General features: G+C 66.8%; 47 protein-coding genes (2 of these 47 cut by a window edge). 21 read left to right on the top strand and 26 right to left on the bottom strand.

The features are described 5' to 3' along the window. A protein-coding gene (locus FK527_RS02570) for an extracellular solute-binding protein (protein WP_246072633.1) crosses the window boundary here: on the top strand, positions 1-785 show its 3' portion. It extends 295 nt beyond the left edge of the window; 785 of the gene's 1,080 nt are visible here — the last part of the coding sequence; its start codon lies beyond the left edge, outside the window; its stop codon occupies positions 783-785. Between the two features lie 8 nt (positions 786-793). Beyond that, the gene (locus FK527_RS02565) at positions 794-2,521 is read left to right on the top strand and encodes a diguanylate cyclase (RefSeq protein ID WP_186298359.1); all 1,728 of its coding nucleotides are present in this window, start codon (positions 794-796) and stop codon (positions 2,519-2,521) included. A gap of 86 nt (positions 2,522-2,607) precedes the next feature. On the opposite strand, the gene FK527_RS02560 is transcribed toward FK527_RS02565, so the two are convergent. Then, positions 2,608-4,089, bottom strand: coding sequence for an AMP nucleosidase (locus tag FK527_RS02560; protein ID WP_144729332.1), 1,482 nt, complete (start codon positions 4,087-4,089; stop codon positions 2,608-2,610). Positions 4,090-4,170: 81 nt separating this feature from the next. Between FK527_RS02560 and FK527_RS02555 the strand changes: the two genes are divergently transcribed. Next, complete coding sequence (locus FK527_RS02555) at positions 4,171-5,436, top strand: MgtC/SapB family protein (protein WP_246072632.1); 1,266 nt, start codon at positions 4,171-4,173, stop codon at positions 5,434-5,436. On the opposite strand, the gene FK527_RS02550 is transcribed toward FK527_RS02555, so the two are convergent. From FK527_RS02550 to secA, 4 genes are all read right to left on the bottom strand, one after another. Continuing rightward, positions 5,422-5,928, bottom strand: coding sequence for a (deoxy)nucleoside triphosphate pyrophosphohydrolase (locus FK527_RS02550; protein WP_144729330.1), 507 nt, complete (start codon positions 5,926-5,928; stop codon positions 5,422-5,424). The genes FK527_RS02555 and FK527_RS02550 overlap by 15 nt on opposite strands. Further along, positions 5,909-6,790 carry an ATP-binding protein gene (locus FK527_RS02545; protein ID WP_144729328.1) on the bottom strand — a complete coding sequence of 294 codons (882 nt, stop codon included), beginning with the start codon at positions 6,788-6,790 and terminating at the stop codon, positions 5,909-5,911. The genes FK527_RS02550 and FK527_RS02545 overlap by 20 nt, the downstream gene beginning before the upstream one ends. 55 nt (positions 6,791-6,845) lie before the next feature. Beyond that, positions 6,846-8,075: a bifunctional glutamate N-acetyltransferase/amino-acid acetyltransferase ArgJ gene (gene argJ, locus FK527_RS02540; protein WP_144729326.1), complete on the bottom strand. Its 1,230-nt coding sequence runs from the start codon at positions 8,073-8,075 to the stop codon at positions 6,846-6,848. Positions 8,076-8,152: 77 nt separating this feature from the next. Beyond that, the gene (gene secA, locus FK527_RS02535; protein ID WP_144729324.1) at positions 8,153-10,912 is read right to left on the bottom strand and encodes a preprotein translocase subunit SecA; all 2,760 of its coding nucleotides are present in this window, start codon (positions 10,910-10,912) and stop codon (positions 8,153-8,155) included. 283 nt (positions 10,913-11,195) lie between these two features. Here secA and FK527_RS02530 point away from each other — a divergent pair, with 283 nt between their 5' ends. The 3 genes from FK527_RS02530 (at position 11,196) to FK527_RS02520 (ending at position 14,375) form a co-directional block, all read left to right on the top strand. After that, positions 11,196-12,392, top strand: coding sequence for an acyl-CoA dehydrogenase (locus tag FK527_RS02530; protein WP_144729322.1), 1,197 nt, complete (start codon positions 11,196-11,198; stop codon positions 12,390-12,392). Positions 12,393-12,599: 207 nt separating this feature from the next. Continuing rightward, on the top strand, positions 12,600-13,562 hold the full coding sequence (locus FK527_RS02525; protein ID WP_144729320.1) for a chemotaxis protein: 963 nt from the start codon (positions 12,600-12,602) through the stop codon (positions 13,560-13,562). A gap of 51 nt (positions 13,563-13,613) precedes the next feature. After that, positions 13,614-14,375: a DUF4124 domain-containing protein gene (locus FK527_RS02520; protein ID WP_144729318.1), complete on the top strand. Its 762-nt coding sequence runs from the start codon at positions 13,614-13,616 to the stop codon at positions 14,373-14,375. A 103-nt stretch (positions 14,376-14,478) separates the two neighbouring features. On the opposite strand, the gene FK527_RS02515 is transcribed toward FK527_RS02520, so the two are convergent. Continuing rightward, on the bottom strand, positions 14,479-15,462 hold the full coding sequence (locus FK527_RS02515) for an NAD-dependent epimerase/dehydratase family protein (RefSeq protein WP_144729316.1): 984 nt from the start codon (positions 15,460-15,462) through the stop codon (positions 14,479-14,481). Positions 15,463-15,571: 109 nt separating this feature from the next. Here FK527_RS02515 and FK527_RS02510 point away from each other — a divergent pair, with 109 nt between their 5' ends. The 3 genes from FK527_RS02510 (at position 15,572) to FK527_RS02500 (ending at position 18,619) form a co-directional block, all read left to right on the top strand. Continuing rightward, positions 15,572-16,627 (top strand): CDP-6-deoxy-delta-3,4-glucoseen reductase, encoded by a 1,056-nt coding sequence (locus tag FK527_RS02510; RefSeq protein WP_144729314.1) that lies wholly within the window; start codon positions 15,572-15,574, stop codon positions 16,625-16,627. Between the two features lie 45 nt (positions 16,628-16,672). Next, the gene (locus tag FK527_RS02505; RefSeq protein ID WP_144729312.1) at positions 16,673-17,467 is read left to right on the top strand and encodes a metallophosphoesterase family protein; all 795 of its coding nucleotides are present in this window, start codon (positions 16,673-16,675) and stop codon (positions 17,465-17,467) included. 147 nt (positions 17,468-17,614) lie between these two features. Then, the gene (locus tag FK527_RS02500; RefSeq protein ID WP_246072631.1) at positions 17,615-18,619 is read left to right on the top strand and encodes an alpha/beta hydrolase; all 1,005 of its coding nucleotides are present in this window, start codon (positions 17,615-17,617) and stop codon (positions 18,617-18,619) included. 62 nt (positions 18,620-18,681) lie between these two features. On the opposite strand, the gene FK527_RS02495 is transcribed toward FK527_RS02500, so the two are convergent. After that, positions 18,682-19,422, bottom strand: a complete 741-nt coding sequence (locus FK527_RS02495) for an ABC transporter ATP-binding protein (RefSeq protein ID WP_144729310.1) — start codon at positions 19,420-19,422, stop codon at positions 18,682-18,684. A 20-nt stretch (positions 19,423-19,442) separates the two neighbouring features. On the opposite strand from FK527_RS02495, the gene FK527_RS02490 reads away from it, so the two are divergent. Continuing rightward, positions 19,443-20,126, top strand: coding sequence for an arylesterase (locus FK527_RS02490; RefSeq protein WP_144729308.1), 684 nt, complete (start codon positions 19,443-19,445; stop codon positions 20,124-20,126). On the opposite strand, the gene FK527_RS02485 is transcribed toward FK527_RS02490, so the two are convergent. Together FK527_RS02485 and FK527_RS02480 are read right to left on the bottom strand one after the other, a co-directional pair. Then, the gene (locus FK527_RS02485) at positions 20,127-20,939 is read right to left on the bottom strand and encodes a DUF2189 domain-containing protein (RefSeq protein WP_144729306.1); all 813 of its coding nucleotides are present in this window, start codon (positions 20,937-20,939) and stop codon (positions 20,127-20,129) included. Between the two features lie 104 nt (positions 20,940-21,043). Continuing rightward, a complete protein-coding gene (locus FK527_RS02480) occupies positions 21,044-22,312 on the bottom strand; it encodes a PLP-dependent transferase (protein WP_144729304.1) in 1,269 nt (422 codons plus the stop codon). A 37-nt stretch (positions 22,313-22,349) separates the two neighbouring features. On the opposite strand from FK527_RS02480, the gene FK527_RS02475 reads away from it, so the two are divergent. Further along, complete coding sequence (locus FK527_RS02475; RefSeq protein ID WP_144729302.1) at positions 22,350-24,266, top strand: ATP-binding cassette domain-containing protein; 1,917 nt, start codon at positions 22,350-22,352, stop codon at positions 24,264-24,266. 201 nt (positions 24,267-24,467) lie between these two features. After that, on the top strand, positions 24,468-25,769 hold the full coding sequence (locus tag FK527_RS02470) for a patatin-like phospholipase family protein (RefSeq protein ID WP_144729300.1): 1,302 nt from the start codon (positions 24,468-24,470) through the stop codon (positions 25,767-25,769). Here FK527_RS02470 and FK527_RS17440 read toward each other — a convergent pair. From FK527_RS17440 to FK527_RS02425, 9 genes are all read right to left on the bottom strand, one after another. Further along, complete coding sequence (locus tag FK527_RS17440) at positions 25,735-26,289, bottom strand: hypothetical protein (protein ID WP_186298358.1); 555 nt, start codon at positions 26,287-26,289, stop codon at positions 25,735-25,737. The genes FK527_RS02470 and FK527_RS17440 overlap by 35 nt on opposite strands. Continuing rightward, the gene (locus FK527_RS02460) at positions 26,286-28,991 is read right to left on the bottom strand and encodes a DEAD/DEAH box helicase (RefSeq protein ID WP_144729298.1); all 2,706 of its coding nucleotides are present in this window, start codon (positions 28,989-28,991) and stop codon (positions 26,286-26,288) included. The genes FK527_RS17440 and FK527_RS02460 overlap by 4 nt, the downstream gene beginning before the upstream one ends. A 52-nt stretch (positions 28,992-29,043) precedes the next feature. Then, positions 29,044-29,451 carry a type II toxin-antitoxin system VapC family toxin gene (locus FK527_RS02455; RefSeq protein ID WP_144729296.1) on the bottom strand — a complete coding sequence of 136 codons (408 nt, stop codon included), beginning with the start codon at positions 29,449-29,451 and terminating at the stop codon, positions 29,044-29,046. Further along, a complete protein-coding gene (locus FK527_RS02450) occupies positions 29,448-29,684 on the bottom strand; it encodes a DUF2281 domain-containing protein (RefSeq protein ID WP_144729294.1) in 237 nt (78 codons plus the stop codon). Before FK527_RS02450 ends, FK527_RS02455 begins: the two co-directional genes overlap by 4 nt. 68 nt (positions 29,685-29,752) lie before the next feature. Continuing rightward, positions 29,753-31,369 carry a site-specific DNA-methyltransferase gene (locus FK527_RS02445; protein ID WP_144729292.1) on the bottom strand — a complete coding sequence of 539 codons (1,617 nt, stop codon included), beginning with the start codon at positions 31,367-31,369 and terminating at the stop codon, positions 29,753-29,755. Positions 31,370-31,473: 104 nt separating this feature from the next. Then, the gene (locus tag FK527_RS02440; RefSeq protein WP_144729290.1) at positions 31,474-32,097 is read right to left on the bottom strand and encodes an isochorismatase family protein; all 624 of its coding nucleotides are present in this window, start codon (positions 32,095-32,097) and stop codon (positions 31,474-31,476) included. A 138-nt stretch (positions 32,098-32,235) separates the two neighbouring features. Next, a complete protein-coding gene (locus FK527_RS02435) occupies positions 32,236-33,219 on the bottom strand; it encodes a ribose-phosphate diphosphokinase (RefSeq protein ID WP_144729288.1) in 984 nt (327 codons plus the stop codon). Between the two features lie 52 nt (positions 33,220-33,271). After that, positions 33,272-34,870 carry a thymidine phosphorylase family protein gene (locus FK527_RS02430; RefSeq protein WP_144729286.1) on the bottom strand — a complete coding sequence of 533 codons (1,599 nt, stop codon included), beginning with the start codon at positions 34,868-34,870 and terminating at the stop codon, positions 33,272-33,274. A gap of 210 nt (positions 34,871-35,080) precedes the next feature. Next, positions 35,081-36,283, bottom strand: coding sequence for an ammonium transporter (locus tag FK527_RS02425; RefSeq protein WP_144729284.1), 1,203 nt, complete (start codon positions 36,281-36,283; stop codon positions 35,081-35,083). 471 nt (positions 36,284-36,754) lie between these two features. On the opposite strand from FK527_RS02425, the gene katG reads away from it, so the two are divergent. From katG to accD, 8 genes are all read left to right on the top strand, one after another. Continuing rightward, complete coding sequence (gene katG, locus FK527_RS02420) at positions 36,755-38,914, top strand: catalase/peroxidase HPI (protein WP_222116118.1); 2,160 nt, start codon at positions 36,755-36,757, stop codon at positions 38,912-38,914. Between the two features lie 245 nt (positions 38,915-39,159). Continuing rightward, complete coding sequence (gene asd, locus FK527_RS02415; RefSeq protein ID WP_144729280.1) at positions 39,160-40,296, top strand: aspartate-semialdehyde dehydrogenase; 1,137 nt, start codon at positions 39,160-39,162, stop codon at positions 40,294-40,296. 250 nt (positions 40,297-40,546) lie between these two features. Beyond that, on the top strand, positions 40,547-43,159 hold the full coding sequence (locus tag FK527_RS02410) for a motility hub landmark protein FimV (protein ID WP_144729278.1): 2,613 nt from the start codon (positions 40,547-40,549) through the stop codon (positions 43,157-43,159). A 65-nt stretch (positions 43,160-43,224) separates the two neighbouring features. Then, positions 43,225-44,064, top strand: a complete 840-nt coding sequence (gene truA / locus FK527_RS02405) for a tRNA pseudouridine(38-40) synthase TruA (protein ID WP_144729276.1) — start codon at positions 43,225-43,227, stop codon at positions 44,062-44,064. Next, positions 44,061-44,837 (top strand): phosphoribosylanthranilate isomerase, encoded by a 777-nt coding sequence (locus tag FK527_RS02400; protein ID WP_144729274.1) that lies wholly within the window; start codon positions 44,061-44,063, stop codon positions 44,835-44,837. The genes truA and FK527_RS02400 overlap by 4 nt, the downstream gene beginning before the upstream one ends. Next, on the top strand, positions 44,815-46,098 hold the full coding sequence (trpB, locus tag FK527_RS02395) for a tryptophan synthase subunit beta (RefSeq protein WP_144729272.1): 1,284 nt from the start codon (positions 44,815-44,817) through the stop codon (positions 46,096-46,098). The genes FK527_RS02400 and trpB overlap by 23 nt, the downstream gene beginning before the upstream one ends. Before the next feature lie 31 nt (positions 46,099-46,129). Next, positions 46,130-46,942 carry a tryptophan synthase subunit alpha gene (gene trpA / locus FK527_RS02390; protein ID WP_144729270.1) on the top strand — a complete coding sequence of 271 codons (813 nt, stop codon included), beginning with the start codon at positions 46,130-46,132 and terminating at the stop codon, positions 46,940-46,942. 60 nt (positions 46,943-47,002) lie between these two features. Beyond that, entirely contained in the window at positions 47,003-47,875 is an 873-nt protein-coding gene (gene accD / locus FK527_RS02385) for an acetyl-CoA carboxylase, carboxyltransferase subunit beta (protein ID WP_144729268.1), read from the top strand. A 235-nt stretch (positions 47,876-48,110) separates the two neighbouring features. Here accD and FK527_RS02380 read toward each other — a convergent pair whose 3' ends face one another. Continuing rightward, on the bottom strand, positions 48,111-48,662 hold the full coding sequence (locus FK527_RS02380) for a YggT family protein (RefSeq protein WP_144729266.1): 552 nt from the start codon (positions 48,660-48,662) through the stop codon (positions 48,111-48,113). A gap of 54 nt (positions 48,663-48,716) precedes the next feature. Between FK527_RS02380 and FK527_RS02375 the strand changes: the two genes are divergently transcribed. After that, positions 48,717-49,349: an LON peptidase substrate-binding domain-containing protein gene (locus tag FK527_RS02375; protein ID WP_144729264.1), complete on the top strand. Its 633-nt coding sequence runs from the start codon at positions 48,717-48,719 to the stop codon at positions 49,347-49,349. Positions 49,350-49,501: 152 nt separating this feature from the next. On the opposite strand, the gene FK527_RS02370 is transcribed toward FK527_RS02375, so the two are convergent. The 7 genes in view from FK527_RS02370 to FK527_RS02340 are tightly spaced (at most 28 nt apart) and all read right to left on the bottom strand, a layout consistent with a single transcriptional unit that may run on beyond the window. Next, on the bottom strand, positions 49,502-51,298 hold the full coding sequence (locus FK527_RS02370) for a polysaccharide biosynthesis protein (RefSeq protein WP_246072630.1): 1,797 nt from the start codon (positions 51,296-51,298) through the stop codon (positions 49,502-49,504). Positions 51,299-51,326: 28 nt separating this feature from the next. Then, positions 51,327-52,811 (bottom strand): aminotransferase class I/II-fold pyridoxal phosphate-dependent enzyme, encoded by a 1,485-nt coding sequence (locus tag FK527_RS02365; RefSeq protein WP_144729260.1) that lies wholly within the window; start codon positions 52,809-52,811, stop codon positions 51,327-51,329. A gap of 12 nt (positions 52,812-52,823) precedes the next feature. After that, the gene (neuC, locus tag FK527_RS02360; protein WP_144729258.1) at positions 52,824-53,990 is read right to left on the bottom strand and encodes a UDP-N-acetylglucosamine 2-epimerase; all 1,167 of its coding nucleotides are present in this window, start codon (positions 53,988-53,990) and stop codon (positions 52,824-52,826) included. Then, on the bottom strand, positions 53,987-55,024 hold the full coding sequence (gene neuB / locus FK527_RS02355) for an N-acetylneuraminate synthase (RefSeq protein ID WP_144729256.1): 1,038 nt from the start codon (positions 55,022-55,024) through the stop codon (positions 53,987-53,989). The genes neuC and neuB overlap by 4 nt, the downstream gene beginning before the upstream one ends. A 4-nt stretch (positions 55,025-55,028) precedes the next feature. Then, the gene (locus FK527_RS02350) at positions 55,029-55,745 is read right to left on the bottom strand and encodes an acylneuraminate cytidylyltransferase family protein (protein WP_246072629.1); all 717 of its coding nucleotides are present in this window, start codon (positions 55,743-55,745) and stop codon (positions 55,029-55,031) included. Further along, on the bottom strand, positions 55,742-56,431 hold the full coding sequence (locus tag FK527_RS17770) for a class I SAM-dependent methyltransferase (protein WP_186298357.1): 690 nt from the start codon (positions 56,429-56,431) through the stop codon (positions 55,742-55,744). Before FK527_RS17770 ends, FK527_RS02350 begins: the two co-directional genes overlap by 4 nt. 22 nt (positions 56,432-56,453) lie before the next feature. Continuing rightward, on the bottom strand, positions 56,454-56,973 hold the 3' portion of the coding sequence (locus tag FK527_RS02340) for a hypothetical protein (protein ID WP_144729250.1). The gene runs 485 nt beyond the window's last position; 520 of the gene's 1,005 nt are visible here — the last part of the coding sequence; its start codon lies beyond the right edge, outside the window; it ends in the stop codon at positions 56,454-56,456.

Below are 56,973 nucleotides of genomic sequence, written 5' to 3'. Positions count from 1 at the left end.
AGCGCTATATCCAGGCAGACCTGGTGCAGGCAGTGCCGCGCGCGGCGCTGCGCTCGCAGCCCGAATGGCAACCGCGCCTGCGCGATCTCTCAGCCATAGGCGGGCTGGTGCGGGGCGTGCAGGTGTTCGGTGTGCCCTTCGTGTTTGCCGACATGGGCCTGATCCACGACCTGCGCCAGATGCCGCAGCCGCCCCAAAGCATCCGGGCGCTGTGGGATCCGCGCTGGCGCGGGCGCGTGCTGGCCTACGACAGCGGCACACACAATTTCTCGCTTGCGGCGCAGGTGCTTGGCGCGCCTTCGCCGTTTCGGCTGCGCGAAACCGATTGGGTGCCCGCCGTGGAACAGCTCGTGGCCTTGCGCCGCAACGCCATGGGTTTTTACACCCAGCCGGAAGAATCGGTCGATTGGTTCATGCGCCGGAAAGCAGCGCTGATGTTTGCCAATTACGGCACGCAGCAGCTGCAGCTGCTGCGCGCGGCGGGCGCAGAGGTGGGTTACGCCCTGCCACGCGAAGGCGCGCTGGCCTGGCTGGACTGCTGGGCCATCAGCCGCCAGGCGCACGACACGCAGCTCGCCGCCGCCTGGATAGACCACATGCTGGGCACTGCAGCCGCCGCGGTGATGCGGCAACGCCATGGCTTGTCGCATGTGCGCACCAAGGCTGCGCCAGACGGCACGCAAGGATTGTGGTGGCTGGAACCCCCCGAGGACACCGCACGGCGCAACCGGCTCTGGCGCCGCATCGTCGCGGGTGACCGCGTTTCCCGGGTGCTGCTGCCATGAAGCTGCGCATGGCCCACAAGCTCGCCCTGCTGCTGGCGGGCATCGGACTGGCGGCGGCTTTGGCGATGGCCGTACTGGCCGAGCGCGTCAGCCGCACATTGCTGGTCGAGGGTGCCCAGGAAGCGCTGCTCACCTCCACGCAGGTGCTGGCGCGGCGCGTGGCTGTCATGCACGCCAATGTGGCGCGCGATCTGCGCATCGTGGCGGAGCACCCTTTGACTGGGCGGGCCCTGAAAAACAGCGAGGCCGATGCCGCCGACAGGCTCGCACAATGGTTCGACGTCAGCATGCGCAGCCAGCCGGCGTACTTCCAGATGCGGCTCATCAGCGCCGCCGACTACGGCCTGGAGCGCGTGCGCATAGACCGCCATCAAGGCCAGCTGCTGCGCATCGACGGTGATGCCTTGCAGGAAAAGGCCCACTTCCCCTACGTGTCCGAGGCGCTCGCGCTGCCCGCGCAGGAGATGTTCAGCTCAGAGATCGCCATCAACCACGAAGACGGCGCACACGATGGCCTGGAGCAGCCCACCGCGATATTTTCCATGCCCGTGTACGCACCGAACGCACCCAATGGCAAAGCCCTGGGCGTGGTGGTGATCAATGTGGACTTGCGCAATACCTTTGCCCTGCTGGCGCAGGACCTGCCCAAGCCATACCAGCTGTTTTTGGCGAATGGAGAAGGAGACATCCTGCTGCATCCCAATGCGACGCTCACCTTCGGCTTCGACCGTGGCGAGCGCCACCTCATCCAGACCAGCATGCCGGCCCTCGCGGCCGTAGTGGGTGGCTCCACCGACCATGCAGTGCTCGACTTCAACCTGGACACCAGCAAACCCATGGTGGCCGCATTCACGCGCATAGAAGGCGCGCCCCATGCAGCGCCGCCATCACGCACGCTGATCCTCGGTCTGGCCCAGCCCGCGAGCGAGGTATTGGCGCGCGCAGAACAGTTGCGCCGTGCCCTGCTGGGCCTGGCCGTGCCGGTAGCCATGGGAAGTCTGGTGTTCGCGTTCCTGCTGGCGCGCACCTTTACCCGGCCGCTTGCACAACTCGAGCGCGCGGCGCACGGCTTCGGCCAGGGAGACATGGCCACCGACCTGCCGGTCGATCGCCACGACGAAATCGGCACGCTGGCACGCAGCTTCGCCCACATGCAGTACCGCGTGGGCGACCAACTACAGACCCTGCGCGAAAACCAGCAAACCCTCGAGCACCTATCGCAGCACGACAGCCTGACCGGGCTGCCCAACCGACGCTTTTTCATGCAGCTGCTCGAGCAGGCCCTGGTGCGTGCACAACGCCACGGACTGACCGTGGACCTGATGTTCATCGACCTCGACGGCTTCAAGCCCGTCAACGACCAGTTTGGTCACGAATGCGGCGACCAGGTGTTGCAGACGGTGGTGCACCAATTGCGCGCCGGCCTGCGCCAGGCCGACATCCTGGCGCGCCTGGGCGGCGACGAATTCGTCGTGCTGCTCGACGGCACGCCAGACCAAGATACCTGCGAGACTTTGGCTGCCAAGGTCATCGAGCTGATCAGCGCCCCGATCGCGATCTGGCAGGGGCACACCACGGTGCGGGTAGGCGCGAGCATCGGCCTGGCGCGCTACCCGCAGGACGGCCGCACCGCCTCCGAACTGCTGCAAAGTGCAGACCGTGCCATGTACGCCGCCAAGGAGGCCGGCAAGGGGTGCTGGCGCTTTGCTGCATCGGGCAGCCAGGGCGCGTCCTGAAACCACGATTGCCACAGCCCCTTTCACCTCTCTCAACGTGGGGCGCAGCACCCAGCGCCATCCGTCTCAACCGACCGGCCCACCCCTCACTGAAACGCCACCTCGGCAAAGCTGCGCAGCTTGCGGCTGTGCAGGCGCTGCGCGCCGGCGGCGCGCAGGATGTCGATCGCGTGCATGCCTATGCGCAGATGCTGATCGACGCGCTCGCGGTAGAACTGGTTGGCCATGCCGGGCAGCTTGATTTCGCCGTGCAGCGGCTTGTCGCTCACGCACAGCAGCGTGCCGTAGGGCACGCGGAAGCGAAAGCCGTTCGCGGCGATGGTGGCGCTTTCCATGTCGAGCGCGACGGCGCGGCTCTGGCTGAAGCGGCGCTGCGGGGTGTTGCCGGGCAGCAGCTCCCAGTTGCGGTTGTCGGTGCTGGCCACGGTGCCGGTGCGCATGATGCGCTTGAGGTCGGCGCCGTGCACCTGCGTGACCTCGGCCACGGCCTGTTCGAGCGCCACCTGGATTTCGGCGAGCGCCGGGATCGGCACCCACAGCGGCAGGTCTTCGTCGAGCACATGGTCTTCGCGCACGTAGGCGTGGGCGAGCACGTAGTCGCCGAGTTGCTGGCTGTTGCGCAGGCCCGCGCAGTGGCCCAGCATCATCCAGGCGTGCGGGCGCAGCACGGCGATGTGGTCGGTGATGGTCTTAGCGTTGGCCGGGCCGACGCCGATGTTGACCATGGTGATCCCGCTGCCGTCGGCGCGCACCAGGTGATAGGCGGGCATTTGCGGCAGGCGCGGCGGCGGGGCGCCGCGCTCGTCACCGGCCTCGGGCGGCAGGCCCGCGCGGCGCGTGACCACGTTGCCGGGCTCGACGAAGGCGCAGTAGTCGCTGTCGGGCCGCGCCATTTCGGCGTGCCCGAGGCGGATGAATTCGTCGATGTAGAACTGGTAGTTGGTGAACAGCACGAAGTTCTGAAACCACTCTGGCAGCGTGCCTGTGTAGTGGCGCAGGCGGTGCAGCGAGTAGTCCACGCGCGGCGCGGTGAAGAGCGCGAGCGGTTTGGCCTCGCCGGGCACGGGCTCCCAGGTGCCGTTGGCGATGCCGTCGTCCATGGCGGCGAGGTCGGGCAGGTCGAACAGGTCGCGCATGCGCAGGCGGCGCTCGGGGCTCAGCGCGCCTTCAAAATAATCGTCTTCGGCGAACGAGAAGTGCACCGGGATGGGCTGCGTGCTCGTGCCCACTTCGAGCGCCACGCCGTGGCTTTGGCGCAGCAGCTGGAATTGCTCGAGGTAGTAGCGCGCGAACAGGTCGGGGCGCGTGAGCGTGGTTTCGTAATGCCCTGGCCCTTCGACGAAGCCGTAGGCCAGCGCCGTAGGCGCGCGCGCCACGGTGTCCACGTGCAGGCGCACGAAGGGGTAGCAGGCGCGCACGGGCTGCGGCGGCGTTTCGCCGGCCACGAAGCGCCCCATGGCGGCGCGCAGGTAGTCGATCTGCTGCTGGTAAATCTGCTGCACCTGCGCCAACGCTGTGGCCGGGTCGGTGTGGCGGGTGGGGGCGATGAAGGCGGGAGGTTCGAACATGGTGGTATTGTCCACGCGCGCGGCTCTGGGCTCTGTTCTGTGCGTGCATGGGGCGGTGCCGCGGGTTGAGATGAAAGGCAAATGGTGATGGAGACTTCGGGTGGCCTGACTTCGGCCTGGGCGGCGCTGGCGAGCGCGTTTGGCTGCGGTTTGCTGATGGGCATAGAGCGTGAGCGACGCAAAGGCACCGGGCCGCACCGCGCGCTCGCGGGCGTGCGCTCGTTCACGCTGGCGGCCTTGGCCGGCGCGGCGACGGCCATCCTGGCCATGCCGGCATTGCTGGCCGTGGGGGCGCTGTTCATGGCGATTCTGGGCGCCACGGCCTATGCCAAGGACCGTTCGGGCGACCCGGGCGTGACCACCGAGATCGCCCTCTTCCTCGCCTACGTGATCGGCGCCATGTGCACACAGGACCAGCTGCTGGCCGCGGCGCTGGCCGTGGCCGCCACGGGCTTGCTGGCGGCACGCGAGCGCCTGCACAACTTCGCCAACACCTGGCTGCAGCCCGGCGAGGTGCGCGGCGGCCTGATCCTCGCGGCCCTGATCCTCATCGTCGCGCCGCTGATGCCCGACCGGCCGCTGTGGGGCGAGGTGCTGAACCCGCAGCTGCTGGTGCGCCTGCTCGTGGTGCTGCTCCTGATCCAGTCGCTCGCGCACCTTGGGCGGCGGCTGCTGCAGGCGCGCCAGGCGCTGACGCTGTCGGCGTTGGCCTCGGGCTTCGTCTCGAGCACGGCCACCATCGCGAATCTGGGGCTGGAGCTGCGCGCGGGGCGCGGCACGCTGCGCGCGCAGGCGGGCGGGGCGGTGCTCTCGTGCGTGGCCACCATGCTGCAGATGCTGGCCGTGGCCGCGACCATTCAGCCGGCCTGGCTGCCGCAGCTGGCGGCGCCGGCGCTGGCTTCGGCGCTGGTGGCCGGCGTGTATGGCAGCTGGCTCGCGCACACGGGCCTGGCAGGCGCGGGTGAAAAACCGGCCGCACAAATGCCTGCCGACACGCCCATGTTCCGCCTGCGCGACGCGCTGGTCATCGCAGTGCTGCTCACAGCCGTGCAGGCCGGCGTCTATGGCCTGGGCCTGTGGCTGGGCGACGCGGGCATGATGACGGGCGCCCTGCTCGCGGCGCTCGCGGACTTGCATTCGGTCATCGCCGCGCTGCTCGCGCACGGCGCGCCGGGTACGCCCGCAGCACCCATGGTCGAGCGCACCCTGATGGCGGCCACGCTGGTGCACGCGCTGAGCAAGAGCGGCATGGCGCTGGTCAGCGGCGGCCCCCGCTATGCGCTGGCGGTGGTGCCGGGTGTGCTCGCGCACACGCTGGTGTTCGTCTTGGGTCTATGGCTTTTGTGAGCCCTGCGCGCGCTCTTGCCGCCACTCTTGCTCGAGCGCATCGAGCACCGGGTACGCGCCCGGCAGCACCGGGCTGACCTGCAGCGGAAAGTGCTGCCAGGCCATGGTCTGGCCCTCGCGCATTTCGAATGCGCCGCTCCAGCGGTACACCTTGCACCAGTGCAGGCGCACGCGCGCGTGCGGGTAGTCGTGCTCGGTCACGCGCCAGACGCTCGCCGGGCCTATGGTGATGCCCAGCTCCTCGTGCAGCTCGCGCCGCAGCGCCTGCTCCACGGTCTCGCCGGCTTCAATCTTGCCGCCCGGAAACTCCCAGTAGCCCGCATAGGGCTTGCCGGGCGGGCGTGTGGCCAGCAGCAGCGCGCCGTCATCGCGCAGCAAAATGCCCACGGCCACTTCGGTGTGCGCGCGCTGCGGCGCTTGCGGGCTGTTTTGCGCCACACCCACCGCCTGAGCTTGCGGCGGCGCCACCGGCTCAGGCGCTGGCGACGCCATGGCGGCCCGCAAAATCGCGCGCAAACTGGTAGGCCACGCGCCCGCTGCGCGAGCCGCGCTCCAGCGCCCACACCAGCGCCTCGGCGCGCGCGGCCTCTATGGCTGGCGCCGGCACGCCCAGCGCCGCGAGCCACTGGCGCACGATGACGAGGTATTCATCCTGGCTGAAGGGGTAAAAGCTCACCCACAGGCCAAAGCGCTCGGAGAGCGAGATTTTTTCCTCGACCACTTCGCCGGGGTGCACTTCGCCGTCCTCGCTGTGCTGGTAGCTGAGGTTTTCCTTCATGTATTCGGGCAGCAGGTGGCGGCGGTTGCTGGTCGCGTAGATCAGCACATTGGGTGTGGCCGCGGCCACCGAGCCGTCCAGAATCGACTTGAGCGCCTTGTAGCCGGGCTCGCCCTCCTCGAAGCTCAGGTCGTCGCAAAAGACGATGAACTTTTCCGGGCGCGCGGCCACCACCTCGACGATGTCGGGCAGGTCGGTCAGATCGCTCTTGTCCACCTCGATCAGGCGCAGCCCCTGCGCGGCAAAGGCGTTCAGGCAGGCTTTGACGAGCGAAGACTTGCCCGTGCCGCGCGCGCCCGTGAGCAGCACGTTGTTCGCAGGCCGGCCCTGCACGAACTGCTCGGTGTTGCGCACGATTTTTTCCTTCTGCGCGTCGATTTCCTGCAAATCAGACAGGCGCATCGCCGCGACATGGCGCACGGGCTCGAGCACGCCGTGGCCGTTGCTGCGCTTGCGGTAGCGCCAGGCGATCGCGGCGTCCCAATCGGGGGCCGAAAGAGGCTGCGGAAGAATGGACTCGATGCGGCTGATGAGCTGTTCGGCGCGCACGAGCAGATGCTCGAAATTTTGGTTCATTTTGGCCTCTAGCGCTTATGTATCCAGCGCAAGCAGCTATCGTTCAAGTAGCTTTTCAAGAGCGGTAGTCGGCGTTGATGCTCACATACTCGTGGCTCAGGTCGCAGGTCCAGACCGTCTCGGCGGCCGTGCCGCGCCCAAGCAGCACGCGCACGGTGATTTCGCTTTGTTGCATCACGCGCTGGCCGTCTTCCTCGCGGTAGTCGGGGTGGCGCCCGCCCTGCTGGGCCACATGCACGTCGTCGAGGTACAGGTCTATGCCGCCCTGGTCGAGGTCCGCGATGCCCGCGTAGCCCACGGCCGCGAGAATGCGGCCCAGGTTGGGGTCGCTCGCGTAGAAAGCCGTCTTGACCAGCGGCGAATGCGCGATCGCGTACGCCACCTTGCGGCACTCCTCGGCGTCGCGCCCGCCTTCGACGCGCACCGTGATGAACTTGGTCGCGCCCTCGCCGTCGCGCACGATGGCCTGCGCGAGCTTTTGCGCCACCTCGCGCAGCGCGGCAAACAGCGCCTGCCCCTCGGCGCTCGCCAGCGAGGTGATGGGCGCGTGCTGCGCCTTGTTGGTGGCCAGCACGATGAAGGAGTCGTTGGTCGAGGTATCGCCGTCGATGGTGATGCGGTTGAACGAGGCCTCGGCGAGCGCGAGCGCGATCTGGGGCAGCAGCGCCGGCGCGATGCAGGCGTCGGTCGCCACAAAGCCCAGCATGGTCGCCATGTTCGGGCGGATCATGCCCGCGCCCTTGCTGATGCCCGTGACGGACACCGTGGCCGCGCCCAGGCGCAGCTGCGTGCTGAAGGCTTTGGGCACGGTGTCCGTGGTCATGATGCCTTCGGCGGCGCGCGCCCAGTGGCCGGGCGCCGCGTCGGCCAGCGCCGCGGGCAGCGCCGCGATGAGGCGCTCGTGCGGCAGCGGCTCCATGATCACGCCCGTGGAAAAGGGCAACACCTGCGCAGGCGCGATGTCCAGCAGCCGCGCGAGCGCGATGCAGGTGGCGTGCGCGCGCACCATGCCGTCGGCACCCGTGCCCGCGTTGGCGTTGCCGGTGTTGATGAGCAGCGCGCGGATCGGCTGCCCGCCGGCGAGGTGCGCACGGCTGATCTGCACGGGCGCGGCGCAAAAACGGTTTTGCGTGAACACGCCCGCGACGCTCGTACCCTCGTCGAGCAGGAACACTGTGAGGTCTTTGCGCGCGGCCTTGCGGATGCCGGCTTCGGCCACGCCGATGCGCACGCCCGCGATGGGGTGCAGCTCGGCAGCGACGGGGGGCTGGAGGTTCACGGGCATGGGGGTTCCTTTTTCAAAAACGCTAGGGAAGCGCTGCACGCTGCGCTGGTGCAGCCAGCCATGCGGGCGCGCTCAACTTAGCTCAGCCTGCCGTGGCACTGCTTGTATTTTTTGCCGCTGCCGCAGGGGCAGGGATCGTTGCGGCCCACGCGCACGCCCGGCGGCAGCGTGAGCGGCGCGCTCGCAGCCGGCGCCTCTGGCGTGACCTCGACCGCGCCGGTTTCGGTGGGCGCGGTGTAGGTGACGTTGGCGATACGCTCGCCACGGCTTTCGAGCTCCTCTGCGGCGGCGTCGAGCTCGCTGCGCGACTGCACCTGCACAGTCATGAGCGTTTTGGTGACCTCGCTCTTGACCTGATCGAGCATCTGCCGGAACAGCTCGAAAGCCTCGCGTTTGTATTCCTGCTTGGGCTGCTTTTGCGCGTAACCGCGCAGGTGGATGCCCTGGCGCAGGTAGTCGAGCGCCGCGAGGTGGTCGCGCCAGTTCGCGTCCAGGCTTTGCAGCAGCACCATGCGCTCGAACTGCGTGAAGTTTTCGCGCCCGATCTGCGCGACCTTGGCGTCGAAGGCTGCGTGCGCGGCCTGCAGCACTTTTTCGAGGATGTCTTCGTCGGTGATGGCCTCGGACTGCGCCACCTCCTGCTGCAGCGCGAGCGGCAGCTGCCACTCCTGCGCGAGCGCTTTTTCGAGGCCCGGCAAATCCCACTGCTCCTCGACCGAATCGGCGGGCACGTACTGGCGCACGAGGTCGGTGAAGCAGTCCTCGCGCATGGCGCGAATCACGTCGGAGAGGTCGGCGGCGTCGAGGATTTCGTTGCGCTGCTGGTAAATCACCTTGCGCTGGTCGTTGGCCACGTCGTCGTATTCGAGCAGTTGCTTGCGCATGTCGAAGTTGCGCGCCTCGACCTTGCGCTGCGCCGACTCGATGCTGCGCGTGACGATGCCGGCCTCGATCGCCTCGCCGTCGGGCATCTTGAGCCGCTCCATGATGGCCTTGACGCGGTCGCCCGCGAAAATGCGCATCAGCGTGTCGTCCAGGCTCAGGTAAAAGCGCGACGAGCCCGGATCGCCCTGGCGCCCCGAGCGGCCGCGCAGCTGGTTGTCGATGCGGCGGCTTTCGTGGCGCTCGGTGGCGATGATGCGCAGGCCGCCGAGCTCTTTGACCTTCTCGTGGTCGCGCTGCCAGTCGGCGCGCAGTTGCGCGATGCGCTGCGCGCGCGTGGCCTCGTCGAGCTCCGGGTCGGCCTCTATGGCCGCGACCATTTTCTCGATGTTGCCGCCGAGCACGATGTCGGTGCCGCGGCCCGCCATGTTGGTGGCGATGGTGATCATGCCGGGGCGCCCCGCCTGGGCGATGATCTCGGCCTCTCGCGCGTGCTGCTTGGCGTTGAGCACCTGGTGCGGCAGGCCCTCTTTTTTCAGCAGCTCGGAAATGAGTTCGGAGTTTTCGATCGAGGTCGTGCCCACGAGCACGGGCTGGCCGCGCTCGTGGCACGCGCGGATGTCAGCGATGGCCGCGGCGTATTTTTCGCGCGTGGTTTTATAGACGCGGTCGAGCTGGTCTTCACGCCGGCTCGGCTTGTTGGGCGGGATGATGACGGTCTCGAGGCCGTAGATCTCCTGGAACTCGTAGGCCTCGGTGTCGGCCGTGCCGGTCATGCCCGCGAGCTTTTCGTACAGGCGGAAGTAGTTCTGGAAGGTGATCGAAGCCAACGTCTGGTTCTCGGGCTGGATGTTCACGCCTTCCTTGGCTTCCACGGCCTGGTGCAGGCCCTCGCTCCAGCGGCGGCCTTGCATCAGGCGGCCCGTGAATTCATCGACGATGATGACTTCGCCGTTTTGCACCACATAGTGCTGGTCGCGGTGGTAGAGGTGGTGCGCACGCAGGGCTGCGTACAAATGGTGCATCAGCGTGATGTTGGCCGGGTCATAAAGCGACGCGCCCTCGGCGATCAGCCCGCGGCTGGCCAAAATGCGCTCGGCCGTCTCGTGGCCCTGCTCGGTCAGATAGACCTGGCGCGATTTTTCATCGACGGTGAAGTCGCCAGGCTTGATCACGCCCTCGCCGGTGCGCGGGTCTTCCTCGCCCTCCTGGCGCACCAGCAGCGGCGCGATTTCGTTCATCGCGCGGTACAGCGCCGTGTGGTCTTCGGCCTGGCCGCTGATGATGAGCGGCGTGCGCGCCTCGTCGATCAGGATCGAGTCCACCTCATCGACGATGGCGTAATGCAGGCCGCGCTGCACGCGGTCGCGCGCCTCATAGACCATGTTGTCGCGCAGGTAGTCGAAGCCGTACTCGTTGTTCGTGCCGTAGGTGATGTCGGCGCGGTAGGCGGCCTGCTTTTCCTCACGCGGCAGGTGCGGCAGGTTGATGCCCACGCTGAGGCCCAAAAACTCGTACAGACGCCCCATCCACTGCGCGTCGCGCTGTGCGAGGTAGTCGTTCACGGTGACCACATGCACGCCCTTGCCGGCCAAGGCGTTCAGGTACACGGCCAGCGTGGCCGTGAGGGTCTTGCCCTCGCCCGTGCGCATTTCGGCGATCTTGCCGTTGTGCAGCGCCATGCCGCCAAGCAGCTGCACGTCGAAGTGGCGCATCTTCATCACGCGCTTGGAGCCCTCGCGCACCACGGCAAAGGCTTCGGGCAGCAGCTCGTCGAGCGCGGCGCCGCGCGCCAGGCGCTCGCGGAACTCCTGCGTCTTGGCGCGCAAGGCCTCGTCCGACAGTTGCTCGAGCTCGGGCTCCAGCGCGTTGATGCGCGCAACCGTCTTGCGGTATTGCTTGAGCAGCCGGTCGTTGCGACTGCCGAAGATTTTGGTGAGGAAGTTGGTGGCCATGCGCACGGGGCCGCTGCATCTGCGTGGGGCAAAAATACGGGGCGGCCGGTATTGAGAAGGGGTTTTCAGGCAGCGCCGCAAGCCGGGGTTTGCAAGTGCCTAAAAACACCGCGGCGGCAAGCGGCCTATGCCGGGGTGGCGATTTTAGAACCTAATTTTGTCCACATTTTCTCTGCGCCCAGGGGCGCCTGCGCTTGCCGCGGCTGCGGGCGGCAAACCGGGTTCGTGCACGCTCTAAACTCGCGCCTTTGCCCACACTTCTTTCACATCCCCCGGAGACCCCATGGCCCACGCCCCCTTTCACTGGGACGACCCCTTCTTGCTCGACCAGCAACTGAGCGCCGACGAGCGCATGGTGCGCGACGCCGCCGCGTCGTACTGCCGCGACAAGCTCGCGCCGCGCGTGCGCGACGCCTTTCGGCACGAAAAAATGGACACCGGCATCTTCCGCGAGATGGGCGAGGTCGGCCTGCTGGGCCCCACCATCCCCGAGCAATACGGCGGGCCGGGGCTGAACTACGTGGCCTATGGCCTGATCGCACGCGAGATCGAGCGCATCGACTCGGGCTACCGCTCCATGGCCAGCGTGCAAAGCTCGCTCGTGATGGTGCCCATCTACGAATTCGGCACCGAGGCGCAAAAGCAAAAATACCTGCCCAAGCTCGCGCGCGGTGAGTGGATTGGCTGCTTCGGGCTGACCGAGCCTGACCACGGCTCCGACCCCGGCAGCATGGCCACGCGCGCGACCAAGGTCGCGGGCGGCTACCGCCTCAAGGGCAGCAAGATGTGGATCACGAACAGCCCCGTGGCCGACGTGTTCGTGGTCTGGGCCAAGGAGGTGAGTGAAAGCGGCGCCGTGGGCCCGATCCGCGGCTTCGTGCTCGAAAAAGGCTTCAAGGGCCTGAGTGCACCCGCGATCCATGGCAAGGTGGGACTGCGCACCTCGGTCACGGGTGAGATTCTCATGGACGACGTGTTCGTGCCCGAGGAAAACGCCTTCCCCAGCGTGCAGGGCCTCAAAGGGCCGTTCACCTGCCTCAACAGCGCGCGCTACGGCATCGCCTGGGGCGCGCTGGGCGCGGCCGAGTTCTGCTGGCACACGGCGCGCCAATACACGCTGGACCGCAAGCAGTTCGGCCGCCCGCTCGCGGCCAATCAGCTGATCCAGAAAAAGCTCGCCGACATGCAGACCGAGATCGCGCTGGGCCTGCAAGCCTGCCTGCGCATGGGTCGCATGAAGGACGAGGGCACGGCCTCGGTCGAGGCCACCTCCATCATCAAGCGCAACAACTGCGGCAAGGCGCTGGACATCGCGCGCCTGGCGCGCGATATGCTCGGCGGCAACGGCATCAGCGACGAATTCGGCGTGGCGCGCCACCTCGTGAACCTCGAAGTGGTCAACACCTACGAAGGCACGCACGACATCCACGCGCTGATCCTGGGCCGCGCCCAGACGGGCATCGCGGCGTTTGCGAACTGAACCTGCGGGCCGCCCCAAAGATGCTGCGGCCAGTGCGCAGGCCACGCTCAGATCGCAGCATCTTTTGGGCTCCAAGCCCATACCCCGCAAGCATGAGCAGCTATTGAAAGAGAATCGCCTCATAGGCGCCAGCCGGAACGCGCACTAGAATCGCATCCCGACGCACATTTTTGTTTCAATGTGTGACCCATTCCGCGAAGGACCGTCATGAAAACCGTGCAGCAGGAAGTCGACGAGCGCACCCACCTCACCAGCTCGAACCAGTTCGAGCTGTTGTTGTTCAAATTGGGCAAGGACAAGGTGCTCGGGCAGTCGGAGCTGTTCGGCATCAACGTGTTCAAGATCCGCGAGATCGTGGCCATGCCCGAGATCACGCCGATCGCCGGGGCCTCGCCCTACGCGCTGGGCGTGGTGAACCTGCGCGGCCAGGTGATTCCGGTGCTCGACCTGCCCGCGATCGTCGGCTGCACGCCCGAAAAGCTCAACATCCTGCTCGTGACCGAATACGCGCGCAGCACGCAGGCCTTCGCCGTCGAGTCGGTCGAAGACATCGTGCGCCTGGACTGGAAGCAGGTGCTTTCGGCCGAAGCCAGCGGCGCCGCGGGCAAGCTCGTGACCAGCATTGCGCGGCTCGACGGCAACAAGGATGGTTCACGCCTCGCACAGGTGCTCGACGTCGAGGCGATCCTGCAGATGGTCTCGCCCAGCGCGACGGCAGACGTGGACCCAAACCAGGTGGGCGAGCGGCTGCAGCTGCCGCCCGGCGCCATCGTGCTCGCGGCGGACGACTCCTTCGTCGCGCGCTCGCTGATCGAGCAGGAACTGCAACTGCTGCACGCCCCTTGCGAAATCACCAAATCGGGCAAGGAAGCCTGGGAGCTGCTCAACGCCATCGCCCAAAGCGCTGCCGCCGAAGGCAAGAGCGTGCGCGACAAGGTGGCGCTGGTGCTCACCGACCTGGAAATGCCCGAGATGGACGGCTTCACGCTCACGCGCAACATCAAGCAGGACCCGCGCTTTTCCGGCCTGCCCGTGCTCATCCACTCCTCGCTGTCGGGCTCGGCCAATGAAGACCACGTGCGCAGCGTGGGCGCGGACGGCTACGTGGCAAAGTTCGCCGCGCAGGAATTGGCCGAAACCATACGCCGCGTGCTCAGCGCGAGCCGTTAAGCCGCGCGGGAAACCGTAGAGCCCGTAGAGCCCTCTTTTCCGACAACGATCATGCCGCTTTCCTTGCACCCTGCGCGCATCCTGCCACGGCAGCGTGCGGGTGCTGCCTACAGGGCATCCCTTGCGTTCGCGCTGGCCTGTACGGCGGGCCTGCTGCCGCTGGCCACCAGCCACGCCCAGGTGCTGCGCTGCACCGATGCGCGCACGGGCGCGGTCACCTACACCAACGACGCCTGCCCCAGCGGCAGCAGCGTGCGTGAGGTCGAGCCGCGCAAGACGCCCGAAGAGATCGCGCATGAACGCGCGCAAGCCGCCGAGGCGCTGGAGCGCAAACAGCAGCAGCTGCAGGCCGAATCAGCCGCCCAGGCCCAAGAGGAGCGGCAAAAGGCCCTGGAAGAACGTGAACGCAAACGCGCCGCGCAAGCCGCCAAGCCCAGCGCGCACGACTACGCGCATTCGGCGGCCTGCGCACGCTCGCGGCGCAACCTCGACGTGCTGGCCAGCAGCCTCGGCAGCAGCTACGAAGACCAGGCGCGCCTCGAAGCCGCGCAGCGCCAGATGGACCTCGATTGCCTCGGCCCCGAAGGCTACGCCGAAGTGGAAAAAGCGCGCGCCCTGCGCCCCGAACCCAGCGTGCCGCCGATGATCGTCGTGCCGCAACGCCGCCCAGGCTACCGCCCCGGCAATCCCGGGCACCCACCAGGCCCACCGCCAGCGCCGCCGGCGCAGCCGCAAAAACCGAGCGGATCGTTCCAGTGCGACGTGTTCCGCTGCTGGGACAGCAAGGGCAATGTCTATCCGGTGCCGCGGTGACGCTACCGATCATGAAGCTGCTTGCGCAATGCACATGCGGCTTCATGCACAAAAAGGCACTACATCCCGAACAACACGCCCGCCGCCAGCACACCTGCTGACTCTACCCGGCGCGCAGGCCCTCGGCCACCGTGGGATAGCGCAGCCGCAGGCGCAGCTCGTGCAGCAGGCGGCGGTTGTCCAGGCGGCGTGATTCGCTCATGAAGCTGAGGAGCAGCGGCGGCAGCTGGGCCTGGGCCGCACTGCGCGCCAGGCGCGGCGGGCGCGGCAGGCCGTACAGGTCGGCCGCAAGATCGAAATAATCGCCCATCTTCATGGGTTGCATATCGCACACGTGGTAGGCGCGCTGCGGCCGCCCGCGCCACAGCGCCGCAAGGCAGGCGCGCGCGAGGTCGTCGGCGTGGATGTGGTTGGTGAACACGTCGTCCTGCGGCGCGAGCGCGGGCGTGCCCTTGCGCAGCCGCGCCTCGGGCGTGCCGCCCGCGCGGTCGGGGGCGTAGATGCCTGGAATGCGCAAAATGCTCGTGCGTACCCCCGCGCGGCCCAGGTGGCGCACCGCGCGCTCGGCGTTCGCGCGGCGCTGCGCGCGCGCCGTGGCCGGCGCCAGCGGGCGCGTCTCGCGCACCCAGGCGCCCGCGCAGTCGCCGTACACGCCGCTCGTAGAGGCATAGACGAGTGCCCGCGGGCGCGTGCGCAGCCGCAGCACGCGCACCAAGGCCTCGGTGCGCGGATCGATCCACCAGGCCGCTGCCCCGCCCTCGGCAGGCGGCGGCGCGAGGTGCAGCACATGCGTGGCCAGGCCCGCGAGGCGGCGCAGCGTCGCTGGTGCGTCGAGGTTGCCGCGCAAGGGCGTAATGCCTTGCGCGCGCAACTCGCCCACGCGCGCCGGGGTCGAGGTCAACGCCAGCACGCGCAGACGCGGCGCCCCGAAAGCCGAAGCCCTACCCTGCCCCGCCCCGGCCCCCTCGCCCTGCAAGGCGCGCACCACGCGCAGGCCGACATCCCCGCAGCCCACGATCAAGAGCCGCGCACGGCGAAAACGCGCCGGCAGCGCGCCCAGGGGGCGGAAAATGGCAAGGCTTTGCATGGCAACGGTGGCGGGAGTAGAAAAAGGTCAAAGTAATTTGGGAAGGCAGCGGCACAATCTTGGCCCGTTGCCCTGTTGGGCGTATTGTTCCCCAGGATCACCCCACACCATGACCACTTCAGCCTCGTACCAAATCACCGTACAACCCAGCGGTCGGCGCTTTTCTGCGCAGGCCGACGAAACCATTCTGAACGCAGCGATCCGCGCGGGCGTTGGTTTGCCCTACGGCTGCAAGGACGGCGCCTGCGGCTCGTGCAAATGCAAGATGCTCAGCGGCAGCGTCATGCACGGCCCGCACCAAGACAAGGCCCTGAGCGCCGCCGAAGAGGCCGCGGGCCTGATCCTGACCTGCTGCGCCCAGCCGCGCAGTGACGTGGTGCTGGAGTCGCGCCAGGTCACCGACGAAAGCGCTTTCCCGGTCAAAAAAATGCCCGTGCGCGTGGCCGCGCTCCAGAAAATGTCGCCCGACGTGATGCTGCTGCGCCTGCAGCTGCCCGCGGCCGAGCCACTGCGCTACCACGCGGGCCAGTACCTCGAATTTCTGCTGCCCGGGGGCTTGCGCCGCGCGTATTCCATGGCGAACGCGCCGCACACGCTGGGCACGCCGCCGCACGTCGAGCTGCACATCCGTCTCATGCCCGGCGGCCACTTCACCGAGCAGGTCTTTCACACCCTCAAAGAAAAAGACATCCTGCGCGCCGAAGGGCCGTTCGGGAGCTTCTACCTGCGCGAGGATTCCAGCAAGCCCATCATCCTGCTGGCCTCGGGCACGGGCTTTGCGCCCATCAAGGCCATCATCGAACAATTGCAACACCTGGGCAGCACGCGCCCCGTCACGCTCTACTGGGGCGGCCGCCGGCCGGCTGACCTGTACCTGGACAACTGGGTGCGCGCGCGCCAGGCCGAAATGCCGCAGCTGCGCTACGTGCCCGTGGTCTCGGACGCGCAGCCCGAAGACGGCTGGAGCGGCCGCACCGGCTTCGTGCACCAGGCCGTGCTCGACGACTTTGCCGACCTCTCGGGCTACCAGGTCTATGCCTGCGGGGCGCCCATCGTGGTCGAATCGGCACGCACTGCCTACTGTGCCGAGCGCGGCCTGCCGCCCGAGGCGTTCTACGCCGACGCCTTCACCTCCGAGGCGGACAAGCACGCCCCAGCCGCCTGACGCCATCCGCCCGCGCCACTCCGGCCAAACTGCAGGAGCCCGCCCATGCCAAGCGCCCACATCGCCCCCAGCACCCGCATCGCCCTCGTGTCCGACATCCACGGCAATCTGCCCGCGCTCGAGGCCGTGCACGCCGACCTGCGCCGCCGCGGCGCCGACCTGGTGGTGAACCTCGGCGACAGCCTCTCCGGCCCCTTGCTCGCGCGCGAGACGGCGCAGTTCCTGCAGGCCCAAGGCTGGCCCACGGTGGCGGGCAACCACGACCGCAACCTGATCGAACAAAGCCCCGCACAGCTCGCCCCGCCCGACGCCTGCGCCCATGCGCAGCTCGGCGCGCCAGAGCTCGCCTGGCTGCGCACGCTGCCCGCAACGCTGCGCGAGGCAGACCTGTTCTTCTGTCACGCCACGCCGCAGCACAACTGCAGCTACCTGCTCGAAACCGTGCTGCCAGGGGGCGCCGTGCGGCTCGCCAGCCCGAGCGAAATCGCCGAGCGGCTGGGCGATGAGCGCGCCGCGTTCATCGCCTGCGGCCATACGCATTTCCCGCGCGCAGTGCGCACGGCGGCAGGGCAATGGATCGTCAACCCCGGCAGCGTGGGCCTGCCTGCGTTCGAGGACGACAGCCCCTGCCTACACCGCATCGAAACCGGCTCGCCCGACGCGCGCTACGCGCTGGCCGAGCGCACCGCGCAGGGATGGAGCGTCGCGCTCATCAGCGTGCCCTACGACCACCGTTCCATGGCCCAGCTAGCGCGCAGCCGCGGCTTTGCCGACTGGGCCGTGGCTTTGGAGACGGGTTATATGAAATTCCCGGAGGCGCACAGGCCTCCGGGCGCCTGAGAGGCTGAACGGAGCCACACCAAAGCTCCTGCTCGATACGCCTTTGTTTGCGCTGCTGACACGCACAGGCCAGAAACGAGCAAACCCTCTGGCATGCTGGGCGTAACCCACAATTGCCATACCAATGTCCCATGAAGGAGCCTGCCCATGACCCCGCTGATGCCTGCACGCTCTTTTTTTCAAACTGCCGCACTGCCGCCCGCACGCCGCGCCCCGCCAGGCAGGTTGTGGTCTGCCGTGGTGCTGGGCGCGGCGCTGCTGGGCGCGGCGCTGCTGGCCGCGGCCATGCCTGCGCATGCCGGCCCCTTGCGCGCCTGGCTGGGCGGCGAGCGCGGTGGCGGCCAGCAGGCGTCTTCGTCGTGGGCAGATGGCTCACCAAACGGGCGCCTGCCCAACGAAGTGGCCGAGGTGGCCCATGTGGCGTATGGGCCGGACGCGGCGCAGCGCTTTGACGTCTATCTGCCCGCCCAGCGCAGCGCGCGCCCGAAAATCCTGCTCATGGTGCACGGCGGCGGCTGGCGGCGCGGCGACAAGACCTCGCCCGGCGTCTGGGAGCCCAAGGTGCGGCACTGGGGCGCGCAGGGCTGGATCGTCGTGAGCACCAACTACCGCATGCTGCCGCAGGCCGACCCCATCGAGCAGGCCCGCGACGTCGCCCGTGCGCTCGCCAAAGTGCAGCAGCTCGCGCCCGGCTGGGGGGCCGGTGCGCACGATGTGGTGCTCATGGGGCACTCGGCGGGCGCGCATCTGGTGATGCTGCTCACGGCCGCGCCGCAGCTCGCCCATGCGCAGGGTGCGCAGGCCTGGCGCGGCACCGTATCGCTGGACAGCGGCGCGCTGGACGTGCCCGCAATCATGAACCAGCGGCACCCGCGCCTGTACGACCAGGCCTTCGGGCAAGACCCGGATTTTTGGCGCCAATCCTCGCCGCTGCAGCAGCTTGCCGGGCCCATAGTCCCCACGCTGATCGTGTGCTCCACGCGCCGGCAGGATGCGTGCCCGCAGGGCCAGCGATTCGCCGAACGCGCCGCGCAGTTCGGCGCGCGCGTGCAGGTGCTGCCGCAGACGCTATCGCACATGGACATCAACCGCCTGCTGGGCGAGCCCGGCGCCTACACCGATGCGGTGGATGCGTTTCTGGCGCATCTGTGAGCGGGCATCGCGCCGGTTCGACCGCTTTCGACCACCCGAGGCGCCCGGGCGCACAGGCCGCCTCAACCGGCGCCGCCCACGTCCTCCACCACCTGCCCGGCCTCAAGCGTGATGCGCCGGCGGCACTGCACGGCAATGCGCGCGTCGTGCGTCACGAGCACCAGCGTGGTGCCTTGCTCGCGGTTGAGCTCGAACATCAGCTGCATGACTTTTTCGCCGGTGGCGAAGTCCAGGCTGCCCGTGGGCTCGTCGGCCAGCAGCACGGCGGGCTGCACGACGAAGGCCCGCGCGAGCGCCACGCGCTGCTGCTCGCCGCCGCTGAGCAGCTTGGGGTAGTGGCGCAGGCGCTGCGCGAGCCCCACGCGCGCCAGCATCTCGGCCGCGCGCCGGCGTGCGTCGCGCTGCCCGGCGAGCTCCAGCGGCAGCATCACGTTTTCAAGCGCCGTGAGGTGCGCAAGCAGTTGAAAGCTCTGGAACACGAAGCCCAGCTTTTGCGCGCGCAGCGCGGCACGCGCGTCCTCGTCGCGCGCGAACAGGTCTTGCCCGGCGAGGCGCACGGTGCCGCGCGTGGGTGTATCGAGCCCGGCGATCAGCGACAGCAGCGTGCTCTTGCCCGAACCCGAGGCGCCCACGATGGCCGCCGTCTCGCGCGGCGCGAGGCAAAAGTCCACATCCCGCAAAATGTCGAGCGTGCCGCTCGAATCCGTCACTGACTTGCTCAGGTGCTCCACGGCCACCATGGGCTCTGCACTGGGGCTGGTGGCCTGGGGCGAAGGCGGTGAAAAGGGCGCGGCTTGGGTCATGAAGTCATGAAAGGTTGGGAATGAGGATTCGCACTGTGCTTCGACGCGACTTTATCCTGCGCTCGGGTGCTGCCGTGGCTGCGGGGCTTTTCGGCACGCCTGCGCGCGCACGCCAAGCGACCGAAGCGCCCCAAACGCCGGCACGCACACCCGTGATCCTCGTGCTGGGCGACTCGCTGAGCGCCGAATACGGCCTGCCGCGCGGCAGCGGCTGGGTGGCGCTGCTCGAAAAAAAGCTGGCGCAGGAAAAAATCCCCGCCACCGTGGTCAACGCGAGCATCAGTGGCGAGACCACCTCGGGCGGGCGCGCGCGCCTGCCGGCGCTGCTCGCCCAGCACCACCCCAGCGTGGTGGTGATAGAACTCGGCGGCAACGACGCGCTGCGCGGGTTGGCCCTGCAGCACACCGAAGAGAACCTCGTGGCCATGGTGCAGGCTGCGCAGCAGGCGGGCGCGAAGGTGCTGCTCGTGGGCATGCAGGTGCCGCCCAACTACGGCGCTGCCTACACGCAGCGATTCGCCGCGCTGTTTCCCAAAGTGGCGCGCGCGCACAAGGCGGCGCTCGTACCCTTTTTGCTCGCAGGTGTGGCCGACGGGCCCGACCCCACGGCCTCGTTCCAGCCCGACCGCATCCACCCGAACGCGCAGGCGCAGCCGCGCCTGCTGGCCAACGTCTGGCCGCAGCTCGTCAAGCTGCTGCGCTGATCAGGCAGCGCCCGTACCCGTGGGCGCTGGCGCCACCGCGGCGCGGTAGGCGTGCCAGCTTGCATGGCCCAGCACCGGGCCCACGAGCAGCAGACCCGCGCCCCAGATCCACAGCGAGGCCACGACGAGCGCCGTGATCAAAGCGCCCCACAGCAGCATGACGCCGGGGTTTTCGGCAACCACGCGCATGCTCGTGATGCCGGCTGTGAGCGCGTCGGTGTCGCGGTCCAGGATCATGGGGATGGACACCACCGTGCACGAAAACACCAGCGCCGCGAACGCCCCGCCGACCACGGTATAGACCGCGACGAATTCCCAGTTGCGCGGGTTGAACACGGCCTCGAACACACCGCTCGACGAGGGCATGCCGGTGTCGAAAAACACCGCAAACACCACGAGCGAGGCGCGTCCCCAGAGCAGCTCGAGCACGATCAGCACGAGCACCAGCATGCCCATGCTGCCCATGTGGCTGTCCCAACAGGTGATGGATTGGCCCAGGTCGGGCGCGAGCCCGGCTTCGCGGCGGCGGCTCGTGTCGTACAAGCCCATGGCCAGAAACGGCCCGACCAGAAGGCAGCCGCTCGCGAGCGACATGGTGTATTCAGGCTCATTGCGAAACACCCAGCCCAGCAACAGTGCCATGCACCAGAAACAAAAGCCATAAAACAGCGCGATACCGGGCGCGGCGCGCACATCCTGCAAGCCCTTGCGCAGCCAGCGCAGCGGGTCGGCCCAGCGCAAAGGCTGCAGCGTGATGGCGTAGGCGGGCTCGGCGGCTGGGGTGAGGTCGGAAGTGGCGGGGGATTCGTTCATCGGGGCCTCCTGCAATAGGAATGTCCCAAAGTAAAACTTTCGCCGCCGCTACGCCATCATGGAAAACCCTTGTTCTACATCAAACTATCCAACAGCCAGAACTGCTATAGCGGCGGCAGCGCCAGCGCCAAGGCCTGCTGCAAATCGCACTGCAAATCTGCCACCGCTTCGAGCCCGACGGAAAAGCGCACCAGATGGCCCGGGCGCAGCTGCGGCGCGGGGCGGCTGCGCATGGCCTCAAGCTGGTAGGGCACGACCAGACTGATCGGCCCGCCCCAGCTGTAGCCGATCTTGAACAGGCGCAACGCATCGCAAAAAGCATCGACCTGCTCGGCGCGGTAGCGCGCGTCAAAAATGATGCTGAAAAGGCCTGCAGCCACGCCTGGATAAGCGCTGGCAGCTCCTTCCTTCATAGCACCCTGCCCTGCTGCATGTGTGCCGGCGCACAGCGCGCGCCAATGTGCGTGCCCCGGCGCGCCCGGCAGCGCCGGGTGCAACACCTGCACCACCTGGCTTTGCTGCGCGAGCCAGCGCGCGAGCGTGCGCGCCGCCACGTCGTGCGCGCGGTAGCGCAGCGCCAGGCTGGGCAGCGCGCGCAGCACGGCCTCGGCGTCGTTCGCGCCCACGCCCAGCCCCAGGTGCATGTGCGTGCGCTGCAGCCGCTGGTGCAGCGCCGCATCGCGCGTGACGATGCTGCCCATGAGCACGTCGCCACCGCCGCTCGGGTACTTGGTCAGCGCGTGGATGGAGATGTCCACGCCCAGGCTGCCGCCGTCGCGCAGCAGATCAAACGGCGCAAACGCCAGGCCCGCGCCCCAGGTGTTGTCGAGCGCACAGCACACGCCGTGCGCGCGGCAGATGCGCACCAGCGCCGGCAAGTCAGGGAACTCCATGCTCACCGAACCTGGCGCTTCGAGCCACGCGAGGCGCGTGGCCGGGGTGATCTGCGCGGCAAAGTCGGCAGCGTCCAGCGGGTCGTACAGCCGGTAGCGCACGCCAAAGCGCGCAAGCTCGCCGCGCGCGAACTCCTTGTTCGGGCCATAGGCGTTGTCAGGGATCAGCACCTCGTCGCCCGGCTGCAGCAGCGCCAGGCCCACGGTGCTGATGGCCGCCAGGCCGCTGGGCACGAGCAGGCAGTGCAAGCCGCCTTCGAGCGTACACAGGCGCTCTTCGAGCGTGAAAGTGGTGGGCGTGCCGTGCAGACCGTAGGTGTAGCCGCTTTTGTCCTTCCACTCGCGCGAGCGCAGCGCGGCCACGTTCGGAAAGATCACCGTCGAGGCCTTGAACACGCCCGGCTGCGGCGCGGCAAAGCCCGGCGGCGGCGTGTAAGGGTGGTGGATGAGGCGCGTCGTCAAGTCTTGGCTGTCTGGCATGGCGGGGATGGTAGCGCGGCTTGGATAATCGCGGCCCATGGCATGGATCACCTTATTGAACGCACAACTCGCCTTCGGGCACGTAGCTTTGCTAGACCACGCGGACTTTGCCCTCGAAGCGCGCGAGCGCGTGGGCCTGATCGGGCGCAACGGCGCGGGCAAATCATCGCTCTTGAAAATCCTCGGCGGCCTGATGCAGCCCGACGACGGCACGCTGCAGCTACAACAAGGCCTGCGCGTGGCCTACGTGGCGCAGGAGCCGCAGCTGGACGCGCATGACACCATCTTCAGCGCCGTCGCCGCGGGCCTGCGCGACGTGATCGCCGCGCGCGAGCGCTACCTCGCGCACGAGGCCGGGGTGGATTTGGACGCGCTGCAATCGTTCATAGAGCAGCACGACGGCTGGAACTGGGAGCAGCGCGTGCAAGAGACGCTGCAGCGTCTGCAGCTCGAGCCCGAGGCGCGCATCGCCACGCTCTCGGGCGGCATGAAAAAACGCGTCGCGCTCGCGCAGGCGCTGGTTGCGCGGCCTGACGTGCTGCTGCTCGACGAACCCACCAACCACCTCGACATCACCGCGATCGAGTGGCTCGAAGAGCTGCTGCTCGCCTTCCCCGGCAGCGTGGTCACGATCACGCACGACCGCGCCTTTTTGGACCGCATCGCCACGCGCATCGTAGAGCTCGACCGCGGCAAATTACGCTCCTACCCCGGCAATTTCGCGCGCTACCAGCAACAAAAAGAGGAGCAGCTGGCGCAGGAGGCCACGATCGCCGCGAAGGCCGACAAGCTGCTCGCGCAGGAGGAGGTGTGGATTCGCAAAGGCGTGGAAGCGCGCCGCACGCGCAGCCAGAGCCGCATCCACCGCCTGGAGCAGCTGCGCGCGCACCGCCAGGCCCGGCGCGAGGCCGTGGGCAAGGTGCGCATGGACGCGGCCAGCGGCAGCGGCGGCTACCAGGGCAAGATCGTGGCCGAGCTGCAAGGCGTGTCCAAGTCCTTTGGCGCGCGCTGCGTGGTGCGCGACTTCAGCGCGCTCATCCTGCGCGGCGACAAGGTCGGGCTGATAGGCCCCAACGGCGCGGGCAAGACGACCTTGCTCAAGCTCATCCTCGGCGAGTTGCAGCCCGACGCGGGCCAGGTGCGCCGCGGCGCGAACCTGCAGGTCGCCTACTTCGACCAGATGCGCGCCGCGCTCGACCTCGACGCCACGCTCGAAGACTTCATCAGCCCGGGCAGCGAGTGGATAGAGATCGGCGGCCAGCGCAAGCACGTCAAAAGCTACCTCGGCGACTTCCTGTTCGCACCGGCGCGCGCGCACTCGCCCGTGCGCTCGCTCTCGGGCGGCGAGCGCAACCGGCTGCTGCTCGCGCGCCTGTTCGCGCGGCCCGCGAACGTGCTCGTGCTCGACGAGCCCACCAACGACCTGGACATCGACACGCTGGAGCTGCTCGAAGACCTGCTCGCGCGCTACGAGGGCACGGTGTTCCTCGTGAGCCACGACCGCACCTTTTTGGACAACGTGGTCACCAGCACCATCGCCTACGAGGGCGACGGCCGCTGGCGCGAGTACGAAGGCGGCGTGCAGGACTGGCTGCAGCAGTCGCAGCGCAGCCGCGCGCTGGCTGCGGCGGCGACGGCGGCCCCGACACCCGGCTCCAGCGGTGCGGGCGGCGGCTCCAAAAATTTGAATGAAACTGTGCCTCAATGCCCATCCAGCAAGCGCGAGCAGCTACCGAAAAAGAAGTTGAGCTACAAAGACCAGCGCGAACTCGAGCAACTTCCAGAGCGCATCAGCGCGCTCGAAGCCGAGCAAAAAACGCTGCAGGACGAGCTCGCCGACGGCAGCCTCTACTCACGCGACCCAGCCCGCGCCGCCGCCGCGCTCACGCGCATCAGCGCGATCGAAGACGAGCTCATGACCGCGCTCGAGCGCTGGGAGAGCCTGGCGGGTTGAACCCAGATTGTCCATTAGGCGGCCCTTCGGGCCTACGCGGGCGCTGGCGGACGGCTGACGGTCATTTTTGCCGCTGCTTCGTCGTCCATGGCACTGGCCATGCACTCCTCAGCCGCGACCAAACTGCCTCGCCAGTCGCCTCGCCATCATCCCGCGTCCTAATGAACAATCTGGGTTGAACGGGCACACTCTGTGATGACCATGTCCGGCAATTCGGCACCCTGCGCAGTGCCACCGCCATCGACCGCAGGCGCCGCGCCCACCACTGGCCTGGTGCTCACGGGCGGCGGGGCGCGCGCGGCCTACCAGGTCGGCGTGCTGGGCGCCATCGCCGCGCTGCGCCGCGCGGCCGGCCAGACGCGCAGCGGCAACCCCTTCCCCATCCTCGCAGGCACCTCGGCCGGGGCCATCAACGCCGCTGTGCTTGCCAGCGGCAGCGACCACTTCGACACCGCCGTGCGCCGCCTCACGGACACCTGGCGCAGCTTTCATGCCACGAGCATTTACCACGCCGGCGTGTTCGAGGCGCTGCGCGCCGGGGCGCGCTGGGTATCGCTGCTCTCGCTCGGCTGGGCGCTCACGCGCTGGCGCCAGCGCCAGCCGCACTCACTGCTCGACAACGCCCCGCTGGCCGCACTGCTGCGCGCCCAGGTGCCCATGGAACGCCTGCCCGCCCTGTTGCAAGCCGGACACCTGCGCGCACTCGCCGTCACCGCGTCCAGCTACACCAGCGGCCAGCACGTCACCTTTTACGACGCTGCCACCCCCATGCAGCCGTGGCGGCGCGCCCAGCGTCGCGCGGTGCACACACGCATCGGCGTAGAACACCTGCTCGCCTCGTCGGCCATTCCGCTCATCTTTCCGGCGGGGCAGGTGCATGTAAACGGCCACACGCACTGGTACGGCGACGGCTCCATCCGCCAGATCGCCCCAATCTCGCCCGCGATCCACCTCGGTGCCGAGCGCATCCTCGTAATCGGCGCTGGGCGCGCGCACGAAGCCGATGCGGCAGGCTTCACCCCCCCGCACACAGCCCTGCGCGTGCATGACGCTCGCCAGGCCGACGCGCCCTACCCTTCCCTCGCGCAGGTCGGGGGCCATGCGCTGTCGAGCATCTTTCTCGACGCGCTCTGGGCCGACATCGAGCGCATGCAGCGCATCAACCACACGCTCTCGCTGGTGCCGCCCGAAGCGCGCGCACGCAGCCCGCTGCGCCCCATAGACCTGCTGGTGATCGCCCCATCGCAGCCGCTCGACGCCCTGGCCACGCAGTATGTAGGCGAGCTGCCCGCCTCGGTACGCGCCCTGCTCGGCATCCTGGGCGTGCAACAAAACGACCCGCGCACCGGCGCACTCGCGAGCTACCTGCTGTTCGAGCCCGGCTACACCCAGGCGCTGATGGCACTCGGCTGGGACGACGCCATGCGCCAGCGCGCGGAGATCGGGGCGTTTTTTGGCTGGGCGCTGCCTACCCCAGACCAGCCTCCACCCACCAGTCGTTGAAACTGTAGCCCACGCCCCAGCCAACGTCCTGCCCCAGTGCGCGCACCCGCTCCAGCCGGGCAAGAAACGACGCTCGCCGCGCCTCGGGCAAGGCCAGCACATACTTCAACGCCTGCGCGAACATGCGCTCCAGCGCGTCGTAAAAGCCACCGTCATCCACGCCGCAACCGGCCAGAAAGTCGAACACCTCCTCACAGTAGAACACCGCAAGCTCCGCCAGGCCCTCGGGCTCACCCAGCGCTTTTTTATAGTCGCTGATGGCTTTCTTGGCCTTGGCCACAGACAGCGGCTTGCGATAGTCGGCAGGGTTGATCCATTGCGTGATCGTCGCTTTGTAGGGTTTGAGCGGGTCATCGCCCAACGCAAAGCGGGCGTGCAAAAAAGCCTGATTCTCCTTGCTGGCCGCGTACAGGTCTTGCAGCAGGCCGATCAACCCGACGCGGTCGAAGTCGGCGAGCCTGGCCTTGACATCGCCCCAGCTCGGGGTGGTTTTTTTAGTGCTTGTGCTCGATTTCGTCACGTCAGCTTCTCCTCGATCCAATCCCACCGTTTGTCCTTGAGCATCACGAAGCGGCAGCGCCCACCGGAAAGGCTCGCCCACAGGCCGCCGATCAGCCGGTCGTCTTCGGCCCCGCTCCAGCGGTCGGCGCCTTTGTATTCGACGGCCAGCACCGGGCCGGGGCGGGCGTCCGGCGTGTCGGGCAACTGGCACAAAAAATCCGGGTAAAAGCGCCCATCGGCCTTTTGCAAAAAGAACGAGCAGCCCTCGCGCCGCACCAGGTTGCGCACCCAAAATTGCATGCGGCCCTGCTGCGCCCACATGTCGAGCTGGCAGGCGCACTCGAACTCCTCCTTGCTGTCGAAATCGCCCAGGCGCCCGTAAAAATGCCTGCGGAACTCGAAATGCCCAAAGCGTCCGTCGTAGTCGCGGCTGGGCGCGTAGGCTTGGGGTGCGAACTCGAAGGCGTACTGCTCGCTCACCGCCACGCGCGATGCCGCATCGTCACCAAACAAGGCTTGCTGGTACGCCTTGCCCACGGCCTGCCGGCGCAACGCACGAAGGCGCGCTTCGAGCAAATTGCGGATCAGGAATTTCTGCTGATTGGCGCGCGCCAGCGTGTAGCCCTCGCGCCGCAGCAGCTCGGCCAGCCATCGGGCCACGAAAGCCTGCTTGCTCGCGTGCGTCAGCGAAACCTCGGGCAGGTTGCGGCACAACCAGGCGGCCAGGCGCACTTCGTCCCAGTGCTCGGGCTGGTAGACGAGGCCCAGGTCGCGCTGCAGCCCGGGCAAAAAGCGCGACACCACGTGGCCGCCCGCGTCGATGTCGATCTCGCCGCCTTCGGCCACCTTGAGCGCCGCGCCCAAGGCCGTCAGGTCGTCGGCCGTCGGTGCGGCGTCGTAGGGCGAGAGCTCCCATGGATATTCGAGCACTTCCGGGTCATCGAACAACTGCAGCTCGCCCTGCACGCGCAAGGCCAGCTGCGGCACGCGCAGGCGCTCGCCCGCTTCGGCGGGCGTCTGGAAGAACTCGATCGCGGTGGTGCGGCTTTCCTCGGCGGCCTGCCATATCGCCACGGCCGCGGTTTCGGAAGTGACCGATGCCTTGAGTGCTTCGGCCTCGTCTTCCGAGAGCGGCGCGCGGATGGTCAGGGTATTGAGCGCACCGTCCCAGCTCAGCTTGTCGCGCACCGGCTTGGGCAGGCTTTTGAGGTCGGGTTTTTCCAGTAGAGGCACCACCACGGGCCGCAGCACCACGCGCCCGGCGTGACCTTCCAGGTCCAGCCGCGCCTGCTCGGGCAGCGCCGCGGTCACGAACTCGGCCACCTCGCGCCGCTCGAAGCCCGCACCCGCCACCAGCCGGTCGCGCAGCGCGCCCGCCGTCTCGGCAAAATTGCGCGACACCACGAAGGCATAGGACTGGTTCAGGCGCGCGTCGGCAAAGTGCGCCGCATTCGGTTGGCGCAGCACGCGCCCAAGCAACTGCTCCACCGCCGTGGCCGACGACAGCGACGCCATGCTCACCAGGATGTAGGCAAACGGGCAGTCCCAGCCTTCGGCCAGCGCCTTCTGGGTGATGACGAACTTCACCGGGCAGGCCGGGTCGGCAATGCCTCGTGGGTAGGCGGCGTCTATGTGCTCCAGCCCCTTTTCCTCACCCGTGGCCACCACGATCTCATCGGGCGGGATGCCGTGGTTGGCGATCAGCTCGTTCTTCACGCGCTCAACGTCCAGCGTCTCCACGCCCGCGCGGCGCGGCTCGGACTGGATCAACACCACGGGCCGCAGGTAGGGCGCGCCGGCGCGGCGCTCTTCATCGGCCAGCTTGTGCAGCGCCTCGCGCCGCGCCAGCGCATCGGCCAGACACTGCTGCCAGTTCGGCTCGGTTTCGAGCAGCACCGGCAGTTTGATCATTTCTTCTGCCTTCAATTCGGCCGCGGACACGCTGTGCAGCACGTTGCTGGGCGTGCGCGTGAGGTCCGGCGTGGCGGTGAGTTCGAGCACGCCGCTCGGGCGAAAGCGCGCCAGCATGTCGAAGGCAAGCTCCGTGCGGCTGTTGTGCGCTTCGTCCACGATCACGAAGGGCCGGCGCAGGCGCAGCACGTTCGCGAGCGAATAGGGCACGGTGCGCTCGCTGCCCTCGCCCTCGGTCAGCAAGGCATCGCGCTGGCCGGGCGAGAGGTTGTCGAAGTGGTGCATCAGCGCGCCGCTGCTCTGGTACACCTTGCGGCACTCCTCGTCCTCCACCTGAAACGCCTGCCGCGTGGCGACGATCACCGTGGTGGACGTGTCCAGCGTGGCGCGCGTCACGCTCTTGGCTTCCTCCAGATCGAGCACCGTCACCGGCCCCGCCTCGCGCAGCGCAAGCTGGTAGGGATGCGTGCGCTCGCGCAGCGCGCGCAAGGTCTGCGCGCGGATCGGCTTGCTGGGCACCAGCCACAAAATCACGCTGTGCTCACTGCGCAGCAGGTGCGTGTTCACCAGCGCCACGCTTTTCGCCGCGAGCCAGGTTTTGCCGCCGCCCGTAGGCACGCGCAGGCAGAAATACGGCATGTCGGCCGGAAAGCCCGTGAGCGGGTGGTACGGATTGCCGCGGCCCCACAAGCGCTCGGTGGTAGCGGTGAAGGCGAGCGCGGGCGATGGCATTTCGTGGCAGGCCCGGAAATAGGCGTGCACGCTGTCCAGCACCTGCTGCTGGTAGGTTTTGGGGGTGAAGGGGGTCATGGCCGCCTTCCCAGCGTGCAGAAACGATGCATCACGGCGAGCGCCTTCGTCTTCATGGCGAAACCTGCCAGTTCTCGACCGCCAGCCCGGGCACGCGCGAGAACTCCGAGACATTGCGGGTCACCAGACACAAGCCGGCCGACCGCGCGATGGCGGCAATTTGCAGGTCGTAGGGGCCGATCGGCCGGCCTTGCCGCGCCAGAAAGGCGCGCAGCTCTGCGCAATGCTCGGCCGCCAGGTCATCGAAGAGCAGGCTCGGAATGTCGGCGGCCAACGCACGGATGCGCTGCTGATTCTCGGCAACGCGCTGACTGTTGCAGGCGCCAAACCACAGTTCCGACCAGACCGGCGAGCACAGATACAGTGCTTCGACACCGACCCTGCGCACGCCTTCAACCACTCCCGGCTGATTCTTCAGCAGCGCAATCCAGGCATTGGTGTCGAGCAGATAGCCGCTCATACCCAGTCCTCTCGCGGCAGATCGGCGGCCAGATCGTCATCCTTGATGTCGTCTGGAAAATCATCGCCCAGCGTGCCGGCCACGCGCTGCAGAAACTGCTCGGTCTCGCTGCCGGCGGCGGGCTCCCGCCGGGCGTGGCGCTGTTCCAGCCAAGTGATGAAGTCCAGCGTCTGCCGCTGCAACTCGGGCGGCAGCGCCTTGGCGTGCGCGTGGATGGTGTCGGGGAGGTTCATGGTTTGGCTCTCCAGTCATGTTCGGTCTAAATTGTCGGCAGAGAACGGCCATGCCACAAGCGCCACCCTCACACCTCCAGCGCGTAAGGCGTCTGCTTGAAGCTGATGCCTTCGCGCGCAAGCCGGGCGCCGCTCAGACGGCAGGCGGCGGCGTAGATCACTTTGGGGCCGGCGAACGGCGGCAGCGCGTCGAACACCGCGCCGGTGAGCACGTTGCCGCCGGCCACGGACTTGTCCTTGAGGATGCCGTTGTAGAGCAGATACACCGCGCGGCCCTCGTGCACGCCCAGCAACGGCGAATCGGCGGTGCCGGTGAAGCCGGTGCCGGCTTCGGCGAACCAGACGAACTCGGCGAGTTGCGCGAAGCTCACGTCGCTGCGGATTTGGCCATTGGCGTCGAAGAGCGGCTCGGCCGACAGGCGGCAGAACTGGAAGCCGCCGCCCAGGCCCGCGACTGCCTGCCCCTTGGCATTGACGTAACCCTGCGCCACACGCTTGACGCGCTCGGCGGTGACGTTCTGCGCGATGCCTGCCTCCATTTCGACGAGGATGAAGCGCCGGCTGCCGCCATCCTCGGCGTTTTGCTTGAGCACCGCGTGGGCGGTGGTGCCGGAACCGGCGAAGCTGTCGAGAATGAGCGAATCCTTGTCGGTGGCGATTTGCAGGATGCGCTGGATCAGGCGGGTGGGCTTTGGCGTGATGAAAACGTCATCGCTGGAGGCGAAGTCCACCAGTTCGAGCAATTCCTTCTTGGCTTCCTGGGTGTGGCCTACCTCGTTGTAAAACCACAAGGTTTGCGGCACACGCCCATCCTTGACTTCATGCAGAAAGCGCTTGATCTGCGGGATGGCATTGCCGTCCTTACCCCACCAGATGCGGTTGTCGCGGTCGAGTTCGTCGAGGCGCTCTTTCGATACGCGCCAATACATGCCTTTCGGAGGACCGTCGATGACGCGGCCCGAAGGGCAAATAATTGGATAGGTGCCTGCGGAGTAGTGGTTGCGTGCCGAAAGATCGCTGGTTTTCCACACGCCGCGCGGGTCGTTGTCGGGGTTTTTATAGGCCGCGTTCTGTTCTTCGGTGCGCGGCAAAAGATTGGGGGCCCAAGCGCCCGCGTTGGCTGCGTAGATGAGTACGTAATCGTGATCTTCGGAAAGGTGTCGCGCCGAATTTTTGGGTGAATACACCTTTTGCCAGAGAACGGAGGCAACGAAATTCCCCGCCCCGAAAATCTCATCCATCAACAGCCGCAGCGTCGCAACCTCGTTGTCGTCGATTGAGATAAAGATGGCGCCATCCTCGCGCAGAAACTGCTTCAAGAGCACCAAACGCGGGTACATCATGCACAGCCAGCGGTCGTGCCGGTCCAGCGTCTCACCTTCCTTGCCGACCACCTCGCCCAGCCATTTGCGAATCTCCGGGCTGCTCACGTTGTCGTTGTAAACCCAGCCCTCGTTGCCGGTGTTGTACGGTGGGTCGATGTAGATGCACTTGACCTGCCCCGCATAGCGCGGCAGGAGCGCCTTCAGGGCGTGCAGGTTGTCGCCCTGCACGATCAGGTTGCCCGACGCCCTGCCCTGTGCCGCGCCGCAGGAAAGCTCGGGCGCGGGCTCCAGCAGGCGAAAGGGCACTTCCTTGTGGTGTTTGACGACGGCTTGCTTGCCGATCCAGTTCAGTGTTGGCATGGGTGCCCATTCTCTCGCGCTGGTGCGTGTCGTTCTTGCTGCGCGCTGCCTTGTCGGACTTTGCCGCGCGCAAGGTGTAAACCCTGCCTCCCCTCGCAAGCGCCTCACGCGCCCGGCGCGCCGCCCTCTTTGAGCAAGGGCAGCAACTCCTTGAACGCCGGGTGCTCGCAGCTGCGCAGCCATTCGAAAGCCACCATTTCGGTGGTGACGAGCTCCGCGCCGGCGCCGGCGAGGCGGTCGAAGGCGGCGTCGCGGTTGCGCTCGGTGCGCGAGCTGCAGGCGTCGGTGACGACCCAGACCTCGAATTCGTCCTCGATCAAGTCGAGCGCGGTTTGCAGCAGGCACACGTGCGCCTCGCAGCCCGCAATGACGATGCTGCCGCGCGCGGGCGTGGCCTGCTGCGGTTTTTGCAGGTGCCGCGGCAGGCTGCGCGCGTTACCCGCGGGGGCTTTGGGGGGCGGGCGCAGCCATTCGCCCAGCCCCTCTTCGACCGCGCCGAAGTGCATCTTGGCAAGGGTTTGCTGGCACAGCGCGCGCAGCGCAGCGTCGTTCGCGCCCAGGCGCGAGGGGTTTTGCTCGGTGCCCCACACGGGCACCTGCAGCCGCCGCGCCACCTGCGCAAGCAGCCGCGCGCGCGCCAGCACGGCGGCGCCTTCAAAAATGGCGGGCATCAGGCGTTCCTGGTAGTCCACCAGGACGAGTTGGGAAGTGGAGGCGTCTAGGAGCATGGGGAACAAGGTTTGCGGTGAAAAAGGGAAGATTCGCTGCCGCGGTGGCTCATGCCGTCCAGCCGTCCACGCTGGCCAGACATCCTTCCGTCCATGGCTGCATTGCACCGTCGGCGCTGTCGGCTTGCGCTGCATTATTCATCGGTGCACTCCTTCAAGCGTTGCCACGCCTGGTAGCGGGGCACGTTCGGCCTCTTCAAATGCTACGCCACGCGCCAGCACCTCCCGCAGTGCCCGCGCCAACGGCCCGGCCATGGAGACGGCGTTGCTCGGGTGGGGGATGCAGTCGGTGCTCCAGACCTCCCCAACGCCGGCGTCGGCGAGCGTTTGCAGTGCGTCGCCGACGAACAGCGCATGCGTCACGGCCACATCGACCGAGGCGGCGCCGGCGGCGTGCAGCAGGCGTGCGGCTTGGGCCAGCGTGTGGCCAGTGCTGGCGACATCATCGAGCAGCACCACGGCGCGGCCCTCGATGGCGTGCGGCGCGAGCGCCGGCAAGCGGATGCGCACCTCGCGGTCGCCCTGGCGCTCTTTGGTGCACACGGCGTGCGCAAAGCCGTGGCGCGCGGCAGCCTGGGCGATCCACTGGGCGGATTCGGCATCGGGCCCGACGAGCAAGGCGCCGGGGCGGCGCTGCGCGACGAGGTCGGACAGCGCCTCGGCGCCGCTCAGCGCCACGGCCACAGGCACGGGCACGGCGTCCTGCAGCCGCGCCACGCGGTGCAGGTGTGGATCGACGGTGATGAGCGCGTCGCACAGGCCCGCGAGAAAGCGCCCCACGATCTGCTGGCTCACGGCCTCGCCGGGGGTGAAGGCTTTGTCCTGCCGCATGTAGCCAAGATAAGGCGCGACGAGGACGATGCGCCGCGCGCCAAGGGAACGCGCGGTCTGCGCCGCGAGCAAAAGCTCGACGAGCTTTTCGTTCGGCTGGTAGAGGCCACGCAGCAGCACGATGTGTTCTGGCAGGCGCCCCTGCGCGTCCACGGGCAGGCGCAGCTTGAGCTCGTCGTCGGGAAAGCGGTGGCGCTCTATGCAGCGCGCGGGCAGTTCTGCGGCCTGGGCAAGGCGCTGCGCGGCTGCGGTTTCATCATCGAAATGCAGCAATAGGGCAGATGAATCCATGGCGGATGGCTATCAAAATTGCATCAAAAAGCGACACGCGCAGGGCATGCGCTCAGAACTCGACGAAAGCCTGGGGAACCTCGTCTGCCGCACCTATGGTGTAGCCGCTGCTGCGGCTGCTGGCCTGGCGCGCAAACTCCAGGTCTGCCGGGTAGCTCGCATGCACGCGGTACAGCGGCGCGCCCACCGCGACCTGTTCGCCGAGCTTGTGCAGCAGATCAACACCGGCCTGCGGCACCTTGGGCGCGCCGGCCAGGCGGGCGATGCGCGCGATCTGGAAGTTGTCTATTCCCGTGACCACGCCGGAGCGCGGCGCGCAGACTTCGAACGTCAGCGCACCGAGCGCGGGGCGCTGGTAGTCGAAGTGTTTGCTGCCCTGCGCTTCGATGATGGCGTTCATGCGCGCGAGCGCGCGGCCCGAGTCGAGGATGTCGCGCGCAATGCCAAAGCCCTCGCCGCCGCGCACGTCGGGGTCGAACTCGATCACCCGGCCCGCGAGGCGCAGCGCCTTTTGCCGCAGGTCGTTGGGCGCGGCCGGGTCGTTTTGCAGCACGCGCATCACGTCGCGCGCCTCGAGCACCGGCCCCACGCCGTTGCCGATGGGCTGGCGGCCGTCGGTGATGACCACGTCCAGCGTCAGCCCCATGCGGCGCGCGACGTATTCGAACAGGCGGCGCAGGCGCTGCGCCTCGGGCATGGAGCGCACCTTGGCCGTGGGGCCTATGGGGATGTCGAGCACCAGGTGCGTGGAGCCGGCGGCGACCTTTTTCGAGAGGATGGAGGCCACCATCTGGCCCGGCGAGTCGATGGCGAGCGGCCGCTCGACCGAGATCAGCACGTCGTCCGCGGGCGAGAGCCGGGCCGTGCCGCCCCAGGCCAGGCAGCCGCGGTAGTCGCGCACGATCTCGGCCAGGCGTTCGAGCGGCAGCTCGACCTCGGCGAGCACTTCCATGGTGTCGGCCGTGCCCGCGGGCGAGGTGATGGCGCGCGACGAAGTTTTGGGGAACAACATGCCGTGCGCCGCGACGATGGGCACCACGAGCATGCTGGTGCGGTTGCCCGGGATGCCGCCTATGCAGTGCTTGTCCACCACGAGCGGCTCATGCCAGTCGAGCCTGCGCCCGCAGGCGACCATGGCGTCGGTGAGGAAATACACCTCCTCGCGGTCAAGCTCGTCGCGGTTGCAAGCCACGACGAAGGCCGTGAGTTCGATCTTGGAATAGTGGTGTTCGGCGATGTCGCGCACGATGGCGCTGAAGTCGGCTCGCGTGAGGCGCTCGCCCGCGAGCTTGCGAAACAGCGCGCCCATCGATTCGGGCGGCTCGGCCTGCGCCACGCTTGCCATGTGCCCGTTGGCCACGCCAAGCTGGGCAAAGGCGTCTTCGGACAGGCCCAGCTCGTTGCAACCCACGATGGCGTCGTCATCGACCACGTTCAGCGTGGCCAGAATGTGGTTGCCGTTGGCGCGGACTTCCACCTTGGAGAGCGCCTGAAAGCCTTCGGCGCGATACACCGCGCAGTCGCGGTGCAGGAAGGCGACGTTTTCCTGCCAGGTATCTATGGCCACGCGGCGCAGCGCAAGCTGCGAACGCGGCGCTTCGGGGTTTGCGGAGGCGGGACGCGGGACGGGTTCGGTGACTTCGACGTTCATGGGGGCAATGGCAGGGCGGAGCGGGCAAATGCGGGGACTATACAAAACGCCCTGCGCGGCCCAGACCCGGCCCAGACACGGCCTCCACTCGACCTGACTCACCCCGACCTCGCGCCAGCATGGCTGCGGCAAGGCCGTCGCTTTATGATGAAAAATGCCTATAGCGCCCAATCATCAAGCACAAGCAGCTATCTTTACAGAAGCAAAACCTCACCAATTCACCTCGCGCTCGGGCGTGGCGCCGATCTGGTGGATCGAAAGATCGGCGCCGTCGAACTCCTGCTCCTGGCTCAGGCGCAGGCCCAGCAGCCGCTTGAGTGTGCCATAAACAAACCAGCCCCCGAGCGCCGCCCAGGCCACGCCCAGCAGCGTGCCTATGAGCTGCGCGCCCAGGCTCACGCCGCCCAGGCCGCCCAGCGCCTTGCTGCCGAAGATGCCCGCGGCGATGCCGCCCCAGGTGCCGCACAGGCCATGCAGTGGCCACACGCCAAGCACGTCGTCGATCTTCCAGCGGTTTTGCGTGCGCGTGAACATGTGCACGAAGATCGCCCCCGCAATGCCGCCCACCACCAGCGCACCCAGCGGGTGCATGATGTCCGAGCCCGCACACACGGCCACCAGGCCCGCAAGCGGGCCGTTGTGCACGAAGCCGGGGTCGTTGCGCCCGAGCAGCAGCGCCACGAGCGTGCCGCCCACCATGGCCATGAGCGAATTCACCGCCACCAGGCCGGAGATTTTGCTCAGCATCTGCGCGCTCATGACGTTGAAGCCAAACCATCCCACGATCAAAATCCACGCGCCCAGCGCAAGGAAAGGGATGCTCGACGGCGGGTGCGCCGACATGGCGCCATCCTTGCGGTAACGGTTGCTGCGTGCCCCCAGCAGCAGCACGGCTGGCAGCGCGATCCAGCCGCCCACGGCGTGCACCACCACACTGCCAGCAAAGTCGTGGAATTCGGCGCCCGTGAATTGCAGCAACCAGGCCTGCACACCGAAGTGCTGGTTCCACGCGATGCCCTCGAAAAACGGATACACCAGGCCCACGATCACCGCCGTGGCGAGCAGCTGCGGACCAAAGCGCGCGCGCTCGGCAATGCCGCCCGAGATGATCGCGGGAATGGCCGCGGCAAAGGTCAGCAGGAAAAAGAACTTGACCAGCGCATAGCCATGAAACGCCGCGAGCTGCTCGGCCCCGACGAAAAAATGCACGCCATAGGCCACGCCGTAGCCGACCAGAAAGTACGCCACCGTGGAGACGCAAAAGTCCACGAGGATTTTCACCAGCGCGTTGACCTGGTTCTTGCGGCGCACGGTGCCGAGCTCCAGAAAGGCAAAGCCCGCGTGCATGGCCAAAACCATGACGGCGCCGAGCAGGACGAACAGGGTGTCGCCACCCTGGGGAATGGTTTGCATGCAATGACCTCTTGGGAAATCTAAGCGCTGGTTTGGTGCAAGAAAAACGCGCCGGAAAGCGGCGCACCAAAGACAAGCAAGAACCGGACCGAAGCAAACCCCAGGGCGTATCCGCATGCACCATCCGCGCGCGGCTACGCATTCACATTCCCCAGCTCGGCGCGCCGCGCACCCCGATGGCGCGAAACGCGGCCGCCGCTCCATGTTGGCGCACATCCGCCGCAGGCGCGCACCATGGTGATGCAGCACTCCTGTATGCAGGCTCCCCTTGCCTCCTGCCTATCGCCGTGATTGGGAGTTTCGAATGGCCGCCGTGGCCGCCCAGCCCTACCATGCTTGCCAGATCACTGCTGCAATCACATGCTTCATCCAACGGACTTTGGGCGCGGCGACGATCTGGTTTTTTCGGGGCTTGCGTGCAGGCCAATTGCAAACTTTCTTTCGGAGATCGATCCCATGAGCACAGACAAAATGGCGGCTGCGGGCAAATGCCCCGTGGTGCACGGTGCGGTGACGCAAGTCGGCATGTCCACCATGGAATGGTGGCCCAAGGCCCTGAACCTGGACATCCTGCACCAGCACGACACCAAAACGAACCCGCTGGGGGCTGACTTCGACTACCGCAAAGCGGTGCAAAAGCTCGACGTCGCCGCGCTCAAAAAAGACCTGCTCGCGTTCATGACGCAAAGCCAGGACTGGTGGCCCGCCGACTGGGGCCACTATGGCGGGCTCATGATCCGCATGGCCTGGCACTCTGCGGGCACCTACCGCACGGCCGACGGCCGCGGCGGCGCGGGGCACGGCAACCAGCGCTTTGCGCCGCTCAACTCCTGGCCCGACAACGCCAACCTCGACAAAGCGCGCCGCCTGCTCTGGCCGATCAAGAAAAAGTACGGCAACCAGCTCAGCTGGGCCGACCTGATCGTGCTCGCGGGCACCATGGCCTACGAATCGATGGGGCTCAAGACCTACGGCTTTTCGTTCGGACGCGAGGACATCTGGCACCCCGAGAAGGACGTTTACTGGGGCTCTGAAAAAGAATGGCTCGCGCCCAGCGACGCGCGCTACGCCAAGGTCGATGACCCCGCCTCGCTCGAAAACCCGCTCGCCGCGGTGCAAATGGGCCTGATCTACGTCAACCCCGAAGGCGTCAATGGCAAGCCCGACCCGCTCAAGACCGCGGCGCAGGTGCGCGAAACCTTTGCGCGCATGGCCATGAATGACGAAGAAACCGTGGCCCTCACAGCCGGCGGCCACACCGTGGGCAAAGCGCACGGCAACGGCAACCCCGCGAACCTCGGCCCCGCCCCCGAAGGCGCCGACATCGAAGACCAGGGCCTGGGCTGGGTCAACCACGTCACGCGCGGCATAGGCCGTGACACCGTGACCAGCGGCATCGAAGGCGCCTGGACCACGCACCCGACGCGCTGGGACAACGGCTACTTCGACCTGCTGCTCGGCTACGACTGGTGGCTGCAAAAATCCCCGGCCGGCGCCTGGCAGTGGGAGCCCGTGAACATCCGCGAAGAAGACATGCCCGTGGACGTGGAAGACCCGACGATTCGCTGCAAGCCCATCATGACCGACGCCGACATGGCGATGAAGTTCGACCCGGCGTACCGCAAGATTTCCGAGCGCTTCCACCAAGACCCGGCGTACTTTTCAGAGGTGTTCGCGCGCGCCTGGTTCAAACTCACGCACCGTGACCTGGGCCCCAAGTCGCGCTACATCGGCCCCGACGTGCCCAAAGAGGACTTGGTGTGGCAAGACCCGGTGCCGGCAGGCCGCAAGGATTACGACGTGGCGGCCGTCAAAGCCAAAATCGCCGCGAGCGGCCTGTCCATCAGCGACATGGTCGCCACCGCCTGGGACAGCGCACGCACCTTCCGCGGCTCGGACAAACGCGGTGGCGCCAATGGTGCGCGCATCCGCCTTGCGCCACAAAAAGACTGGGCCGGCAACGAGCCCGAGCGCCTTGCGCGCGTGTTGGCCGTGCTCGAACCCATCGCGGCCCAGGCCGGCGCCAGCGTGGCCGACGTGATCGTGCTCGCGGGCAATGTGGGCATAGAGCAAGCTGCCAAGGCCGCAGGCGTGGCCGTGGACGTGCCCTTTGCGCCGGGGCGCGGGGACGCCACGGCCGAGATGACGGACGCTGCCTCTTTCGCCGTGCTCGAACCGCTGGCCGACGGTTTTCGCAACTGGCTCAAGAAAGACTACGCCGTCACGCCCGAGGAGCTGCTGCTCGACCGCGCGCAACTCTTGGGCCTCACCGCGCCCGAGATGACGGCCTTGATCGGCGGCATGCGCGTGCTCGGCACCAACCACGGCGGCAGCCGGCATGGCGTGTTCACCGAACGCGTGGGCGCGCTGACGAACGACTTTTTCGTGCACCTGACCGACATGGCCTACACCTGGAAGCCCGTCGGCAGCAACCTCTACGAAGTGCGCGAGCGCAAGAGCGGTGCACCCAAGTGGACGGCCACGCGCGTGGACCTGGTGTTCGGCTCGAACGCCATCCTGCGCGCCTACGCCGAGGTCTATGCGCAGGACGACAGCCGCGAAAAATTCGTGCATGACTTCGTCGCGGCCTGGACCAAGGTGATGAACGCCGACCGCTTCGACCTGGCGTGACGAAACCGCGCCGACTCAAAGCGGGCTGCTAAAATGCCCGCCGCGATGAACGCCTCGATCCACCTCGACTCCAGCCCCCGCCCGAATGTTGTGCGGCGGGTGGCTCGTTGCATCGCGCACTCCTCTCACTCCCCCATTACCACGACCAAAAAGGGCTGAACCCAGCCGGTTTCGTCGTGCGCCCCCTTCCGGAGCCTGACGAGCCGGAAGGGCCAGCAAACAGCTCATTGTTTGAAAGGCGCAAAATGAAACTCGGTAATCTCGTGGGCCTCGTCGGCTGGCGCGGCATGGTCGGCTCGGTCCTCATGGACCGCATGCAGGCCGAGGGCGACTTCGACCTGATCGAGCCCATTTTCTTCTCGACCTCCAACGCCGGCGGCGCTGCCCCGGCGATGGCCAGGAACGAAAAAACGCTGCACGATGCGCACGACATCGCTGCGCTGAAAAAGTGCGACATCATCATCACCTGCCAGGGCGGCGACTACACGAGCGAAGTCTTTCCGAAGCTGCGCGCCGCGGGCTGGAAGGGCCACTGGATCGACGCGGCGAGCACGCTGCGCATGCAGGACGACGCCGTGATCGTGCTCGACCCTGTGAATCTGCCCGTGATCCAGAACGCGCTCGCCAAGGGTGGCAACAACTGGATCGGCGGCAACTGCACCGTCAGCTGCATGCTCATGGGCGTGGGCGCGCTCTACAAGGCCGGCTTGGTTGAATGGATGAGCACGCAAACCTACCAGGCCGCGAGCGGCGGCGGCGCGCAGCACATGCGCGAGCTGTTGACGCAATATGGCACGCTGTACGCCGAAGTGCGTGAACTGCTCGACGACCCCAAGAGCGCGATCCTCGAAATCGACCGCAAGGTCATCGCCAAGCAGCGCAGCCTGAGCGCCGATGAAACCGCGCATTTTGGCGTGCCGCTCGCTGGCAGCCTGATTCCCTGGATCGACAAAGACCTGGGCAATGGCGTGAGCCGTGAGGAATGGAAGGGCATGGCCGAAACCAACAAGATTTTGGGCCAGGGTGAGGGCTTCGACACGCCCGCGGTGCCCGTCGACGGCTTTTGCGTGCGCGTGGGCGCGATGCGCTGCCACAGCCAGGCGCTGACCTTCAAGCTGAAAAAAGACGTGCCCGTGGCCGACATCGAGGCCATGATCGCCGCCGACAACGCCTGGGTCAAAGTCGTGCCCAACAACAAAGAGGCCACGCTCCAGGACCTCACGCCCGTGGCCGTGACGGGAACGCTGACCATCCCCGTGGGCCGCATCCGCAAGCTCGCGATGGGCCCCGAATACCTGGGCGCCTTCACGATTGGCGACCAGCTGCTGTGGGGCGCCGCCGAGCCGCTGCGCCGCATGCTGCGCATCCTGCTGCAGGCCTGAAACACCATTGCTTCGCTGTGCAAGCGGATACAGATGTTTACCAGGCGTTGCCTGCTGACAACGCCTGCTCCAGCCTGATATGCGGACAACCATGGCTTGCTGAGCCCGTGCGCTCATAGACTTGCCAGCGCCATACATTGCTGCTATGGTTCTTGCAGCCTGGTTGTTCTAGGGAAGCCTTCCTTCCGCTGGATGGAGCCAAGTCCAAGAAGCAAACCACCACACCACACCACTTTTGCTGATGAACTCCATGCATCGTTGGAAACTTTCTGCCCTGGCAGCCGCAGCCACGCTATCGCTTGGCTTGTACAGCAGCGATGCATCGGCCCTCGCCCTGGGGCGGCTGAGCGTCAAGTCGGCCCTTGGTGAGCCATTGCGTGCCGAAATCGAAGTGCCCCAGATCACCACGGAAGAAGCGAACAGCCTGCAGACACGTCCAGCGTCTGCAGAAGTTTTTCGCGCCCAGGGTGTGGAGTTTTCGCCTTTGATGAACGGTGTGCAGATCGTGCTGAAGCGCCGCCCCGATGGCAGCGCTTTTTTGCAGGTGACGAGCTCTCGCAGCGTGAACGAGCCGTTTCTCGATCTGGTGCTCGACACCTCCTGGAACGCGGGCCGACTGGTGCGCAGCTACACCATTTTGCTGGACCCACCCGCATCGCACCGAGCGCCCCCGGAGGTCACCGCGGCGGCACAACTGACGGCCCCTTCTTCGCCAACAACGGCGGCCCGTGCCGTGGCCGCAGGCACAGGTCCGGGTAGCTCAGGGGCCCGCGACCGCGCGCGCCCGATGCAACCCGCGCCGACCTCTGCTGCGACCGCAGGGAGCGTCACGGTCCGACCCGGCGACACGGCCAGCCGCATCGCCCAAGCGCATCGCCCAGCGAGCGTCTCATTGGACCAGATGATCGTCGCCTTGCTGCGCTCCAACCCAAACGCATTCATCGATGGCAATGCCAACCGCATCAAGGCCGGTGCCGTGCTGCAATTGCCCGACGAGGCGGCCGCGCAGTCTGTTGCTCCCTCGCAAGCGCGGCAGATCCTAGCTGCACAAAGCCGCGACTTCAACAGCTTCCGCCGCAAGCTCGCCACCGCAGCCCCCAAAACCGATGTCGCGCCTGCGCAGCGCGTTGCGAGCGGCAGCGTGCAAGCCGTGGTCGAAGACAAAAAGCCTGCCAGCGCCGGCCCCGACAAATTGCTGCTGTCCAAAGATGCGCCGCCCGGCCAGAAATCGGCAGAGGAACAGCTGGCCAGAGAAAAACAGGCCCGCGAAACATCCACGCGGGTCGCCGAGCTGTCCCAGAATATCGCGGAACTAAACAAGCTCAGTGCGGTATCTGCAGGCAGCGCGGCCGCCCCGGCCACTGCGGCGTCCTCGGCGGCAAACGCTGCCGCCCCTGCGGCAGCGGCCTCCGCCCCGCAGGAAGCCGCCTCCGGGACCTCCATCGCGAGCGCCGGCCTGGCTCCCGCAGAGCAGGCCTCTGCCGCCTCTGCCACTGCCAGCGCTGCGCCCATGGCGGCAGCGTCTGTCCCAGCCTCCAAACCCAAGCCCGCGCCAACGCCAGCGCCCGCACCAGAATCCAGCTTCGTCTCCAGCCTCCTCGAGGAGCCCCTGCTGCCCGCAGTGGGAGGGCTGGCGGTCCTGCTGCTCGGCTATGGTGCCTACCGTGTAGCGCAACAGCGACGCAAAAAGGAAAGTCTGGACAGCAGCTTCATGGAAAGCCGGCTGCAGCCTGACTCCTTCTTCGGCGCCAGTGGTGGCCAGCGCGTAGACACCGCCAGCAGCGACCTGAGCACGGGTGCATCTTCCATGGCGTACTCGCCCAGCCAGCTCGACGCGGGCGGCGACATCGACCCGGTGGCCGAGGCCGACGTCTATCTGGCCTACGGCCGCGACCTGCAGGCCGAAGAAATCCTCAAGGAAGCCTTGCGCCACCATCCCGAGCGTGTGCCCGTCCATGTCAAGCTCGGCGAAATCTACGCCAAAAGACAAGACCGCAAGGCTCTGGAAGCCGTGGCTGCCGAGGTCTTCAAGCTCACCCAGGGAGAGGGGCCCGATTGGGCGCGCATTGCCGATCTGGGCCGGGCGCTGGAGCCTGCCAACGCGCTGTACCAACCGGGCGGCGCGCCCAAGGCTGCAGCGCCACTCGGCGCCGCAGCCGGCGCCATCCCCAGCGCGTTCCCCAGCACTTTTTCGGGTACCGTCGAAGCGTCAGGGGCCGCCCTGCCCGAGCTGGACCTGAACCTGGACGCAATGGATGCAGCGCACGCAGCCAGCCCTGCCACCCCGGCGCCCCTGGTGTCCGACAGCCCAGCGGCCGAACCGGCCTTGCCGCTCGACGCCCAGAAAGATGATTTCGACCTGGCCGCACCGGTAAGTGAGGCCACTGCGCCGCCAGACTCGGCTGTGGGCGCCGAGCATTTTCCCGCGGCCATGGCAGAACCGCCGGTCGCCCCTGCAGAGGCCGCGGCCGAAGCAGCGGCGCAGGAACCCGCCGAGGACGAAGAGCCCATGCTCGCCGGCCTCGATTTTTCTACCGGCGACCTGGACTTGCTGGCGACGGCACCCACACCTCTTGCTGAAACCGTGGAAACATCCGCGCCCGAACCGCTGAAATTCGACCTGGGTGATCTTTCGCTGGACTTGGATACAAGCCCTGTCGGCGCGGAAGCCCCCACGCCCAGCACGGGCGCCGAGGCCGAGCCTTCGGCGCAAGACCCGCTCGCGACCAAGCTCGCGCTAGCGCAGGAGTTCCACTCCATTGGCGACACCGAAGGCGCACGCGAGCTGATCGAGGAAGTGCTCGCCGAAGCCTCCGGCCCGCTGAAGGAACGTGCGCAACGCCTGCTGGATGAAATCGGCTGAGCGGCTGTCCGTACCCATCTCATACCCGAGCGCACACTGCAAAGCCATCTTTTCTTGCCCGCTGGATGAGGATCGCGCTCGGCGTCAGCTACAACGGCCAGGCTTATGACGGCTGGCAGAGCCAGCCCTCGGGCAACACCGTGCAAGACAAGCTCGAAGCGGCGCTTGCGCGCTTTGCCGCGCAGCCCGAGCCGGTGCGCACGCTGTGCGCGGGCCGCACCGATGCCGGCGTGCACGGACTCATGCAGGTGGTGCACTTCGACACGCCGCTTGCGCGCACGGCGTTTTCGTGGGTGCGCGGCACCAATGCTTTTTTACCGCCCGACATCGCCGTGCAATGGGCGCAGCCCGTGCCAGACACCTTCCACGCGCGCGCAAGCGCCGTGGCGCGGCGCTATGCCTACGTGCTGCTGCAGTCGCCCGTGCGCCCCAGCGTCGAAGCCGGGCGGGTCGGCTGGGTGTTTCAGCCGCTGCACCTGGCCGCCATGCAGGAAGCGGCCGAGTACCTGCTCGGCACGCACGACTTCAGCGCCTTTCGCGCCGCGGCCTGCCAGGCCAAGTCACCCGTCAAGACCCTGCAGCGCATCGCGATCTCGCGCCGTGGAACATCCGGGCCCGCCCAGGCCAAGGCGGACTCCGACACCGATTGGCAGCCGTGTTACTGGCGCTTCGAATTCCAGGCCGACGCCTTCTTGCACCACATGATCCGCAACATCATGGGATGCCTCGTCGCCATAGGCCAGGGCAGCCAGCCGCCGCAGTGGATGGCGCAGGTGCTCGCGGCGCGCTCGCGCAGCGCTGCCGCGCCCACCTTCGCGCCCGATGGCTTGTATTTTCTGGGGCCGGTCTATGCGGCGCACTGGGGCCTGCCAGAGCGCAGCCCTGCGTATGATTGGCTGCCATGAGCTTTGCCCACGACCAGTCCCCACACTCCTCCTTTGCCAGCCGCCCCACCGCACAACGCACGCGCATCAAAATCTGCGGCCTCACGCGCGAGCAGGACGTGGATGCGGCCGTTGCTGCTGGCGCGGACGCCATCGGCTTCGTGCTCTACCCGAAAAGCCCGCGCTACGTCACGCCCGAGCGCGCCGCGGCCTTGGCCAGGCGCCTGCCGCCCTTCGTCACGCCAGTGCTGCTGGTGGTCAACGAGAGTACTTCTTTCGTGATAGCTGCTTGCGCCCTTGTGGCGGGCGCTATCGTGCAATTTCATGGGGATGAGACGGCCGAGGAATGCTGGGCCGCGAGCGGGCACGGCAGCCGCCCTTATTTGCGTGCAGCGCGCATCCCTATCGGGCCGCAGGCCGTGCCGTTCGACCTCGTAGAATACGCGCAGCAACATTCTCGCGCCCAGGCCATTTTGCTCGACGCCCAAGTGGAGGGCTATGGCGGCGGCGGCAAGGCATTCGATTGGTCACTCCTGCCACCAAACGTCAACGCTCACCTCGTTTTGTCTGGTGGACTCACGCCTGCAAACGTGACCGATGGCATCGCCCAAGTGCGCCCACGCTGCCTGTCGCTGGCCGTTGACGTCAGCTCGAGCGTGGAACAGGACGGCCCCGATGGCCGCCCCCTCAAAGGCGTGAAAAGCGCCGAAAAGATCCACCGCTTCGTGGCCGCCGTGCGCGCGGCCGATGCCCAACTTGCCTCCAAGAGCCATGTCCAGTTACCAACAACCTGATGCCTCTGGCCACTTCGGCCCCTATGGCGGCAGCTTCGTCAGCGAAACCCTCACGCACGCCATCGACGAGCTGCGCCAAGCCTACGCGCGCTACCAGAACGACCCCGACTTTCTGGCCGAATTCCACTACGAATTGCGCCATTTCGTGGGCCGCCCGACGCCGGTCTATCACGCCGCACGCACCAGCCGCGAAATGGGCGGCGCGCAGATCTACCTCAAGCGCGAAGACCTCAACCACACGGGCGCACACAAGATCAACAACGTGATCGGCCAGGCCATGCTTGCGCGGCGCATGGGCAAGCAGCGCATCATCGCCGAGACCGGCGCAGGCCAGCACGGCGTGGCCACGGCCACCATCTGCGCGCGCTACGGGCTCGAATGCGTGGTCTATATGGGCGCGGAGGACGTCAAGCGCCAAAGCCCCAACGTCTATCGCATGAAGCTGCTCGGCGCGACCGTGGTGCCCGTAGAGTCGGGCAGCAAGACGCTCAAGGACGCACTCAACGAAGCCATGCGCGACTGGGTCGCCAACGTGGACGACACCTTCTACATCATCGGCACCGTGGCTGGCCCGCACCCCTACCCCATGATGGTGCGCGACTTCCAGAGCGTGATCGGCAAGGAGTGCATAGAACAGATGCCCGCGATGCTCGTCGCGCAGAATGCGCGCTCGGGCCAGCCCGACGTGGTCGTGGCCTGCGTGGGTGGCGGCAGCAACGCCATGGGCATCTTCCACCCCTACATCCCGTTTGAAAACACGCGCCTGATCGGCGTCGAAGCCGCCGGCGCGGGGCTCGATACGGGCCGCCACGCCGCCTCGTTGCAGCGCGGCAGCCCCGGCGTGCTGCACGGCAACCGCACCTACATCTTGCAGGATGCGAACGGCCAGATCATCGAAACGCACAGCGTCAGCGCGGGCCTCGACTACCCCGGCGTGGGCCCCGAGCACGCCTGGCTGCAGCAGATCGGGCGCGCCGAGTACGTGGGCATCACCGACCAGGAGGCGCTCGCGGCGTTCCACTACCTGTGCCGCACCGAAGGCATCATCCCCGCGCTCGAATCGAGCCACGCCGTGGCCTACGCGATGCAGCTGGCCAAGACCATGCGCCCCGACCAATCCATATTGGTCAACCTCTCGGGCCGCGGCGACAAGGACATAGGCACGGTGGCCGACCTGGGCGGCGCCGACTTTTTCTGCCGCCCGAGCTGCCAGGGACAGAGCGTGAAAAGCAGCGAACACAGCGTCAAAGTCGTCAAATGACGCATGACTCGTCCGAAATGAGCCCCACGAAATGAGCCGCATCGAAACCACTTTTGCCGCGCTGCGAGCGCAAGGCCGCAAGGCCCTGATCCCCTACGTCACCGCGGGCTTTCCGTTTGCCGACATCACGCCGGCGCTGATGCTGGGCATGGTCGAGGCCGGCGCCGACATCATCGAGCTGGGCGTGCCCTTTTCCGACCCCATGGCCGACGGCCCGGTGATCCAGCGCGCCGGCGAAAAAGCCCTCGCGCTGGGCGTTGGCATGGCGCAGGTGCTGCAGCATGTGCGCGAATTCCGCAAACGCAACGACAGCACGCCCGTGGTGCTCATGGGCTACGCCAACCCGGTCGAGCGCTACGATCAGCTGCACGGCCTGGGTGCCTTCGTGCGCGATGCCGCAGCCGCGGGCGTCGATGGCGTGCTCATCGTCGATTACCCGCCCGAGGAGTGCGCCGCATTCGCCGCGCAGCTGCGCGCGCTTGGCATGGACCTGATCTTTTTGCTCGCGCCCACCTCGACCGAGCAGCGCATGCAGCAAGTCGCGGCGGTGGCAAGCGGCTATGTCTATTACGTCTCGCTCAAGGGCGTGACGGGCTCGGGCGCGCTCGACACCGGCGCCGTCGAACAGATGCTGCCGCGCATACGCCAGTACTTACATATCCCCGTGGGCGTGGGCTTTGGCATCCGCGACGCGGCCAGTGCGCAGGCCATCGGCCGCGTGGCCGACGCCGTGGTGATCGGCAGCCGCATCATCGAGCTGATCGAGCCCCAGCCCTATGAAAAAGTCGTGCCCGTGGCGCGCGACTTCCTGCGCCCGATCCGCAAGGCGCTGGACGCCGCCTGAAGCACTACCGCCTCCCTGAACGCCGCATAATCCGCATCCCCGCCTGCAAAGGAGCACCCCATGTCCTGGCTCGAAAAACTCCTGCCCGCCAAAATCCAGCAAACGCCCGCCAAAGAGCGCCGCCAGATGCCCGAGGGGCTGTGGATCAAGTGCCCGAGCTGCGAGGCCGTGCTCTACAAAGCCGACCTCGAACACAACCTCAACGTCTGCCCGCAGTGCGGCCACCACCACCGCATCGGCGCGCGCGCACGGCTCAACGCCTTTCTGGACGCCGAAGGCCGCTACGAGATCGGCCACGAGGTGCTGCCCGTGGATGCGCTCAAGTTCAAGGACAGCCGCAAGTACCCCGAGCGCCTCAAGGAAGCGCTGGAGCAGACGGGCGAGACCGACGCGCTGGTCGTGATGGGCGGCGCCGTAAAGAGCATCAACCTCATCGCCGCGTGCTTCGAGTTCGAGTTCATGGGCGGCAGCATGGGCAGCGTGGTGGGCGAGCGCTTCGTGCGCGGCGTAGAGACCGCGATCGAGCAGAAGGTGCCTTTCGTGTGCTTTACCGCCACGGGCGGCGCGCGCATGCAAGAAGGCCTGCTCTCGCTCATGCAAATGGCCAAGACCAACGCCGCGCTGGGGCGGCTCGCGAAAAAAGGCCTGCCCTACATCAGCGTGCTGACCGATCCGACCATGGGTGGCGTGAGCGCGGGCTTTGCCTTTCTGGGCGACATCGTGATCGCCGAGCCCAAGGCGCTGATCGGCTTTGCCGGCCCGCGCGTGATCGAATCCACCGTGCGCGTGACCTTGCCCGAGGGCTTTCAGCGCGCCGAATTCCTGCTGCAAAAAGGCGCGCTCGACTTCATCTGCGACCGCCGCGAGCTGCGCAACGTCGTCGCGTCGAGCCTGGCCATGCTGCAGCGCCTGCCAAGCGACGCGGTGGCCTGACGAGCGCAACGCAAATACTACTGAAAGATGAGCTGCTAGCGCTTCTCTATCAAGCGCTAGGAGCCTGTCGGACTTTGGGCGTCGATAGCGAGAATGCGCCCCGGCGAGGCCAGTTTTTGCCGGATTCGCCGCCCCATAGTGGTGCTATGGGGCAAGAAGCCGGTAAAAAATGGGCCGCTGCGGCGCATTCGCAGCCGACGATTCCAAAGTCCGACAGGCTCCTAGAGGCCATTTTTTATCCCATAAGTACGCTGGCCTGCACGTGCCCAAGCACGATCAGGGCGATCTGCAGCAGCACCAACGCCACCAGGGCCGACCAATCGACGCCGCCCAGCGGCGGAAGGATGCGCTGCAGCGGCCGCAGCAAGGGCGCGCACAGCCGCGCGATCACGTCGGCCAGCGGCGCGCGCGCCGGCATCCAGCTCAGCACGGCAAACACGAGCAGCAAGCCCATGAGCCCCGTGATCGCCACGCGCAGCAAGCCAAACAAAGCCAGCCACAGCAGCCAGACCCAGGCCACGCCCGCGCCCATGAGCAGCCACAGCAAGCCATACTGCGCCAGCTGCAGCAGCAGCGCCGCCACCAGGCTCGCCACGTCCCAGCCACGCACCGCGCGCAGCACGCGCCGCAGCGGCAGCACCAGCCAGTCGGACAGCGCCATCACCACGCGCCCGAGCGGGTTGGCAAACGACACGCGCTGCCACTGCATGTAAAAACGCAGCAAACACGCGCCCGTCAGCAGGCCGCCCACGAGGTCGAGCAAAAAAGTGGCGATTTGGTACAGCATGGATAACTCTGAAAATGTGCTGCGCCGGATGATAGCGGGCAGAATGATCCGCTCATGACCCAACACCTCACCCTCTCCTCGCTGCCCCTGTTTCCGCTGGGCGCGGTGCTTTTTCCGGGCGGCGAACTGGCGCTGCGCGTGTTCGAGGTGCGCTACCTCGACATGGTGCGCAAATGCCAGCGCGCTGCGGCACCGTTTGGCGTCGTCGCGCTGCGCGCCGGGCATGAGGTGCGGCAGGCCGGCGCGCCCGAGGAAAAGTTGTACGAAGTGGGCACGCTCGCACATATCGAACAGCTCCAGACGCCGCAACCGGGGCTAATCACCTTGCGCTGCCGCGGCGCCGAGCGCTTTCGCATCCTGCGCTCGCAGCGCCTGCCGCATGGCTTGTGGGTTGCCGATGTGCAGCAACTGCCCGCCGACCCGCCCGTGGCGATTCCGCCCGACCTCGCGCACACGGCCACGGCGCTCGCCAAACTACTGGATAAGCTGCGCGAGCGCACCGCGCAAGATGCCGCCGCGCCCCGCCCCACGGCAGCGCAGCTCCACGACTGCGGCTGGGTGGCAAACCGCTGGGCCGAGCTGCTGCCCATTTCGCTCGAGCTCAAGCAAAACCTGATGATGCTGGACAACCCGCTGCTGCGGCTGGAACTGGTGGACGACCTGCTGCAAAAGCTGGGCATCGTTTAGTCGTCAACCCCAGGCGGCCAGGGCTGTGCTTGCCAGCCTTGCCAGCCTTCCATTTTTTGAGTCTTTTTGGCCTCTAGCCCAAATACAGCAAGCGCTAGAAGCTATGGTTTTGGAATCTTCCACAAGCGCAACGCCCAGGTCTGAAAAACCAGTCAGCGCGACCGGTATTCCGGCACCAGCGTCTGCAGCCAGGCGCGCAAGGCCGCGGCGGCAGGCGCGGGGCCGGCCTGCTGCAGCCATTGCTCCACCACCTGCGCGGCGAGCCCGCCGTCGGCACCGAGCTTGGCCACGCGCAGCTTGGGGTGCGGCGTGGGTTCGGTGGTTTCGTCGTCGGCGAGCAGCTCTTCGTAGAGCTTTTCGCCCGGGCGCAGGCCCGTGAAAGCGATCGGCACCGCGTCCTCTGTCTGGCCCGACAGGCGGATCATCATGCGCGCGAGCTCGACGATTTTGACCGGCTCGCCCATGTCGAGCACGTAAATCTGGCCCGAGCGCCCCATGAGCCCCGCCTGCAGCACGAGCTGCGCCGCCTCGGGGATGGTCATGAAGTAGCGCACCATTTCCGGGTGCGTCACGGTCACCGGCCCGCCGCGCGCGATTTGCTGCGTGAACAGCGGCACCACCGAGCCGCTCGAACCCAGCACGTTGCCAAAGCGCACCGCCACGAACTGCGTGCCCGGCCACTGCGCGGCCATGCCCTGCACCACACGCTCGGCCAGGCGCTTGCTCGCACCCATCACGCTCGTGGGGTTCACGGCCTTGTCGGTGGACACGAGCACGAAGCGCGCCGCCCCCACCTCGCCAGCCACGCGCGCGGCGTGCAGCGTGCCGAGCACGTTGGTGCGCAACGCCTCGACCTCGTTGCCATCCTCCATCAGCGGCACATGCTTGTACGCCGCGGCGTGGAACACCACGGCGGGCCGGTGCTGCGCGGCCAGCGCGCGCAAACGCTCGTATTCGCGCACATTGGCCGTGTAGTAGAGCCCCTGCAGCTGCGGATGCGTGGCGCGCAGCTCCTGCTCGAGCTGGTAAATGGCGATTTCGGACATGTCCACGCACACCAGCCGCGCCACGCCAAAGCGTGCGATCTGCCGGCACAGCTCGGCGCCTATGGAGCCGCCCGCGCCGGTGACGAGCACCGTCTGCCCCGCAAACAGCTCCGACAGGCCACGCACGTCGAGCTGCACCGGCGCGCGGCCAAGCAGGTCTTCGAGTTGAACTTTGCGCGGGCCCTCGGAACCAGCACTCAGCCAATCGTCGGGTTGCGGCAAGGTGAGCAGGGTCAGGCCCCCCTCCACCGAGTGCAGCAAGGCATCCCGGCGCGCTGCCGAGCCCGAAGGACTCGCCACCAGGGCCGTACGCACGCCCAGCGCGCGACACACCTGCGGCAGCGCCGACAGGTCGCCCAGCACAGGCAGGTTTTGCAGCGAACGCCCCTTTTCCGCGGCCAGCGGCGACACGATGCCCACTACCCGCCATTGGCTGCTGCCCTTGAGCGCGCGCAGGACCGCTGCCGCTTCGTTCAAAGTACCCACCACCAACAGCGGCCGCCCCGTGCGGGCTGCCCCATCGTGCCGCTCGAAATACAGGCGCTGCCCAACCCGCGCCGCGCCCAGCAGCAGCAGCGCCAGCAAAGGATGCAACAGCAGCACGGAACGCGGAAAGTCCGCCACGCGCGCCATCAATATCAACGCTGCCGTGAGCACTGCGCCCAGCAGCACCGCCCCCACCAGGCGCCGCAACTCTGGCAGACCCGTATGGCGCCACACCTGCCTATACACCCCCAGGCCCCACAAGGCCGCAGCATGCGCGGGCAAGGCCAGCACCGAGCCATGCAGCGCCACGCGCAGATATTCGTCGGGTATATCCAGATTGAAGCGCAGCCAGAATGCCGCCCACCAGGCCAGGAGCACGAGCAGGAGGTCCAGCGCCAGCGGGGGGAGCGCAGACAAAGACAATTTGGGGCGCATACCGCCCATTTCAGCCACCTACAGACATCAGTGCACGGTGCAAGTGCTCTATCACTCTGTCTTGCTGCTCAGCAGACATGTTCGAGCCCGATGGCAAGCAAAGACCTGTCCGAAACAAGCGTTGCGCAACGTCCTCTGACGGAGCATGGGCAAAAAACGGTGCTCCGGCAAACAACGGCTGCAAGTGCATTGGCTTCCAAACTGGACGCGCCTCTATGCTGTGACGCTCCAAGGTTCGCATGATGGTTTCACCGATCGTCGGTTCGTAGGCGTCAATGGTGAAACAACTCAGCCAGCGCGTACTGCACCAACCTTCGGGCTCGGGCATCCAGTGCACGAAAGACAGGTCGCTCAGAGCCGCGCGATAACGCTCAAATACTTGTCGGCGCTGCGCCACACGCTGCTCCAACACACGCAGCTGCCCGCGCCCTATTCCGGCGAGCACATTGCTCATGCGATAGTTGAAGCCCATTTCCTTGTGCTCGTAGTGCCGCGCAGGCTCACGCGCCTGCGTAGCGAGCTTGCGGGCACGGATCATCAGCTCGGCGTCTTCAGACACCAGCATGCCGCCGCCCGACGTGGTGATGATTTTGTTGCCATTGAACGAAAAAATACCCACCCTGCCCCACCCCCCGCTTGCACGACCCTTGTAGCGCGCACCCAACGACTCGGCAGCATCTTCGAGCACCGGAACGCCATACCGGTCACAAATTGGCAGCAGCGCATCCATGTCAGCGCTCTGACCATAGAGATTGACAATGATTACGCAACGTGGCAGCCGCCCCGCAGCCTTTGCCCATGCAAAGGCGCGCTCAAGCGCCGCCGGAGACATATTCCAAGTGTCGGGCTCGGAGTCAATGAACACAGGCTGCGCGCCACAATAAAGTATGGGGTTGCAACTGCCTACGAAGGTCAGCGAAGAGCAGAACACCGTGTCGCCCGGCTCCACGCCAAGCAGCAGCAAGCCCAAGTGGATTGCCGCTGTGCCCGAACTCAAGGCCGCAGCATGGCCCACGCCTACATAAGCGGCCACTTCTTTCTCGAAAGCATCGACGTGCGGCCCAAGGGGGGCAATCCAGTTGGTGCGGAAGGCCTCCTCGACGAAGGCTGTCTCCTCTGCTCCTAGATGGGGCGACGATAACCAGATGCGCTGCGAAAGCTCGCGCCGAGTGACTAGGTCGCGCACATGGCCTTTTGCGTCGCAGACGGGCACATGGTCGATTGCGTGCATGTCCATGAGGCGCAGCAAGACCTCGGCGCCCGCGTTTTCATCGGCCACCACGGGCGGCTTGGCCGGCAACGCGGAAATCGGCGTCTGTGGCGTCAACGCAGCAAGCACGGCACGGCGCAGATCGCCATCGGTCACAGTGCGCAGGAGCCGGCCCGAGCCGTCAACGACGAGCAGGATGCCGCTCCCCATCTGATTGAGGCGAGCGAGCGCTTCGCCCCAGGGCGTATCGGGCGGCAGGTACAAAAGCATAAGGCTGTCATTCATCGGGCAACGTTCTCAATACGTGTTGACTTTCTCGAGCAGGTCCGCCGCCAACGGCGTCTCGACCAGCAGACGGACGATACGCTCGACCGCATGCCCGTCACCGTAGACGTTGGTGGGGGAAAATCGCCCATGAACCAGCGCCTGCCGCAACGCTCCTTTGATCGCCACCACGTCGACCCTGCAGTCCCAGGTATTGGCATTGCGTTCACGGCATCGCTGCCGGTCGCCGACGTTGACCACAGGGGTGCCAAGCGACGCTGCCTCAATGATGCCCGAGGACGAGTTACCCACCAGCACCTCGGCGTGGCGCAACGCTTCGAGGTAATGTTCGCGCGCAAGGTGGGTGATACGAACGAGCCGATCACCGAGGCGCGCCATAGCCGCGTCCAGCGCCTGCAAGATGCCGCCTGAGCCAGCATCGGCATTGGGTTCAAGCCAGACGAGGTGCAGGTCGTGCTCGCTCGCCACGCGCTCAAGCGCCTCGGCCAGTGCATGGGTCTGAGTGACCGCGTCGTGCATTTGCTGCACCACCGGGTGAAACAACACCAGGACGTAACGCGCGCCAGCCCCAAGGCCGAGACGCGCGAGCGTCTGCCCGCGCGGTGCGCCGAGCACAGCGCCAAGCCCGTCGAGGCTGGGCGCCCCGGTCACCCACACATGCTCGGGCCGCTCGCCCAGGCGAATCACGCGTTCCCGCGAAGTTGCGGTGGCGACAAAGTGCCAGTGGCTGAGCTTGGTGATGGCATGGCGCACCGGCTCATCGACCGTGCCCGATCGCTCCCCCCCATGCAGATGCACATTGGGAATGCCCAGATGCAGCGCAGCGATGGCACCAGCAAGCATTTCGCCGCGGTCGCCGACGAGGAGCATCAGGTCAGGGCGTTCGCGCTCGAGCACCTCAGTGAGCGCCACCACCATTTGTCCGATGCCGCGCGCCATGGCCGCAGGGCTGCGCGATTCGACCTCGGTCGGGATGCGAACGACGATTGGCAGGCCCCTGGCCTCAATCTCGCGCACCGTATCGCCGAACGCCGGACTCAGGTGCATGCCGGTGACGGCCAGCTTGAGCTGCAACCCCGGATGAGCGTGGATGCGTGCGAGCACATCCGCCATCAAGCCAAAATCAGCACGGGTGCCTGTGACGTAGAACACGCTGCGGGGTACGGTCGGAACGCTCATGGTGCGAGCAGTTCCATCGTGAGCGTCGTCCAGGCCGCTACCGGGCCGTGCAGCCGCCGCCCGGGCAAGGCCGCGAGCGCCGACGGCGGCAGGCCTGTGCCGGGCCGGCGCAAGGCGAGATCGGCAGCGCCGAGCACGTGGCCTGCAGGCAGATCGCGTATGACAACCACGCTGCGCCTTGCAACGTCGCGCGTGTTCGCCTCGATGGACTGCGGTCGCTTCATGCCGTCGCCCAGCATGGCACTGACCGTCCGGATGCCTGCCACCAGTCGCGTGAACTCGGGCGGGTCGGCGGACGCGCTGTGGTCGGGGCCGGGCAGGGTTTGGTCGAGCGTGAGGTGCTTTTCGATCACCTGCGCGCCCAGCGCTACGGCAGCTAGCGCGGCCTCGACACCTTGGGAGTGGTCCGAATAGCCCACAGGCAGGCCGGTCGCCTGTGCGAGAGTCAGAATCGCGCGCAGGTTGAGCGCATCAGCAGGCGCGGGATAGGCCGAGGTGCAATGCAACACCGTGAGCGCAGGCGCAGCGTCGCCGACGCGGCCCGTGGCCGCCCAGCGTGCGCGGATCCAGCCCAGCGCCTCCTGCACCTCACCGAGCGTGGACATGCCAGTAGAGACGAGCAACGGCAAACCGGTGTCGGCCGCGCGTTCGAGCAGTGGCCGGTTGGTCAACTCGCCCGAGGGCAGCTTGAGACGCCGCACACCTAGCGTGACAAGTTCGTCGACGGCGGCCTCCGAAAAGGGCGTCGAAAAGAACTCGATACCGATCTGCGCGCAATGCTCAACGATGCGCGCGTGGGCCTCGAAGTCGAGTTCGAGCGCACGGATCATTTCAAACTGACTCGTCGCTCCGGTGTTGGTGCGTTGGTAGTCAGCCGTCGCGGCACTCGGTGTCACCACGTCCTCCGCGCGAAAGGTCTGGAACTTGACCGCGTCGGCACCCGCGGCGCAGGCAGCGTCGCAGAGTGCGAGCGCAAGATCGAGACGGCCGTTGTGGTTGACGCCGGCCTCGGCAATGATGAACACATCGGGCATGGATTCAATCCTCAGAATCGGGGTTGAGCGTGTACCGGTACAACCAATTAGCGAGTTCGAAATCAAACCGGTCATCAATGTCGACCGAACGCGCGCGCGGCATAGCATAGGCCCGCACAGCGACGCTCCAGAAACCGTCTCGCACGGCGCGCGCGATGGCTGCGCGCTGCCAGACATAGATCGCGCCATTGAGTCCCCAGACGGTCGGTGCATCCTGCCGCCGCGCGAAAGCCGCGGGTTTGGACAACGCCAGCGTGCCGTCGGGCTGCGCCTCGACCAACGTGTAGTAGGGGTTGTGCGAAGGCTCAGTGACGCTCACGACAAGTTCGGCAGTGGTCTCGGCGAACACGGCCAGCGCGCCAGCAATGTCTTCGGCGGTGCGCAGCGGTGAGGTGGGCTGCAGGTCAACCACTGTGGCAATAGCGAGACCCGACGCTTCGAGGTGCTGCACAAGGTGTTCTATGACCGGGAGCTTGCTCGCCTCGTCGGAGGCCAGCTCTGTCGGTCGCCGGTAGGGCACGATGGCCCCTGCCGCCCCGGCCACCGCTGCGATTTCATCATCGTCCGTCGAGACATACACCCCGGTGATCTGGGCGCAGGCCTGCGCTTGCTCGATGCTGTGCACAATGAGCGGCTTGCCCGCGAACGGCCGCACATTCTTGCGTGGCAAGCCCTTGCTGCCACCCCGCGCGCAGATGGTGGCGATAGTGAGACCGGTCACGTCGGCGCCTTTCTCCCAATGACAACCCATTCGATGTGTATCTTTTGGCGGCCTTTCAGAGTTCGCGATACCTGCTCGATACTCACCAACTCCCACGGCGCAAATAAGAGGAGCAAATCAGACTCCGTTGCAAATCGAACCATGCCTGTGCCCAAGAATGGCCCTTCCGAGCAACGCCATGCATGATGACCGCATGCCTCACCGGTCCCTTCGCCCCAAGTCCCTGAAGCCGAAGTTCGAACATAGAGCCACCCGCCGGGCCGACACACTCGATGCATCTCAGCGTAGACCTCGCAGGCCGATGCATGGTCGATACACATGACGGCGTTACAGTCAACCACCGCGTCGAACGTGTCAGTAGGCCACGGCATAGGCTCACACATGTCGCCGACACGCAAGCATTCGTCGCTCATGACGCGATTCCATCCAGGCACCTCCAGATCGAGGCGGGAACGAGCCCTTCGACAGCCCGCTTCGGTGCCCTCCAATCCCGCAACAGAATACCCCTCACGGGCGAAGTACCAAAGATTGGCGCCGGTTCCGAAGCCAACCTCCAGCACCTGCACATCGCTTCGAGGCTGCCGATGGCCTAGCCGCTGTGCACCAAACCGAACTAAGTCCTCGCTAGGGTATCGCCCCCATGCGCGCTCGGTAAAAATTTCTTCCCACAATGGATCTCGCGTCATGAATGCTCCACATGAATGATGATTAGTCCAGCAGCACTCGCGGCGGCAGCACCTCGAGACTGTACCCACGCTGCGCCGCGAGCGCCCAATAGGTTTCGGGGTCGTGAACCGCTTCGCCGACATAAAAGCTTCGAGTGATCCGAGAAAACCCAAGTTTGTAAAACAACAAAGAGTTGTCCTCTCTCGTATCCGTCCCCCCGCCGAGATAAAGCCACTCGAGCCCCTCAGACTGCGCCGTTTCCGCTGCAACGCATTGCATCAAATAAGGCGTGCCAATCGACTTTCCGCTTGGACTGCTGGCACCGAGGTGATATTCCGCAACGCAGCCTCCGAACAAGTAAATACCCGCAGAGAGCCACTCCCCATCCAATTCGCAGACCAACAGGCGGGACTGCGGCAAAAGACGGACCGCTTCGAAGTACGAGTCTGGGAACAAGTAGAACGGCCGCGCGTCCATGGCAACCATCGCCTCACGGTAAAAGAGGACGAATCTCTCCCAGTCGAGGGCGTTACGACTCCAGCGTGTCAGCACTTCATGCCGT

This window comes from Extensimonas perlucida (assembly GCF_007655255.1).
Classification (GTDB): domain Bacteria; phylum Pseudomonadota; class Gammaproteobacteria; order Burkholderiales; family Burkholderiaceae_C; genus Extensimonas; species Extensimonas perlucida.
The sequence above is the reverse complement of the archived record's forward strand: the minus strand, read 5'-3'. Positions and strand labels throughout refer to the sequence as shown.

What these genes read in the sequence shown, in the direction of transcription:
- FK527_RS02510 (WP_144729314.1), top strand. Translation starts at nt 15,572, where the DNA reads ATGACCACTTCAGCCTCGTACCAAATCACCGTACAACCCAGCGGTCGG.
- truA (WP_144729276.1), top strand. Translation starts at nt 43,225, where the DNA reads ATGAGGATCGCGCTCGGCGTCAGCTACAACGGCCAGGCTTATGACGGC.
- accD (WP_144729268.1), top strand. Translation starts at nt 47,003, where the DNA reads ATGTCCTGGCTCGAAAAACTCCTGCCCGCCAAAATCCAGCAAACGCCC.
- FK527_RS02490 (WP_144729308.1), top strand. Translation starts at nt 19,443, where the DNA reads ATGAGGATTCGCACTGTGCTTCGACGCGACTTTATCCTGCGCTCGGGT.
- FK527_RS02505 (WP_144729312.1), top strand. Translation starts at nt 16,673, where the DNA reads ATGCCAAGCGCCCACATCGCCCCCAGCACCCGCATCGCCCTCGTGTCC.
- FK527_RS02565 (WP_186298359.1), top strand. Translation starts at nt 794, where the DNA reads ATGGCCCACAAGCTCGCCCTGCTGCTGGCGGGCATCGGACTGGCGGCG.
- FK527_RS02435 (WP_144729288.1), bottom strand. Translation starts at nt 33,219, where the DNA reads ATGGATTCATCTGCCCTATTGCTGCATTTCGATGATGAAACCGCAGCC.
- trpA (WP_144729270.1), top strand. Translation starts at nt 46,130, where the DNA reads ATGAGCCGCATCGAAACCACTTTTGCCGCGCTGCGAGCGCAAGGCCGC.
- argJ (WP_144729326.1), bottom strand. Translation starts at nt 8,075, where the DNA reads ATGCCCGTGAACCTCCAGCCCCCCGTCGCTGCCGAGCTGCACCCCATC.
- FK527_RS02430 (WP_144729286.1), bottom strand. Translation starts at nt 34,870, where the DNA reads ATGAACGTCGAAGTCACCGAACCCGTCCCGCGTCCCGCCTCCGCAAAC.
- FK527_RS02515 (WP_144729316.1), bottom strand. Translation starts at nt 15,462, where the DNA reads ATGCAAAGCCTTGCCATTTTCCGCCCCCTGGGCGCGCTGCCGGCGCGT.
- FK527_RS02545 (WP_144729328.1), bottom strand. Translation starts at nt 6,790, where the DNA reads ATGAACCAAAATTTCGAGCATCTGCTCGTGCGCGCCGAACAGCTCATC.
- FK527_RS02410 (WP_144729278.1), top strand. Translation starts at nt 40,547, where the DNA reads ATGCATCGTTGGAAACTTTCTGCCCTGGCAGCCGCAGCCACGCTATCG.
- FK527_RS02480 (WP_144729304.1), bottom strand. Translation starts at nt 22,312, where the DNA reads ATGCCAGACAGCCAAGACTTGACGACGCGCCTCATCCACCACCCTTAC.
- FK527_RS02365 (WP_144729260.1), bottom strand. Translation starts at nt 52,811, where the DNA reads ATGAATGACAGCCTTATGCTTTTGTACCTGCCGCCCGATACGCCCTGG.
- trpB (WP_144729272.1), top strand. Translation starts at nt 44,815, where the DNA reads ATGTCCAGTTACCAACAACCTGATGCCTCTGGCCACTTCGGCCCCTAT.
- FK527_RS02460 (WP_144729298.1), bottom strand. Translation starts at nt 28,991, where the DNA reads ATGACCCCCTTCACCCCCAAAACCTACCAGCAGCAGGTGCTGGACAGC.
- FK527_RS02470 (WP_144729300.1), top strand. Translation starts at nt 24,468, where the DNA reads ATGTCCGGCAATTCGGCACCCTGCGCAGTGCCACCGCCATCGACCGCA.
- FK527_RS02530 (WP_144729322.1), top strand. Translation starts at nt 11,196, where the DNA reads ATGGCCCACGCCCCCTTTCACTGGGACGACCCCTTCTTGCTCGACCAG.
- FK527_RS02475 (WP_144729302.1), top strand. Translation starts at nt 22,350, where the DNA reads ATGGCATGGATCACCTTATTGAACGCACAACTCGCCTTCGGGCACGTA.
- neuB (WP_144729256.1), bottom strand. Translation starts at nt 55,024, where the DNA reads ATGCCCGATGTGTTCATCATTGCCGAGGCCGGCGTCAACCACAACGGC.
- FK527_RS02525 (WP_144729320.1), top strand. Translation starts at nt 12,600, where the DNA reads ATGAAAACCGTGCAGCAGGAAGTCGACGAGCGCACCCACCTCACCAGC.
- FK527_RS17770 (WP_186298357.1), bottom strand. Translation starts at nt 56,431, where the DNA reads ATGACGCGAGATCCATTGTGGGAAGAAATTTTTACCGAGCGCGCATGG.
- FK527_RS02455 (WP_144729296.1), bottom strand. Translation starts at nt 29,451, where the DNA reads ATGAGCGGCTATCTGCTCGACACCAATGCCTGGATTGCGCTGCTGAAG.
- FK527_RS02485 (WP_144729306.1), bottom strand. Translation starts at nt 20,939, where the DNA reads ATGAACGAATCCCCCGCCACTTCCGACCTCACCCCAGCCGCCGAGCCC.
- FK527_RS02520 (WP_144729318.1), top strand. Translation starts at nt 13,614, where the DNA reads ATGCCGCTTTCCTTGCACCCTGCGCGCATCCTGCCACGGCAGCGTGCG.
- FK527_RS02445 (WP_144729292.1), bottom strand. Translation starts at nt 31,369, where the DNA reads ATGCCAACACTGAACTGGATCGGCAAGCAAGCCGTCGTCAAACACCAC.
- FK527_RS02555 (WP_246072632.1), top strand. Translation starts at nt 4,171, where the DNA reads ATGGTGATGGAGACTTCGGGTGGCCTGACTTCGGCCTGGGCGGCGCTG.
- neuC (WP_144729258.1), bottom strand. Translation starts at nt 53,990, where the DNA reads ATGAGCGTTCCGACCGTACCCCGCAGCGTGTTCTACGTCACAGGCACC.
- FK527_RS02500 (WP_246072631.1), top strand. Translation starts at nt 17,615, where the DNA reads ATGACCCCGCTGATGCCTGCACGCTCTTTTTTTCAAACTGCCGCACTG.
- FK527_RS02450 (WP_144729294.1), bottom strand. Translation starts at nt 29,684, where the DNA reads ATGAACCTCCCCGACACCATCCACGCGCACGCCAAGGCGCTGCCGCCC.
- FK527_RS02495 (WP_144729310.1), bottom strand. Translation starts at nt 19,422, where the DNA reads ATGACCCAAGCCGCGCCCTTTTCACCGCCTTCGCCCCAGGCCACCAGC.
- FK527_RS02560 (WP_144729332.1), bottom strand. Translation starts at nt 4,089, where the DNA reads ATGTTCGAACCTCCCGCCTTCATCGCCCCCACCCGCCACACCGACCCG.
- secA (WP_144729324.1), bottom strand. Translation starts at nt 10,912, where the DNA reads ATGGCCACCAACTTCCTCACCAAAATCTTCGGCAGTCGCAACGACCGG.
- katG (WP_222116118.1), top strand. Translation starts at nt 36,755, where the DNA reads ATGGCGGCTGCGGGCAAATGCCCCGTGGTGCACGGTGCGGTGACGCAA.
- FK527_RS02440 (WP_144729290.1), bottom strand. Translation starts at nt 32,097, where the DNA reads ATGCTCCTAGACGCCTCCACTTCCCAACTCGTCCTGGTGGACTACCAG.
- FK527_RS02425 (WP_144729284.1), bottom strand. Translation starts at nt 36,283, where the DNA reads ATGCAAACCATTCCCCAGGGTGGCGACACCCTGTTCGTCCTGCTCGGC.
- FK527_RS02400 (WP_144729274.1), top strand. Translation starts at nt 44,061, where the DNA reads ATGAGCTTTGCCCACGACCAGTCCCCACACTCCTCCTTTGCCAGCCGC.
- FK527_RS02550 (WP_144729330.1), bottom strand. Translation starts at nt 5,928, where the DNA reads ATGGCGTCGCCAGCGCCTGAGCCGGTGGCGCCGCCGCAAGCTCAGGCG.
- FK527_RS02380 (WP_144729266.1), bottom strand. Translation starts at nt 48,662, where the DNA reads ATGCTGTACCAAATCGCCACTTTTTTGCTCGACCTCGTGGGCGGCCTG.
- FK527_RS02375 (WP_144729264.1), top strand. Translation starts at nt 48,717, where the DNA reads ATGACCCAACACCTCACCCTCTCCTCGCTGCCCCTGTTTCCGCTGGGC.
- asd (WP_144729280.1), top strand. Translation starts at nt 39,160, where the DNA reads ATGAAACTCGGTAATCTCGTGGGCCTCGTCGGCTGGCGCGGCATGGTC.